Here is a 43,521-nt window from a genome sequence, read left to right on the forward strand (position 1 = left end):
GGCAATCTCGAGGGCATCCGAGTAGGTTACTTGATGTTTGCGACGCGAGCGCCCCAATTGGGGCTCATAATTCGTTCACAACTCAAAAGTGCGAAAACGGATTCGGCGGCTTCTCACGTAGATCGCGTGCTGGCGGCAGACGGCCCAGGAACTCACCTCCCTTGATGGGCCTTGACAGACCCTCGCAACCGCACCCGAGACCCGTGCACATCCGTGCCGGCAAACCACGCAGCAGGTACAAGGGGTATCCCAACACCCGCCCGATTCGAGAAAAGCTGCAAGAGGCCCCTGGCACCTGAACGATTCAGTCGCAATCACGAGAGTCGCCCGGCACCTGACCCGTGTGGAAAAACCGCGGGAAACCACCAAGCGCCCGACAGAGAAAGTCGAAGTCCCGGTGCCATTTCACCCCCCCCCTCCCTCGGGGGGATAGGGGAAGTCGGTTCTGACCGCTGCCGCAAGGGGTAGAATCACCACATAAGTTAGCCAGTACGAACTGAGGAGCCTGGGGGGCACCCAAAGAAAGAGGTTGGCATCATGATTGCGAACATCGTCATCGTCGCCATCGTCGTCGTCGCGGCGGCTCTGGCCGTGCGTCGTTACATCATCCGCGGTGGCCACGGCGACTGCTGTGGCGACATCGACGGCGTCGTGCAGGTCAAGGGCCCGAAGGACCGCGACGAGTCCCACTACGACCACGCCTATGACGTCGAGGTCACGGGCATGAGCTGCGACAACTGTGCGAGCAAGGTCACCAACGCCTTCAACGCCGAGGACGGCCTCTTCGCCAAGGTGAGCCTGAAGGACGGCGTCGCCCACGTCCTCGCCAAGCAGGCCGAGTCCGACGACGACCTCAAACGCGTCGTGCGCAACGCCGGCTATGGCGCGGGCAAGGTCATCACGATCAAGTAGCGGAATCGCGCGACGTCCGGTCGCGTCTTGGGCGCTCAAGCGTAGCCGCTACTCAAAGAGACGCCGCTCAGGGCCGTCAGCACATGCTGGCGGCCCTTTTTCTCGTCCGACGGCCGCCAGCGGCACCCCTTGCAGCGGGAACCCGGCCGCCAGCCCATCCTCTCCCCCGGTCGCCAGCCCGATTGCCGGCCCGGCCGTCAACCCAGTCCTGCCTACAAAAGACGCTTCTGAAAAAGGAATCTCGTGCATAACCATTTTCAGAAGCGTCTTCTGCAGGGAGCCAGGGCAATAGCTTTTTCAGAAACGTCTTTTGGAGGGGGAGTCGGGGCGAAACCCTTTTCAGAAACGTCTTTTGGATAAGGCTGGGCCGGCCCCTCGTAACCAGCGTTTGCCAGAGGGCGCATCGCGCTTTTGGGCGGGCACCAGGAAGCCGGGCACACGAGAAAGAAGCGCGTGGCACCGCCAACCCACCAGCAACGCAAAAGGGGCGAGCGGCCAAAGCCACTCGCCCCAAGCGTCAGCGCACGCGCGCCACACGTACGGGCAGGTCCGCCATCAGCCCGTGTTCTGCAGGCCAGCGGAGACTCCGGCGACGGTGGAGAGGATGAGCTTTATGTACAGCTCGCGCTCCTCCTGCGACATCTCCTCCTGCTTCTCGCGCAGCGCCGTGAGCGCGCGCACCTGCGAGATCGAGAGCGCGTCCACGTACGGGTTGCGCACGCGAATCGCCTGCCCCAGCACGTGGCGGTGCTGCAGCGGCCACTCGTCGCCCACGATGGCCAGCGTCCACTTGCGGGTGAGCGCCATCTCGTCGAGGACCTTCTTGGAGAGGTCATCGCGGTCGCCCAGCGCCAGGTAGCGCTGCGCGATGCGGCCGTCGGTCTTGGCGATGCTCATCTCGATGTTGTCGATGAACGTCGAGAACAGCGGCCACTCCTTGTAGGCGCTCCGCAGCAGCTCGAGGTCGCCCAGCCTCTCGCAGGCGGTGCCCAGGCCGTACCACGCGGCCAGGTTGATGCGTGCCTGGCTCCAGCTGAACACCCACGGGATGGTGCGCAGGTCGTCAAGCGACTTGGCACCCAGGCCGCGCTTGGCCGGGCGGCTGCCGATGGGCAGCAGGCCAACCTCGGTGAGCGGCGTGACCGTGGAGAACCAGGGGGCGAAGTCCTCGGAGTGGATGAGGTCGAGGAAGCGCTCGTGGCTCGCGTCGTAGAGCTTGGAGGCCATGCCTGCGTACTTGTGCGTCATCTCGGTGTTGGTCTTCTCCACCGAGGGAGCGCTCTGCAGCAGCGTGGCACCGGCGACCGACTCCACGTGGCGCTGGGCCAGCACCGGGTTGCCGTAGCGGGCGAAGATGATCTCGCCTTGCTCGGTGACCTTGAAGAAGCAGTTGACCGAGCCCTTGGGCTGGGCCAGAACCGCGCGGTTGGCCGGGCCGCCACCACGGCCCACGGCACCGCCGCGGCCGTGCATGAGCACGAGGTCGATATCGTTCTTCTCGGCCCACTGGGCGATGCGCTCCTGGGCGGCGTGCAGCGCGAGCGTGGCCGTGGTGGGGCCGGCGTCCTTGGAGGAGTCGGAGTAGCCGAGCATGACCTCCATCTTGCGGCCCGTCTCGGCGAGACGACGCTGGACGTCGGGGAGCTCGAGCATGTCGTTGAGTACGTCGACGCAGTTCTCGAGGTCCTCGAGCTGCTCGAACAGCGGGATGACGTCGATGGTGGGCACGTCCTCGGGGTGCGCGAAGGCAAGGCGGGAGAGCTCGTAGACGTCGGCCACGTTCTGGGCGCTCTTGGTGAACGAGATGATGTAGCGGCGCGCCATCTTGATGCCGTAGCGCTTCTGAATGGAGCCGAGCGCGCGGAAGGTGTCGAGCACCTCGCGCGTCATCGGCTGCAGGGCACCGCGCTCGCCGTTGCGGCCGTGCTCGTGGATGTCGGCCAGCGCACGGCTGTGCACGAGCGAGTGCTGACGGAACTCCATCTCCACCATGTGGAAGCCGAACGACTCCGTCTGCCAGATGAGCGTCTGGACGGGGCCGTAGGCGGCACGCGGGGCGCCGCCCTCGGCAAGCGAGCGCTGGACGACGCGCAGGTCGGCGAGGAAGTCGTCGGAGGAGCGGTACCTCGTGTCGGCATTGCGCAGGACGGTGGCGCGCAGGCGGTCGGCCATGACGAGCATCACGGCGCGGTGCGGCTCGGACTCGCTGATGAGCTCGGCGCGGCCCGTGAGCTTCTCGCTCATCTCGACCTGGTGGTTCCACAGGTTGACGAGCTCGGCGGACGGCCGGGTGTGGTCGTTGTCAAGCGTGAGGTTGCGGCCCACGCGATAGCACTTGTCGGCGAGCGTCTCCACCATGTGGGTGAAGAACTTCTCGGCAACGGCGCGGCTCACCTTGGCCGTGACGTTGGGGTTGCCGTCGCGGTCGGAGCCGATCCAGGAGCCGGGGCGGAAGAAGGCCGGGCAGGCGGGCGGCACGCGACCGGCGTCCTCGCCCAGCACCCAGTCGTCGAAGCGGCGGTAGACCTGGGGAACCATGTCGAACAGCGTGTTGTCGAAGATGTCGACGATGGTGTCGGCCTCCTCGACGGGCGTGGGCTTCTTGAGCGCAATGGGGCTCGTGCGCAGCAGGGCATCGATCTCCTGCAGCATGTGGCGCTCGTTCTCCGCGAGGTCGGAGCCGCCCAGGCGCGGGCGCTCCTCGAGCAGGCGGGAGATGCGGCGGATCTTGCCCTCGACGGCCTTCCTGCGGGCCTCGGTGGGGTGCGCGGTGAAGACGGGGTGGAACTCGAGGCGCTCGAGCAGCTCGGCGGCGCGGTCGGGGCCGGCCTCGTCAATGAGCCGCTGGTAGGCGACGGCAAGCGCGTTGGACTCGTCCACGTCGGAGTCGAGGGAGACCTCGCGCTCGCGGTTGTGGAGAGTCTCGACGCGGAAGTTCTCCTCGGAGAGGTTGGCGAGGTGGAAGTAAGCGGTGAGGGCACGCGTCACCATCGTCTGCCGCTCCACGTCGAGCCCGTGGATGAGCTCGTAGGCACGGCGGAAGCTCTCGTCCTCCTCGCTGGCGCCAGTGGCGCTCACCACGCCGCGCTCGTCGGCGGCGATGAGGTCTGCGAGCAGCTCGTCGAAGGTGGTGCGCAGCTCGGGGCCGTACTCGGAGAGGACCTCGCGCAGCAGGCGCAGGAACAGCTCCATGTTGTCGCGGAGGCTCTCGGGCAGCTTCACGCCGGCGAAAGTCTTGGCCGCCTCCGCCTGGGCGGCGGCGCGGCTCCTCGACTCCTCGCGGGCCGCGCGGATCACGCCGCGGACGGCGGCGCGGATGTTGTCGCGGTCGGCCTTGCGTTGGTCGTGTAGGGCCTTGAGATCTGGTAGGTCAGGCTTTCCTGCCAAGGATGCCTCCTTACGCTCGTCTGCATACGGCTCCCCACTATAGCAGCCGCCCCGAAGCCGCCCGCTCCCGTAACCAGCGCGTCACATTTCCTTCCGGATGATTTGTCACATTTTGATGGCGGGTGGGAGCTCTCGAGCACGCGGGATACAGCGTCCTGCATATCTGCGTTGTCCGGCGCACGGGACACACGCAGCCACAAGTTCAGCCGGAAGCCACGAGGTCTAAGGTCTATGGAATCGGTCTTGTGCGCGCGGGCACGTGCGCCCGCAAGAGCACGAACTGGCACGCCAACCGTGAGCAAGCCCAACCCCCGCGATCCCAGCCACCCGTGCGCCTCCCCCACATCCGCGCGCTACGATGTCCGGCGAGAACGAGAGCACGAACGCCCGCACACGAACGCCCGCACACGAACGCCCGCACCACACCACGCGAAGGGACCGCGCATGAGAGGCTTCTCCACCATCGTCTTCGACCTCGACGGAACGCTGCTCGACACCATCGAGGACCTGCACCTCACGCTCAACCACGCGCTGGAGTCCGAGGGCCTGCCCACCCGCACGTTCGAGGAGGCCCGCGCCTTCGTGGGCAACGGCATCCGCCGCCTCTGCGAGCGCGGCGTGCCCGAGGAATCCTCCCCCGCCGTGGTCGACGCCGTCTTTGCCGAGTTCAACCGCTGGTACGCCGCGCACTGCAACGACCACACGCACGCCTACACCGGCATGGTAGAGCTCGTGGGCGCCCTGCGCGGAGAGGGACGCCGCGTGGCCGTGGTGTCCAACAAGAGCGACTACGCCGTGCAGGACCTCATGGACATCTACTTTCCCGGCGCGTTCGACGCCGTGTTGGGCGTGCGCGAGGGCATCGCGAGAAAGCCCGCGCGCGACATGGTGGACGCGGCCCTGGCCGAGATGGGCGCCGAGGCCCAGGCCGACGCGCGGGCCGGGCACGCCGTCTACGTGGGCGACTCGGAGGTCGACGTCCAGACCGCGGCCAACGCCGAGATGCCCTGCATCAGCGTGAGCTGGGGCTTCAGGAGCGCGGAGCAGCTCGAAGAGGCCGGTGCCACCCACATCGTGGCAACCTCGGCCGAGCTTGCCCAGGCGATCCGCGAGGGCCGGTAGGGCGAGGAGGGGATGCCCGCCGGGCCGGGCCGCCCGGCTGGCGCAGACGCCCGCCTGCCACCACGCTCTCCCTCCCAGCCATCCCATCTCCTCCGCCAGATGTGACGTTTCAGATTGCCGACGGTTCTTCTTGACAAACCGGTTTACTCGTAGGATACTGGCTTTGTAAATTGGTTTACATTGCCTGCAGGCCATCCGGGCCGACCCCACGGCCGCGCAGCCCAAACCGACAAGGAGGTTCGCATGGCAGAGAAGTATGCAGATCCGAGCGTCTTCAGCATGGACAGCTTCCGCCTCGACGGCAAGGTCGCGCTCGTGACGGGTGCCAGCTACGGCATCGGCTTCGCCCTCGCGACGGCGTTCGCCAAGGCCGGCGCCAAGATCGCCTTCAACGATCGCAAACAGGAGAAGGTCGACCAGGGCCTCGCCGACTACGCCAAGGAGGGCATCGAGGCCAAGGGCTACATCGCCGACGTCACCAAGGAGGACGAGGTCGCCCACCTCATCGAGGGGATCAAGCGCGACTTTGGCACCACGCCGGACATCCTGGTCAACAACGCCGGCATCATCAAGCGCATCCCGATGCTCGAGATGAGCGCCGCCGACTACCGTCAGGTCGTCGACATCGACCTCACCGGCCCGTTCATCGTCTCCAAGGCAGTGCTGCCCGGCATGATCGAGAAGGGCCACGGCAAGATCATCAACATTTGCTCGATGATGAGCGAGCTTGGCCGCGAGACCATCGCCGGCTACGCCGCCGCCAAGGGTGGCCTCAAGATGCTGACCCGCAACATCTGCTCCGAGTTTGGCGAGCACAACATCCAGTGCAACGGCATCGGCCCGGGCTACATCGCCACGCCGCAGACCGCCCCGCTGCGCGAGAAGCAGCCGGACGGCTCCATGCACCCGTTCGACGCCTTCATCCGCGCCAAGACGCCGGCCGCGCGCTGGGGCACGCCGATCGACCTCATGGGCACCGCGGTGTTCCTGGCCTCCGACGCGAGCAACTTCGTGAATGGCCAGGTCATCTACGTCGACGGCGGCATCCTCGCCTACCTTGGCAGGCAGCCGAGGTAACGCAAGCCCTCCCTCTCGCAACCCTGCCCTTTCCCTGGGGACAGCACGGGTCCAACTCCGTGCTGTCCCCTTTTTGCTGCCGAGAGTCTGAGGCGCCACGTGGAGCGGACCCGCAGCGAGGCGTCCGCAGCAGGCGCAACACCTACAGCAGGCGCCCCATCACCATGAGCTGGGAGAGGGCGGGCCAAGGCGAGGGGTCGTCGGCCTTCCTGAGGTCGGAGAGGCGCAGCCACTCGATGTCGCGTCCTCCGATGTCGAAGGCCTGCGGCGCACCCGTGCGCTCGAGCGGGACCTCGGCGTCGAAGCCATCCGAACAGGTCACGCGAGCCCGCTCCCACCAGGCGTCGTGCGGGAAGTCCGCCCGCAGGAACAGCACGAGCTCGCACGCATGGACCGCCCGCCCAAAGTCGACCTGGAGCCACGCGTCGTCGCGCCCATTGACGCCCCAGCTCTCGTAGGGCCACCTGCCGTGGTGGCATGACTGGAACACGCCGTCGATGGCGTTGCGCGCAAGGAAGCGCACGTTGGTGGCGCCGCTGTTTGTGCTCGCGTGCGGAAAGACGCCCCGCACGCCCTCCAGGTCGTGCGAGTTCAGCGCGAGGTTCCTCCAGTTGCCACGTTCCCGCGCGTCGAGCAGACGCACATAGCCCCAATGCGTCTCGCCTTCGAAGGCCGGCTGCCCGTAGGGCTCGCGCGCGACCCCAAACGGCACGGGAAAGTCCATGCGCCCGTCGGCCAGCCAGACGACGCTCGACGTGAGATACGGGTCGAGGCACACCTCGACCTCGGCGGGGGCCTCGTCGGACTCGACCACGATGTGGTCGCCCTCGTCGAAGGCCGTGTAGCGGAGGTCGAACATGGCCAGCCCGTCTCCGGAGCCAGATGCCCTGACCTCGCCGTCGTCGGAAATCACGCGAATGTGCAAACCCATGGGAGCCTCGTTTCAACAGACGGCCAACATCGAGCGGCAAGATGGCGGGAGGAAATGGACACGAGAGGCGGTCTGTGGCGAGCGGCGCGAGCGATACCAAGCCCGTCAGCCCCGCCGCGCCCGCTCACGCCCTGAGCACGCTCAGCCTGCGTGCGCCATCAGCCCCGGTGCGCACCACGACGACCTTCGCATGGAACGAGATGCCCTCGAGCGAAAAGGCCTTGACGCCCGCATGCACCTCCTCGTGGAAGATCGCCACGGTGTAGGCCTCCCCCGTCGGCATCGTGAGGCGCCACGCATGGGCAAGCCCCGCCTCCACCGGCTCGGTCAGGTTGCGCAGGACCGGCACCGGCTCAAGCGTGACGTCGCTCGGCCGCAGGCACGCAACCGCCGTGCCGCGCCCCTCGAAGCGCGTCCTCTCCTCGACGACGTCCTGCCCGAGCAGTACGTTGTAGTCAGGCGAGCACGTGTCGCGCACGCGGCGCGACTCCCCGGAGAGGGAGAGCACGAGCCACTCCCCGTCCACGTCGACGACCCAGCCACCCGCCATGCCGTCGCCACCCGCCGCCTGCCAGCCATCGGTGCCACAGATCGAGGAACCGTCGCCACCCATCCGCCCGGCCACAAGCGACGGATCGAGGTGGAAGCGCTCCCCCAGCTCGTGCGCGCCGTCCGCCCAGGCCTCGTCGCAGACAAGCCAAATCCCCCGTTCGATGAACACCACCCGGCGCATGAGCACCTGCAAGGGGCTGTGGCCCACGACCGCACCCTCCCAGTAGTGAACGTCCCCGTCGTGGCGCACGTAGGTCTTGAGCGGGAAGCAGAAACCGTCATATCCCCAGCTGCCTTTGGGCTCGCTCACGGAAGCGCCATCGAGCATGGGGGCGTTATGGGCCGCGACGCCCTTGAGGCGCGGCCGGTCGGTCGAGTCCTCGCGATAGGTGAAGCGACCCGAGTCGGCAAGGACGAGCTTCCCGTGCCACACGGCGCTGAGCTGCAGGTTATCGGCATGGCCGTGGCCACTCCCCAGGGGCCCGTTGAGAAAGACCGCCTGGTTGGCATCCCCGTCCCACGAGCTCCTGGCCACGAAGATCCCGCCGTCCTCGCCATCGAACGCCCGCGGCAGCTCGCCGGTGCCAGAAACGGCGAGCGCATGGTACGCATCCTCCGCCTCGCAGCCATATTCCGCGAGGTCGGCAGCATCGAGCTCGACCGAGCGAGCCCCGGCCTTGAGCGAGGCGTCCCCCAGCACGGCAGCCGAGAGCGCAAGCACGCCGGTGATGCGGCATCGATCGGAGTCTCCCTCGGCGTCGATCGTCCCATCGGGCAGGCGCTGGGCAAGTAGGGCTCGCGCAAGCCTTCGGGCCGTGTCGTCGAGCACGCCCGGCACGGCCACGCCCCGTGACCGCAGCGCGTTGATGCCGCGAAGCGAGTAGAGCAGCACCTCGATGTGGTACATCGTCGAGAGCTCCCAGTCCACCCCGTCGGGATAGACCTGGGCCGCCATCTGGGACGCTATGCGCCCCATCGCCCAGCCCCAGCCGGGATGCGCCGCGGGGTCGTCGCACAGGAGGCAGAGCGCCGAGACGACCGAGAGCGTCTGGATGCTGCCCCAGTTGCTCGTCTCGTACTTGTTTATGTATTGGCCGGGCAGGTAGGCAACCTGTGCCTCGATGCTGGCGACCACCAGCGCCAGGTCATCATCTGAGATGACGTCGAGCCACACGAGGGCGGGAAGCGCCTGCGCCATCGCAAACAGTCGGATGCCCGTGTCAAGCGCGCGCGTGCTGAGCTCAGGCATCACCGGGTCGTGGGCGCGAGCCCAGCCCGTCATGAGCCACACGGCCTTCTCGGCATAACGCCGCTCGCCCGTCGCGAGGGCGGCGCACGTGAGGTCGGCGAGGTAGTCCATGCGGTTCAGCATGAAGCACCACTCGGGGTCGTCGTTCATGACGACGTTCCAGTCGTAGGTGCCCGTGGCAGCGTCCACCTGCACCACGAACGGCGTGGCGCAGCGCTCCATGTCCCACGGCTTCGAGAACGCATAGGTATCCGCCAGCACGGCGTCCGAACGCGACACGACGCCGGCCACCCCGCGCCTGCGCAGGCGCCCGGCAAGGTCTTCCATCCGCATGCGCTCCGCAGCGCGCCCAAGGTTTCTCCTGGCCTCTTCCACCTGCATGGATGCCTCCCATCCTCTCCCTGCTCAATCGTCGTCCAACCGCATCTCGACCTTATCCGCCTTTGCGGACAAAACCCCGCCGGCCCGCGAGAGGCCGACGGGGAAGCTCGCCTACACCAGGATGCCTGCGGCAGAGAGCGCCACACCCGCAACAATAGTGAGGATGACGAGCTGATAGGTGTTCCAGCCGCGCTTCTTGATGAGGTAGTACATGAGCATGAGGTAGAGCATCGGCAGGAGCGCCGGGGCAATGCCGTCGAGCATGCCCTGGATGTTCACCGTGGACTGCTTCACGCCCTCCTCGGCGGCTCCGGCGGCAAACTCGATGCCCACCTTCATCTTCACGAACGTGGCCGCAAGGCCCGCGATGACGGTGACACCCACCATGCTGGCCGTCTCGGAGATGAGCGCCATGGACTTGCTGAGTCGGTCGATGACCGCGGTGCCCAGCTTGTGGCCCAGGTTGCACATGACGGTCTTTATGGCCAGCAACGTGGCGTTGATGGCGAGCCAGAAGCCCACCGGCGCGAACGCCATGCCCGCCGTGGCAAGCGACGAGAACACCGTCGAGTAGAGCGGCGCGATGCAGAACTGGGAGAGCGAGTCACCGATGCCGGCAAGCGGGCCCATGAGCGCCATCTTGAGGCCACGTATCTCGCTGTAGGGCACACCCTGGTCGGCCATGGCGAGGTGCAGCGACGTCACGAACGGGATGAGGTTGGGGTTGGTGTTGTAGAACTCGCAGTTCTGCTCGAGGTCCTTGCAGAGTGTCTCGCGGTCGTCCCCATGAATCTTCCTAAGCGCGGGATAGATGAGGTAGGAGTAGCCGTTGCCCTGGTAGTTGCTGTAGTTGAAGCTGTTCTGGAGCAGCCAGGCACGGAGCATCGCCTTGGCGTAGTCGCCCTTGACGAGCTTGGGCTCGCCGGCCTGCGTGGTGGTGGCGTCCGTGGTGACGCTGTCGTTAGATCCAGTCATCGTGGCTGACCTCCTCCGTGGCGGCTGCGGGCTTGAGCTCCTCGGCCTTCTTGACGTCAAAGTAGTGCTTGAGGGCGAACACGAGGCCCACGAGCGCGATGCCCACGGTCGGCACCTTGAGGTAGCCGGCGCAGATGTAGCCGAGCAGCGCGAACGGGATAACCTCCTTGGTGAGCATCACGCTCATGATCATCGCGAAGCCAATGGCAGGCAGCATGCCTCCGGCGACCGAGAGGCCCTTGGTGAGCCAGGTCGGGATGGCGCCCACGAAGTCCTGGAGCAGGGGCATGGCGGTTGCTGCGAGAAGGCCGAGCACGAAGCCACACACGGCAAACAGGATGATGGTGAGGTTGCAGACGAGGCGATACTTGCCGAGGTTGCCCTTCTGGAGCGCACGCTTCGCGGCCTCCTGGTTGCCCGCGCACACTGTGTAGATGGCCGTCTGCAGGAACTGGATGGCCACGGCGAACGGGATGGAGAGGGCAAGGGCGCTCTCGGGCGTCACGCCCTCGGTGGTGACGGCCAGAAGCGTACCCACGATGCCCGGGCCGATGGGGTTGGGCGGCACCGTGCCGCCGGCACCCACACCAAAGCCCATGAACGCGAGCTCGCCCACGGCTCCCACGGCAAGCGCCGTGGGGATGTCACCCAGGATGACGCCCACGCCAAACGCAAGCACGAGACACCTGTTGGTGTAGATGCCCAGGAGCATGCCCGACCAGCACACCGCCGTCCAGACTCCGATGAGGACAGCTTGGAAGACAGGGATGTCCACGTTTCCTTCCTTTCCCCTTGGCCGGCACGCATGCCGGCCGAACGTATTCCGGCCCAGGGCCGGCTAGCTACCTAACGGCACGCAGCGACGACGTCAGCCTCGGCGGCACCGTCCGCGCCGGAGGGGGTCGTCTGCGTGTCGAACGTGACCCCGTACTTGTCGGCCATCTCGAGAATCGCGGCCTTGTCCTCGGGTCCCAGGAAGATCGAGCGCGTGACCTTCTCCTTGCCCTCGGCGTTGTGGATGTTGCCGACGTTGATCTTCTTGATGGGCACCCCTCCGGCCACGAGGCGCAGGGCGTCTGCCGGGGTCTTGGTGATGATGAAGATCGTCTGCGCCGGCGCCGCCTTGTGGATGACGTCGATGACCTTCTGGATCGTGAAGAAGCGCATGTGGATGTTGCCGGGGATGACGGTCTTCATGAGCGCCTGGCCATGGGGTCGGCCGCCGACGCGTCGTCCGCCACGATGACGGTGTTCACCCCCAGGGCCTTGATCCAGAGCTGGCCCTGGCCATGGACGAGCCTCTCGTCGATGCGAGTCATCACGATGTTCGGTTCTGCCATGTCTTGCCTTCCTTTCTCGCCCGTCTGAGGCAGGCGCGATTCTGTCGCAGGCCCCGTGCGGCCCGCATGCGACGCAGTTACCAATAGGGATCCCAAGTGCCGGCGGCGCGGGTGAGCGCCTCCAGGAAGAAGTAGTCGCCCCAGACGTTGCCCTCGTCCACGCCCTTGCCCGAATGCCAGCTGTAGACGCCGTGGTAGAGGATGGGCTCGCCGGGCTCGTGGTAGCGGGCGGTGTAGTTCTCGATGAGCGAGCGCAGGATCGCCGCCTCGGCACCCCGGCAGACGTCCGCCTCGGCCGCGGGACAGCACGCGAGGCGCGCCATCTCGTCCAGGCCACACGCCGCGATGGCCGCGGCGCTCGAGTCGCGCGACTGGTCGCTTCCCTCGCCGAAGACGAGGTCCCAGTAGCAGACGTCGTCTTTGGGCAGGCGGTTCAGGAAGTAGTTGCGCATCGAGACCGCATGGGGGAAGTAGTCCGTGAGGCCCGTGTGGCGGATGTTCAGGGGGATGCCGCAGATGCCCCAGGCCTGACCGCGCGCCCAGGCGGAGTCGTCGCTGTAGCCCTGGCGCGTGGCACCATGGCTAGGCGCGCCCGTCTCCGGGTCCATATAGAAGGTGTGGAAGGCGCTGCCGTCGGGCCGAATGATGTTGGCGCAGGTGGTCTCGAAGTGGCGACGCGCCTTGTCGGCGTAGCCGGCATCGCCGGTCTCGTCCGCGGCCCAGTAGAGCAGCGGCACGTTGAGCAGGCAGTCGATGATGAGGCGGTAGTGCTCGCGGCTGTCCATGGGGCCCCAGGCCTGGAGGAACGCGCCGCGCTCGCGCCAGCGCGTGAGCAGCTGGTCGGCGGCGAGCAGAGCCGCCGTGCGCGCACGTTCACTGCCCGCGAGCCTGTAGGCGGCCACACAGGAGGGCACGTAGAGAAAGCCGAGGTCGTGGTGGTCGAGCTCGAAGCGGCGCTCGACGCGGTCGAGGAAGCTCTCGACGTTCTTCTCGGCCAGGGAGCGATAACGGGCCTCGCCAGTGCGCTCGTAGGCCAGCCAGAGCTGGCCGGTCCAGAAGCCGTTCGTCCACTCACTGTTGTCCATGACGCCATAGCGATTGCCCTTGGTGGCAGGCGTGGGATAGTCCTCGCCAAAGAGCGACATGTTGGCGTCAATCTGGGCGAGGCAGCACGCAAAGCCGCGCTCGAGCTCGGCCGCGGCGAGTGGCTCTGCGGCAGCCCAAGCACCCCTGCCATCCGGACGCGGCGCAAGCGGCTCGATCGCCGGGGCGTTGGCACGGATGGTGTCCACGGACGGCGCGTCCTGTGGTGCGGTGGCACCTGCCTGCGCTGCGGAGGCTGCGGTTGCAGCCGTGAGCCCCAGGCCCTCCTCACGCGATTTCACAACTGACTGGACCACGGGAACGGTCCTCCCCTTCTCCTCGCACTCATCGGTCTCGCCATACACGGCGTCCCAACTGCCGTAATCTCTTATGCGTGTCAGGCTTGAGACTTTGTGACTGCTTGTTATGATATGTTTCTGTCTGTTGGTGTTTGTTTTACTTTGCGGCAAATCGAACGTCAAGAATCACAAGTCTCACACCCATGAGTAAACCGGTGAACGTTGCGTTTCTCGGGGTAAGCGGTAGGTAAGGGCACGGGACGGGACACATGTCCTCGAGTCCCCCGGCCGAAAGGGGTTCTCCGTGTTGAAGGCGGAGCGACAGGACGCAATCATCTCCCTCTGCAACGAGCGGAGGTCCCTCACCGTGCGCGAGGCGGCCAAGGCCCTTGGCGTCTCGGACATGACGGCACGCCGCGACTTTGACGAGCTGGCCGAGCAGGGCAGGATCGCGCGAGTCTACGGTGGGGCGCGCAGCGTCTTCGACTCGAAGGCGGCCGGCCCGCTGGAGGAGGCGACGCACCGCAGCCGACCGGGCGGCAGGCGCAGCGAGAAGGAGCACGTCGCCAGGCTTGCGGCGGGCCTCGTCAAGAAGGGTGATGCCATCTACCTCGGCAGCGGCTCGACCATCGAGACCATGGTGGGCCTCTTGCCCCGCACGCGCCTGCGCATCACCACGGCAAGCCTCTCCGTGTTTGGTCTCGTGGTCGACTCGGAGGCGTACGACAGCGGGCTCTACGAGCTGCACCTCCTGGGTGGCAAGTACGACCGCACCACCATGATGTTCGACAGCCCCCAGACCTACGCCATGATTGCCTCGTACGGATTTGACAGGGCGTTCGAGAGCGCCATCGGCATCATGGACGGCATCGTCTACGGTCACTCGGCCACCGCGGGCTACACGGTGAGGCTTGCGTTCGGAGCGTCCAGGGAGTCCTACCTCATCGCTGACTCTTCAAAGATTGGCAAGCGCGACCGCGACGGCTACTGCAGCCTGCGGGAGGTCGATGCCCTCGTTACCGACGACGGCATCACGGCAGAGCAGAGAGCCGAGGTAGAGCGCTACACAAAGGTCATCTGCTAGGAAGGCTGCGGCCGAGACACCAGCTCACGGATTCAGTTTTCGAGCACGCCTCCGGCATCTTGCCGGTCCGGGAGCTCGTGGATGCCTGAGGGGGCTGCGAAGGCCCCGTCGCCTCTGCCCCTCCCTGATAATTTGTTCGACTTTGTTAATCTTGGCCACCAACACCCATATGTAGGCATATCTTGACTTGCCTTGCGAAAAAAACCGGTTTACTATCTGAGTCGCACGGAAAGAGCCTCGCCCACGCTCACTTCGAGGCGCGCCGCGATGCCCGAACCACTCAGCCAGAAAGGACCGCACGATGAAGATTGCGCTCATCAACGAGAACAGCCAAAACTCCAAGAACGGCATGATCGAGGCCGCGCTCAAGAAGGTCGTCAGCCCGATGGGCCACCAGGTGTTCAACTTCGGCATGTACGCCGCCGAGGGCTCGCACCCGCTGACCTACGTCCAGAGCGGCATCCTGGCCGCCACGCTGCTGAACGGCGGTGCCGCCGACTACGTGGTCACCGGCTGCGGCACCGGCGAGGGCGCCATGCTCGCCTGCAACAGCTTCCCCGGCGTGCTGTGCGGCCACGTCGAGGACGCGCTTGATGCCTTCACCTTTGCCCAGGTCAACGACGGCAACTGCGTCGCCATGCCATTCGCGCTCAAGCAGGGATGGGGCCAGGAGCTCAACCTCGAGTACACCTTCGAGAAGCTCTTCGGCTTCGGCTCCGGCAACGGCTACCCGGCCGAGCGCGTCGAGCCCGAGCAGCGCAACAAAAAGATCCTCGACGACGTGCGCGCCGCGGCCTTCAAGCCGTTCACGCAGGTGCTCGAGGACGTCGACCGCAACCTCGTGAAGGGTGCCTTCGGCACCGAGCGCTTCCAGGAGTACTTCTTCGCCAACGCCACGAACGACGAGGTCGTCGCCAAGGTCAAGGAGATCCTGGGCCTCTAGACCACATTGGGTCCCTCGCGAGTGGCAGGTAAAAGCCGGTCGGCCTTCAAAGGCTGGCCGGCTTTTCTGGTCACTCCAGCCGCTCTGGAAACTGTGCCGCCAATCGTCTCCGCGACGCCTTTGGCTGCGCCGGTGCGGCAAGGATGTCATCGATGCCCCGCATCGGGAGCTTGTATTGGGTGATGCCGGCACCTGGAAACAAAACTATCGAGTTTGCTGCAGTTCAAGCGCGCATGGGAAAGTAGAGCGACCACTTGAGTTAACAAACTGCCTGGTAACGAGCTTGCCGGTTTCCCGTCTACTTTGCATGTCAGCATTCGACTGCAGCAAACTCGATAGTTTTGAAATCCTGGGACGAAAACCGGCCGCCAGATGGGATTCGGCTCGCCCGAGAGCCGGCTTGCCCCACGGGAAAGGCACATATTGGCTCAGGCGTAGCCCATCCCGCCGCGTTTGACGCCCCGTCCCCTCCCAAGAAAACGCGAGGCCTACATCGTTGGGGTATTCTAGGGGTCGACTGCCGACGCAAAGGCGCCGGCACCCAAAGCAGACCGCCAGTCTCTGGATAGATTGGGAGCACATACATGGCAGAGCAGCAAGACGGCATCCCGCAGTTCGAGCTCAACGGGCTGTCGCGCGTGAGGCACCTCATCGGCGTGGTGTCGGGCAAGGGCGGCGTGGGAAAGTCGCTGGTCACGGGCATCCTCGCCACCGAGCTTCGCCGCGCGGGCAAGACCGTGGGCATCCTCGACGCCGACATCACCGGCCCCTCCATCCCCCGCATGTTCGGCATGGCCAAGCAGCACGCCACCGCCATCGACGAGCACCTGGTCCCGTGCGTCTCCAAGCACGGCGTCAAGGTCATGAGCGCCAACCTGGTGCTGCAGGATGAGACGCAGCCGGTGCTGTGGCGCGGGCCCGTACTGGGCAGCGCCATCCGTCAGTTCTGGGGCGAGTGCGCCTGGGGCGACATCGACTACATGCTGGTGGACATGCCCCCCGGAACGGGCGACGTGGCGCTCACCGTGTTCCAGAGCCTGCCCATCGAGGGCGTCGTCATCGTGACCAGCCCGCAGGACCTCGTGAGCATGATCGTGGGCAAGGCCGTGAACATGGCCGCCGAGATGCAGGTACCGGTGCTGGGCCTGGTCGAGAACATGAGCTACGCCGTGTGCCCCAAGTGCGGCGAGCACCTCCACGTCTTTGGCGAGAGCCACCTGGACGAGGTCGCGAAGGGCTATGGCCTGCCCGTGCTGGGCACCCTGCCCATCGACCCCAAGATCGCGCGCGCCTGCGACCGCGGCACCTTCGAGGACGACCTGCCCAAGGGCCTGCTGCCCGACGCCGTGGCGCTGGCGCTTGACCTTCCCGAGCTCGAGGTCGCCGAGCAGGCGCCCAAGGGCCCCGAGCCCACGATGGAGCAGCGCGCCGCCGCGGCTGCCGCCGCCTACAAGGCCAAGAAGGCCGCCGAGGAAGCTGCGGCCAAGGGCAACGACTCGGTCGCGCCGGCCGCGGACCAGCCGGGCGAGGTCGTCGACATGACGCCCAAGGACGGCCCCTACACCACCGAGGGCAACTAGCGTGGCGAGCGGCCGTTCCGGCAAGCGGGGCAAAGGCGGCGCGGGTCGCGGTGGAGCCGGCAAGGGGCAGGCCCGGGCGCGCGAGCGCGAGCGGCTGCTCGCCGACGCGGCGCGACTCGAGCTGCCCCGCCATGCCGACGTCTGCGTCATCGGCGGAGGGGCGGCAGGGCTCGTGGCCGCGATTGCCGCGCGCGAGGCGGGAGCGCGCGTCGTCGTGCTCGAGCGGGACCTCGCGTGCGGGCGCTCCATCCTGGCCACCGGCAACGGCCGCTGCAACTTCTGCAACGTGGCGCTCGAGCCCGAGCGCTATAACCATCCCGACCTCGCCGCCGCCGTCATGGGCGAGCCGGCCGAGGCGCTCGAGGACGTGCTGGGGTTCTTTCGCGACTGTGGCCTTGCCTGGGCGGAGGAGGACGGGAGGCTCTACCCGAGGAGCCGCCAGGCCGTTAGCGTGCGCAACGTGCTGGTCGCCCGCTGCTGGCGAGACGGCGTGACACTGGCACCCGCGCGCGAGGTGCTGGGCGCCGCGCATCGCCACGGCCGCTGGTACGTGCGCTTCTCCGAGCGCTGGGGAGCAGGCGCCGAGGGTCTCACGCCGATCGAGGGTGGCGGTGCCACGCGTGCGCTGAGCTGTGGCTCGTTGGTCCTCGCAAGCGGTGGCGGCACGAACGCGCTCGCGGACTCGCTGGGCCTTCCGCTCGTCGCCGAGTCTCCTGTGCTCTGCGCCGTGGCAGCCAAGGGGCCCGCGCCCCACCTGCTAGAGGCGCTCGACGGCAGGCGTGCCCACTGCGTGGCCACCCTCACGCGCGCGGGCCGCGTCATCCTGCGCGAGGCCGGCGAGGTGTTGTTTCGCCCGTACGGCATCTCGGGCATCGTGAGCTTCGACGTCTCTCGCGTGTGCCGGCCCGGCGACATGGTGGAGCTCGACCTCGCGCCCGAGGTGGACGCCTGGGAGGTCGACCACCTCGTGGCGAGCCGCCCGGGCGACACGGCCGCGCTCGACGGCATCCTCGACCCCGTCATCGCGGCCGAGCTCATCGGCCTTGCCGGCGGCATCGGCATGGGCGGGCTCGCCTGGCGCGTGGCCCCGCTCGTGAAGAGCCTGCCGTTTCGCGTGACGGGCCTGGCCGAGACCGAGCGCGCGCAGGTCACGCGCGGCGGCGTGGACGTGACGGCCGTCGATGCGGCAACGCTATCGCTTGCGGACAGGCCGCGCCTACACGCCTGCGGCGAGGTGCTCGACATGGACGGCGCCTGCGGTGGCTTCAACCTGGCCTGGGCCTGGACGAGCGGTCTGCGGGCGGGCGAGGCGGCGGCGCGGGAATAGCCACTGCCACCGTGGGGACGCGCTACCCTCCCACTCGATAGAATGGGAAGCCGCACACACGACATGCCGCGGCAGCTGGCCGCAGGACAAGGACCGCCACATGATTGAGATCTCAAACCTGAACGTCGCCCTCGCGAAGCTCGACGGGACGCCCGAGACGGAGCGCAACGTGGTTCGGGGTGCGGTCCTGAGGCGTCTGCACGTGGCCCCCGGCGACATTGGCGGGGTGGAGCTTCGCCGCCGCTCCGTGGACGCGCGCAAGAAGAGCGCCGTGCACCTTACCTACACCGTCCGCACCATGCTGCGCGGCGGCGAGGGTGCCGAGCGGGCCCTGCTCGCCAAACTCGCCCGCAGGCGAGACGCGCGCGGCATTCGCTCGATCATCCCCAGCACCCCCATGCTCCCCTCCCGCGTCGCGGGAAGCGTCGAGCGCAGGCCCGTGGTGGTGGGCGCCGGCTGCGCGGGTCTGTTCTGCGCGCTCGCTCTGGCCTCGGCCGGGCTCGAGCCCTTGCTCGTGGAGCGCGGCGACGACGCGGCACGGCGCACCAAGGCCGTGGAACGCTTCAACGAGACGGGCGAGCTCGACCCCGAAAGCAACATCCAGTTTGGCGCGGGCGGCGCGGGCACCTTCTCGGACGGCAAGCTCAACACGGGCACCAAGAGCCCGCTGCACCGCCTCGTGCTCGACACGTTCGTGGCAGCCGGTGCCGAGCCCGAGATCGCCTGGGACGCAAAGCCCCATATCGGCAGCGACGTGCTGCCGCGCGTGGTCGACACGCTCTGCCGCCGCATCACCGAGCTTGGCGGCGAGGTCCGCGTGCGGACGAGGCTCGTGGGCATCGAGCTCGAGGATGGCGGCGCAGTGGACTCCCCTGCCGCACGGCCGCGCCGCGTCAGGGCCGTGCGCCTGGAGCATAGGGAGCCCAGCGGCCTTCTCGTGGAGGAGCACGTCGCGACCGACCAGGTGGTGCTTGCCTGTGGCCACTCCGCCCGCGACGTGTTTTCCCTGCTTGCGCACCTTGGCGTGACGATGGAGCGCAAGACCTTCGCGGTGGGCGTGCGCATCGAGCACCTCCAGGCCGACGTCGATCGCGCCCAGTACGGCCCCTCGGCGGGCCACCCCGCACTGGGCGCCGCCCCCTACAAGCTCGTGAGCCACCTCGAAAACGGCAGGTCGGCGTACTCGTTCTGCATGTGCCCCGGCGGCTTTGTGGTGGCCGCCGCCAGCGAGCCGGGCGGGGTGGTCACGAACGGCATGAGCCTCTCCGACCGCGGCGGCACGAACGCAAACTCAGGCCTCTTGGCCAACGTGACGCCCGCGGACCTTCCCGGCGACAACCCGCTTGCCGGCGTGGAGCTGCAGCGCAGCTGCGAGCGTGCGGCCTTCGAGCTGGGCGGGGGCGCCTACGTGGCACCGGCGCAGCTCGTGGGGGACTTCCTCAAGGGCCAGCCCTCCTCTGGCGCCGGCAGGGTGGCGCCCACCTACCCGCGCGGCGTGCGCTGGGGCTCGGTCGAGGGGTGCCTGCCCCAGACCGTGGCCGAGGCGCTGCGGGCGGCCATCCCCCAGATGGCACACCACCTGCACGGCTTTGACGATGCGGAGGCCGTGCTCACGGGCGTGGAGAGCCGCTCGAGCTCGCCCGTGCGCGTGACGCGCGGGACCGACCTCCAGAGCGTGAGCGTGGGCGGCGTGTGGCCCTGCGGCGAGGGCGCAGGCTACGCAGGCGGCATCATGAGCGCCGCCACCGACGGCCTACGCGTGGCCCAGGCGGTCATCGACAGCGTCCAGGCGTCCCGCTCCCAGTCCCTCGCCTCGCCGGGCGCCGTTGCGGTAGACGAGGCCTAGCCCGGGAGCAGCTCCCTCACGAGCGCGCCCACGGTGTCGAGCATGAAGCGACGGGTCTCGGCGTCCATGTCGCCCAGGCGCTGCGCCATGGCCGGCAGTGCCGTCTGCCAGCCGTCGCGCAGGTCGGCGAAGCTCTTGGCGCCAGGAAGCGACAGCAGGTCGAAGAGCTCGTTGGTGAACCGGTCGCGCTCCTCCGGCGTGCGGCCGGATATCCAGGCGTTGAGCGCCGAGTCCATGTGGCGAGCCCCCGCCGAGAGACCCTCGACCTCCACGAAGTCGCAGCCCTCCACCACCCAGGAGAAGGGGTTGTGCTGGAAGATCCCCACACTGGAGCTCCTCACCACCGAGTAGTCCTCCTGGTTCTCGAGCATCATGCCCACCACCGACGACTGCGGCATCGTCTTGTCGATGCGCCCGGCCACGCGCAGGAACCCCTCGCTCTCGAGGAACTCCTGGTCAAAGCCGGGGCCGTCGTGCGAGAACACGAGCTCGATACGCCCCTGCACGAGCTCTGGCGCCTCCGCCGCGGCGTAGACGGCGAGGTTGCCACCCTTGGAGTGGCCGCCCAGGACGAGCGGGCCGCGGACGTGGCCGGCCACCTCCTCGAGGTAGGCCAGGGCGGCCGCCTGCGAGGGGACGGGGCGCTCGAAGGTCATGTCAAAGTCCTCACGCCAGCCGGCCAGCGTAGCGTCCGTACCACGAAACGCGAGGTAGCTCACGCCGTTGTCGAGCATAAGGGTCACGGCGCCGAACTGCTTGGGGTGCGCCGTGTCTCCACCCTCGCGCTCGGCCACCTGGCCGATGACGCGGATGTCGCGAAAGCGCGGGCTTGCCGCCATTGCCTGGAGCAGGCGCCTGCAGCTGGGCGGATCCCACAAGTCGAAGAGACCGTCAAAGCACTCCGCCCGAAGCGTCTCCTGGAGCCGGACGCCCGGCCGCCCGTCGGCAGCGAGGCGCCAGCCCGCGACCTGGCCACCCAGCACCTCGAGCCTGAAGTTGGCATACCACGACAGCACGAGGCTGTCCGCCGCGCAGAGCGGGCGCACCGCGAAGGTGTCGAGCTGGCCCTCGACGTAGTCGCAGATGTTCTGGGTCGTCGCCATGGTGCCACCAATCCGTTCGGCCCGGGGCGGGACGCCCCACGATGCCCAGGCCGGCTCTCGATACAGGAGGGGCGCACCCCCAAACGGGATGCGCCCCAAAAGGCTAGAGCTGACTATAGCGCTCATGCGCTCCTAGAACACGATGCCCAGCACATTGGTCACGAACAGGGCCGACACGACGGCACCCAAGAACGGGGCGATGCCCGGCACGAGCAGGCCGTACTTCCAGTTGTTGTCCGTCTTATTGGCGATGGGGAGCAGCTGGTAGGCGATGCGCGGGCCCAGGTCTCGGGCCTGGTTCATGGCGAATCCGGTGACGCCGCCGAGGCCCATGCCCACGGCCCACACGAGCAGGCCCACGCCGATGGCGAGGATGAGCACGTTGTCGCCGGCGCGGGAGGCGATGCAGAGGATGCCCGTCAGGAACACGAACGTGTCGAAGGCCTCGACGAAAAAGTTGCGCGGCAGGTCGTAGGACTCGTTGGTGGGGTTGGTCGAGAAGATGTTGCGCACGGCCACCGGGTCCACCGAATCGGCAGAGGCCTTGAAGTCGTCGGCATAGAGGAGCCACGCGATGACGGCGCCGCAGATGCCGCCGAGCATCTCGGCGATGACGTAGGGCACGAAGCTCGACCAGGGGATGAGGCCGATGATGGCCTGGCAGAGCGCCATGGCGGGATTCATGCAGACAGCGCCACCAAAGATGAAGAGGCAGACCGTGATGCCGAACGACCAGGTGGTGATTGCGAACATGTGACCCGAGCCACGGTACTTGCTGCCCTTGAGGACCTCGTCGCAGTGCACGCCGACACCGAAGACGATCATGAGGGCGGTTGCGCCAAACTCGGCAATGAGATTGTACGGCACGACCTTACCTTTCTCTCGCGTGTGGCCACATTTGTGTGCCACACATGGATTGCTGCCGTTTGCCGATTGGTGAGTATAAGACCACTCGGCACAAAAAACGCAGGCGTGCGCAAAAATGTTCAAAATCGCGCACGCCTGCGTGGTGTAGCGATGGGTACTCGCGGCGGACGTCGCGCCTAGCGAACCACCACGCCGAGACCGTCAGGGATGACGGCGACCTTGGCGTCGGCACCCTTGAGCTCGAAGGCCTTGGCGAGGGCCTCCTCGACGGTGTTGACCGGAATCATGTGCATGGCACGAATCATGTCGTGGTCGCACAGGTCGGTGACCATGATCACGGGGTGGTGCGCAAGGATGCGGGCGAAGATCTGCGCGGTCCACTGGTCCGGCAGGGTCTTGTCCTTGGGCGTGTCGATGCACTGGCGCTCGAACTCCGCCGGGTCATTCTCGGAGATGGACTTGTAGAGGCCCTCGCCGCCGTGACCGTCGGCGCAACCGGCGATGTCGATGATCACGCCGCCGTCCTCGAGCGTGGCCTCGGCAGCCGTCATGCCCTTAACGGCCTGATAGATGTTCTGGTCCAGTGGGTAGCCGCCGTTGGTGGTGATGGCGATGTCGCACGGGACCTTGTCCACGCCAGCAAGCTCCTTCACGAAGTCGCAGCCGGCCTCGTGGGCCTTGTGGATGTCACCGGCGAAGGCGCCGATGACCTCGTGCTTGCCGTTGAGCACCACGTTGAGGATGAACTTGAGGCCGGCCATCTCGGCGGCGGCCATCATGTCCTCGTGAATCATGTTGTGGGAGAGGTTGCCCGGGCGCGAGTTCTTGTCGTTGACGAACTGGCCGTTGTGGTTGTACATAATCGTCTTGTAGGAGGCGATGCCGGGCAGGACGGCCTTGCGCGAGCCGGAGAAGCCCGCGAAGAAGTGCGGCTCGATGAAGCCCTCGGCCAGCAGCAGGTCGGCCTCGGCGGCAATCTTGTTGATGATGCACTCGCCACCGGAGGGCAGGGTGCCCACCTTGACCATCATGGAGTCGTCCGTGGAGACGTGCATGACGATCTCCTCGTTGGCCACGATCTCCTCGCCATACTTGTTGACGAGCTCCTCGTGCGTGGAGGGACGGTGCATGCCTGTGGCAACCAGGATGCGCACGCGGGCATCAGGTGCGGCGGCGTGGATCCGGCGCAGCTCGATGGGCATGGTCACCTTGGAGGGTACCGGACGCGTGTGGTCGGAGCTGATAATGACGATGTCCTTCTTGCCGGCGCAGAGCTCTTCGAGCGTGGGAGAGCCAAAGGGGTGGTCGAGTGCGTCCTCGACGAGCTGCTCCTGGGTCTTGTCAGTCTTGAACTCGTTCTGGTGACCGATGAGCGTGCCGGCGAAGTTCTTGTCCTCGAGCCTGACCGTCTTCGTAGTGTGGTCGAACGGGACTTCCATCTCGAACATGGTTGGATGCCTCCTGAGCCTGTTACCGTGCGTGCCTGTCTGCCTATGCTCCGGGCGAGCCATTCCGCTCAGGCCGCTCGGACGCGTCGTCGTGCCTTGGATATGCCGTTCGCGGCCTAAAACCTACCGCTCACGGCCGTTGCATATTGTGGACCGGATTGCGGACAATGCAAGCCTTGATTTGCCGATGACGGACAACCCGGCGAAACCGTTCGGAAACGCAGATGCCCGCATGTCCCCGCGTGCATGACGCGCGCGATGACCGTCGCGAAAAGCCCCGACGCGCGGAGACCGTGAGACGACAAAGCCCCGACGCCCGGTACCCCACGCCTACTTGCGGCGCGGGCGGTACTTCCTGCGGGTCGCGTGCGCGCTTCCCTTGCGGGCACCCGCCTTGAGTCGAGCCATGACCTCGTCCTCCGTGGTGCCCTCCACCTTCGAGCGCAGCTCGACGAGCTGGTCGCGCAGGGCCGCCGCGCGCTCGAAGTCCATGGCCTCGCTCGCCGCCGCCATGTCGCTCTCGAGCGTCTCCATGAGCCGGGTGAGTTCCTCCCTCGGCAGCTTCTTCGCGAGCTCCTCGGCCACGGCACGCGCCGTGTCCTCATCCTGGCCCGCCCCCTCCCCGGCTCCCCCATCCGCCGACAGGCTCTCGAAGGCGCCATGGCTGCCCGTACCGTGGCGATCCCGGGTCTTGCCGTCAACCGTCTTCTCGGCCTGCTCGATGAAGCTCGAGATGTCGGCGATGGACTTCTTGACCGTCTTGGGCACGATGCCATGCTCCTCGTTGAACTTCTCCTGCAGGGCGCGACGACGACGCGTCTCGTCGATGGCGATGCGCATCGAGTCGGTCACCACGTCGGCATACATCACCACCTCGCCATGGGCGTTTCGGGCCGCGCGACCCATCGTCTGAATGAGCGAGCGGCGGTTGCGCAGGAACCCCTCCTTGTCCGCGTCGAGGATGGCCACGAGCGAGACCTCGGGGATGTCGAGGCCCTCCCTCAGGAGGTTGATGCCCACGAGCACGTCGATCTTGCCGGTGCGCAGGTCGCGGATGATGTCGATGCGGTCGAGGGTGGCCGTGTCGGAGTGCATGTAGTTGACCTTGAATCCTTCGTCGAGCAGATGGTCGGTGAGGTCCTCCGCCATGCGCTTGGTGAGCGTCGTCACGAGCACGCGCTCGCGACGCTTGACGCGCATGCGAATCTCCTCGGTGAGGTCATCGATCTGGCCACGCACGGGGCGCACATCGATCTTGGGGTCGAGCAGGCCCGTGGGGCGAATGATCTGCTCGACCTCCTGCTGGCTCACCTGCTCCTCGTAGTCTCCCGGCGTGGCCGAGACGTAGAGGAACTGCGGGATGCGGGCCTCGAACTCGTCGAAGCGAAGTGGTCGGTTGTCAAGGGCGGACGGCAGGCGAAAGCCATGCTCGACCAGGGTGATCTTCCTCGAGCGGTCGCCCTCGTGCATGCCGCGAATCTGTGGCACGGTCACGTGGGACTCGTCGATGATGCAGAGCATGTCCTTGGGAAAGTAGTCGACGAGCGTGTAGGGAGGCTCGCCGGGCTTTCGCCCGTCGAGGTGGCGCGAGTAGTTCTCGATGCCGTTGCAGTAGCCCATGTTCTCGAGCATCTCGAGGTCGTAGGCGGTGCGCTGCTGGAGGCGCTGCGCCTCGAGCAGCTTGTCCGAGGCCTTGAGCTGCGCCACGCGCTCGGTAAGCTCAGCGTTGATGGTGTCGAGCGCGTGGTTGATCTTGGGCCGCTCGGTGACGTAGTGGCTTGCCGGCCAGATGGGAATGGCGTCGAACTCGCGGAGCAGCTCGCCCGTGACCTCGTCGATCTCGGCGATGAGCTCGACCTCGTCGCCGAAGAACTCGATGCGCAGGGGATGCTCGGCATAGGGAGGGAACACGTCCACCCGCTCGCCACGTACGCGGAAGCACCCGCGGGCAAGGTCGACGTCGTTGCGGTCGTACTGGATGTTGATGAGCGCCCGTATGAGGTCGTCGCGCTCGAGCGGCTCGTCCTTCGACACGTTGGGGGCAAGCCCGGCGTAGTCCTCCGGGCTCCCGATGCCGTAGATGCAGCTTACCGAGGCCACGACGATGACGTCCCTGCGGGAGAGCAGGCTCGCGGTGGCCTGGTGGCGGAGCTTCTCGACCTCCTCGTTGATGGAGGCATCCTTCTCGATGTAGGTGTCGCTCTGCGGCACGTACGCCTCGGGCTGGTAGTAGTCGTAGTACGAGACGAAGTAGACCACCGCGTTGTTGGGGAAGAGCTCGCGCATCTCCGAGGCGACCTGCGCCGCAAGCGTCTTGTTGGGCTCCATGATGAGGGTGGGCTTGTTCACGGCCTCGATGGTCTTGGCCATGGTGAAGGTCTTGCCCGAGCCCGTGACGCCCATGAGCGTCTGGTAGCGCAGGCCGTCCTCGATGCCCTTCGCGAGCTTGGCGATGGCCTGGGGCTGGTCGCCCGCAGGCTTGAACGGGCTCACCACCTTGAGGGGCTCGCCGGACGCCTCCACGCCAAAGCGCATGAGCTCCGCGCCATAGTGTCCCTGGAGCTCCTGCTGGGGAGCTCCCATAGCGTTGTCGGCCATCGCTTAACTCCTCCTCCGGAACGGCAGATGGGTGGCGCTCATGGCTACCTCGTCTCTTCCCCCCGAGGGTATGGAGGATCTCGCAGGCGTGGTATGGACAGCCGGGGGAATCTGACGTGTCGCTCTGGGCACGCGAGGCCAAGCCTCGGCGGGCGCCTGCGCTGGCTCCTGTCGTCGATAAGATACTAACACATGTTCGGGTACATGAGTTCGTAAACCTTGACGACAACGAACCCTCCGGCGACACCCGCAAAGCCGCCCAAACCCATCCAGAAAACCCTCCGCCATCGCAAACGGCGAGCGTACCAGCCGTCAGCCCGCGGCTCCCCGCCCCGCTAGCCGCGTGCCCTCTCGCCCTTCCACCAGGCGTCGACCGCGGCCTCGAGCCTCTCGGCGTTGCCGGAGTTGTCGATGACATCGGTCGCATGGGAGCGCAGGTACTCCTCCGACGGCTGTTGCGCGACGCGCCGGTCGAAGTCGGCACCCGTCATGCCCCGGCCGATCGCGCGGGAGCGACGCAGCACCATGGGGGCAACCACCACGAGCACGTCGTCGGCAAGGGGCAGGAGGTCCTCCACCCGGTCGAGCAGGGGCACTTCCACCACGGCAACCACGGGGGCCGTCGCCGCGCAGCTCGTGTTGGTGAGAATCTGCGTGAGCCGCGCCTTGATGGCAGGCATCTCGATCCGCTCGAGGCGCCGCGTGTCGGCGGCAGAGTCGAACGCGCGCACGGCCAGCCCATGCCGGTCGAGCTCGCCCGCCTCGGGGTCGATCAGGTCGTCGCCGAACTCCGCCGCAATCTGATCGAGCACCTCGCTGCCGGGAGCCACGACGTCGCGCGCAATCTGGTCGAGGTCGCAGAGCCACGCGCCGCGCCTGGCCAGCAGCCGGGCCACCGTCGACTTGCCGGAGGCGATGCCACCCGCGAGAAAGACCGTGCGCATGGGCTAGGCCCTCCCGTCGAAGCGGGCGTGGCACTTGGGGCACGTGACGCGCACCTTGCCCTTTCCCCTCGGGATGCGCACGCGCTGCCCGCACGAGGGGCACGTGAGGTGCTTGTACCCCCGCGCCTCGCGAGCGGCGGCCATCGGGTTCGCGAGCCAGGACAGCACGGGGCCAAGGCGGCGTGAGGCCTCGGCGACCTCGGCACGACGCCGGGAGACGTCCTTGGAGGAGATGCGGAACCACGAGTACGCCAGAAGCGCAAGCGCAGCGATCGCAAAGGCGGAGTTTCGCGTGATGAGGTTGACCACGACGAGCACGACGGCCACGTTGGTGCAGGCCGAGCTCACCTCGTCGGCGCCGTTGCGCCCCAGCGCCCACGCGCCCAACCTCCGCTGGGCCTCTTCCATCCTGCGCTGAAAGTCACCCTTGGCCATGCCAGCCTCCATCCGTGCCCGCCGACGGCGCGACGCGACCGCCAGACGCGGGCCATCGCGTCACGAATGGCTATTCTACCCAGACGGCAGCGCCCCGACGGCAAGGCGGCCCCGCGCGCCCATGCCCTACGGAAAGCTCACGCACGAGACGCCAGAATCCGAGATGGGCAACGGGGCCCGACGCAGGCAAACAGACAGGTCCACCACGCCAGACGGCGAAGCCCAATGGAAAGCGCAGCCCTAGGCCGCAGAGACCGAGCAGCTCCCGTCGCTGCCCGCGACGCACACCGGGCCGGCCGGCACCGCGGCACCCTCGCCCAGGCCGGCGCGCCAGCACCACTTCCCCGCCGCCGCCAAGACGAAGTTGCGCCACAGCGAGGCGTCGGAGGCCTGCGTGGTCCACGTGTACTCGGGATGCCACTGGACGCCCAGACAGAAGCGGGCGTCGCTCACCTCGATAGCCTCGATGACGGCGTCGGTGGAGCGCCCCGAGACGACGACGCCCTTGCCGGACGTGAGCGCGCACTGGCGGTGGTTGGAGTTGGCCTTGATGACGCCCCCACCACCGACGCAGCGGGCAAGCAGCGTTCCCGGCTCCACGACAACCTCGTGCACCGGCTCCCAGTGGGCGCCCCAGTGCTTCCAGTGCCCCACGAGCGGACACGGAAGACCCAGCAGGTCGCGGGAGACCTTACCGCCCGTCACAAAGTTGAGCAGCTGCTCACCGCGGCAGATGGCAAGCAGTGGCTTGTCCGCGTCGAGCACGGCCCGGACGAGCGGGATCTCCAGGGCGTCGCGTGGGTCGGAGAGGGCCTTGTCGCCGGAGGGGTCCTCGCCCCAGAGCGTGGGGTCGGGACCGGCGCCGCCCGGCAGGGCAAAGCCATCGCACAGCTCCACGTAGGAGCGGATGAGGGCCGCGTCCTGCGTGATGGGCATGATGACGGGCATGCCGCCCGCCGCCACGATGGCCTCGAGGAACATGTCGGTGGCGTACTCGTTCGAGCTCGTGCGCTCGCCCTCCCCCGGCTGCCAGCACGGGGTCACGCAGATGACGGGGCGCCGGCCGCCCAAACCGGACGAGGCCTCGGAGCCGGCGCGCTCGGCCGCCTCGGCACGCCGCAGCGTGTCGGCCTCCGCCGCCCAGTTGCGCTCGCCGTCATCGGAAATCTCCCGGGGCAGGCCCTCGATGAAGTCGAGCGCGTCGGCGGGAATGTTGGCGAGGTAGTCATGCGTGCTGATGGTGGAGCCGCCCATGCGACCGTCCACCTTGTCCTTGTCGCTCACGTGCGGACCTCCTCTCGCCTGACCGCCCCTGCGGGCTCCTCCGTATATAGAACGATACTATATCCTATAAACCCACCGTGTTGAAGGGTTTGAATTTAAGCTTCGAGCAGACAGCGTATCGCTCCCGTCAAAGGGAAGACGAGCCGCGGCGCCGCGATACGAAAAGGGCCGCCCGAAGGCGGCCCTCACAGCGCTTGGAAGATAAGGCTACTCGGCCTTCTCGTCCTCCGGCTTGTCCATCGGAGCCACGGCGACCTCGAAGCCGAGGGTCTCGGCGGCGGCCTTCATGGACAGGGAGATGCGGCGACGGTCGAGGTCGATCTCCATGACCTTGACCTGCACCTTGTCGCCCACCTTGCAGACCTGTGCGGGGGCGTCGACGTGCTGCTTGGCCATCTCGGAGATGTGGACCAGGCCCTCGATGCCGTCACCGAGGTCGACGAAGGCGCCAAACGGCACGAGCTTCGTGACGGTGCCCTCGACGATGGCGTCGACCGGGTACTTCTTGACGAGCGTGCGCCAGGGATCCTCGGTGGTCTGCTTGAGACCGAGGGAGATGCGCTCGCGATTGAGGTCGACGTCGAGCACCTGAACCTCGACCTCCTGGCCGACCTTGACGACCTCGGAGGGGTGGTTGACGTGGTTCCAGGAGAGCTCGGAGATGTGGATCAGGCCGTCGATGCCGCCGAGGTCGACGAAGGCGCCAAAGTCGACGATCGAGGAGACCGTGCCCTTGAGGCGCATGCCCGGCTGGAGCTTCGAGAGGATCTCGGAGCGCTCGGCCTTGCGGGCCTCCTCGAGCACGACGCGACGGGAGAGGACGACGTTGTTGCGGTTGCGGTCCATCTCGATGACGCGGGCCTCGATGCGGGTGCCGAGGTAGGCGTTGAGGTCCTTGACGCGACGAAGGTCGACGAGCGAGGCGGGCAGGAAGCCACGCAGGCCGATGTCGAGGATGAGACCGCCCTTGACGACCTCGATGACCTCGCCCTCGACGTTCTCGCCCTTCTGGAACTTCTCCTCGATGCGGTTCCAGGCGCGCTCGTACTCGGCGCGCTTCTTGGAGAGCACGAGGCGACCGTCCTTGTCCTCCTTCTGGAGAACCAGGGCCTCGATCGTGTCGCCGAGGCTCACGATGTCGGCGGGGTTGGCGTCCTTGCGGATGGACAGCTCACGCACGGGAATGACGCCCTCGGACTTGAATCCGATGTCAAGCAGGACCTCATCGCGCTCGATCTTGACGACGGTACCGGTAACCAGGTCACCCTCGTCAAAGTCGGTGATGGTGCCGTCGATGAGCTTGTTCATCTCATCGGTGGACACGTCGTCTAGCGAGAAGACGGACGAGTTCTGAATCTCACTCAAAGGTGGACCCCTTTCGGAAACGGGGCCCCGATGCTCATGCGCATCGCCTGCGATGTCCCTGGGCCGCGATCTCGCCCGAGGCCACCAACTCGGATTTACATTGCTCGGGGGCCGACAGATATGGTGCGCGAGCGTCCGGACTCGCACGTCTTGATAGGATACCTTCCTCGCCCTTGACATTTCAAGATAAACTCTGCCATGTGGACGGATTTTTCGTTGTCGTTACAAACGCCTTTTTGGGGACTGACGGGCCGCTGGACTAGAATGGGGACTCGCGATGGGGCATGTCCCCCGGGGTCCCGTGCGGTGCGGCGGCCCGACCGCCCGCAAGGAGGCTTCATGATCAAGGCCGTCCTGTTCGACATGGACGACACGCTGCTCGACATCAACCTCATGGCATTCGTGGCGCTCTATGCGGCGGACATGTCGAGGATCCTGTCGGAGATATCCGGGGAGAGCCCGCTCGTGCTGGCGGCGGCCCTCGGTCGCTGCTACCTTGCGATGGCAGACCCCAAGCGGGCCGACGGCCTCACCAACTTCCAGGTCTACGCGCGCGAGTTCCGCCGCATCACGGGCGTGCCGGTCGACGAGCCACACACACGCGTGGCCCTGCGCTTCTACGAGCGCGAGCTGCTTCCCAGGCGGGGCTCGGGCATCGTGGCGGCCCGTCCCATGCCAGGCGGGCGCGAGGCGGTGGAGATGGTCTGCAAGCTTGGGCTTCGCACGGCGCTCGCCACCAACCCGAGCTTCTCGGGCCCGTGCATCCACACGCGCATGAAGTGGGCCAACATCTCAGACCTGCCGTTCGAGCGCGTGAGCCACATGTGCAACTCCACGCGCCTGAAGCCGAGCGCCCGCTACTACGCCGAGTTCACCTCCGCCCTGGGCCTGCACCCGGAGGAATGCCTCATGGTGGGAAACGACGCCCGGCGCGACTTCCCGCGGCCCGACATCGGGATGCGCACCATATATGTGGGACACGCGCGGCCCAGCAAGGCCGTCTGGAGCGGCCGGATGAGCGAGCTTGCGAGCGAGCTTCCCGCCATCGTCGACCGCTGCAACGTGGAGGACGCCCACTAGGGACGCCCGCCGAGATGCGCAACACGGGGAGCGGCCCATCCCTCGGTCGGGGTCACTTTGCTTCGCAAAGTCCCTTAGCCCCTCCCTCCGGGACGGGCCGCTCCCCGTGCTGTGCACAAGTTAGTCGGTGAAGCCCTCGTCGGTGAGGAGGGTGGCCTTGGGGGCGGTGGCGGCCTTGACGGCCAGGTGGTCGCAGCGCTCGTTGAGCTCGGCACCGGCGTGGCCGCGCACCCACACGAAGCTCACGTCGTGCGGCTCCATGGCCTTAAGCAGGCGCTTCCAGAGGTCGGGGTTCTTGACCGGCTCCTTCTTGGCGTTCTTCCAGTCGCGACGCTGCCAGCCGCTCACCCAATGCTTGTTGAAGGCGTTCACCACGTACTGCGAGTCGCTGTGGACCTCCACCTCGCAGGGACGGCGCAGGCACTCGAGCGCCGCGATCACGCCCATGAGCTCCATGCGGTTGTTGGTGGTGCGCGCATAGCCGGCCGAGAGATCGCGCTCGTGAAGCGTGCCCGCCGCGTCCGTGTAGCGAAGCACTGCCCCGTAGCCTCCCGGCCCCGGGTTTCCCCTGCTCGACCCGTCCGTGTAGACGATGACCCTCATGCGCATCCTCCCTCGTTCCCGCTCCCAGGAACCCCTGGCAAGGCTCCCTACCCTACCCCAAGGTCGCGGTCCGGCCAAGAAGAGGGTGCGGCCAAGCGGGCACGGGGCGAAGGAGTGGGCAAGTCAGAGAGGCGCGGAGACCAGAGTGTGACAAATCATCCGGAAGATAATGCTACACGCGAATGGGACGCGGCACGAAAATGTGTCAAATCATCCGGAAGGAAATGTGACGGGTTGGGGCGGCATAAAGGTCCCGTTAAGTTATCCTTAGCTAACTCCCCGTGAGCGCACTACCATGTCTCGCTGGGGAGAAGAGTCGTCCAGGGGAGAAGCATGGCACAGGACAAGACTGACGACGCGACGGCCACCAGGGTCGCCCAGACCCCGCGCGAGCGGGTCCACAGCAAGCTGTTCGGCACCAACCACTCGGGCCACCACGGCGGCCTCGACATCTTCAAGTGGATCGGCCCCGGCCTGCTCGTGACGGTAGGCTTCATCGACCCGGGCAACTGGGCCTCCAACATGGCGGCCGGCTCCACCTTCGGCTACACGCTGCTCTGGGTGGTCACGCTTTCGACCATCATGCTCATCGTGCTGCAGCACAACGTGGCGCACCTCGGCATCGTGACGGGCGAGTGCCTTGCCGAGAGCTGCTCGCACCACCTGCGGCCGTGGGTGGCCCGCCTTGTGCTGGGATCCGCCCTGCTCGCAACCGTGGCCACGATGATGGCCGAGGTGCTGGGCGGGGCCATCGCGCTCAACATGCTCTTTGGGATTCCCGAGAAGATCGGCAGTGTCCTCACGGCGGCCGCGGCGCTGGCCCTGCTGCTCACCAACTCCTACGGCAAGATCGAACGCATCATCATCGGGTTCGTGTCGCTCATCGGCCTGGCCTTCCTCGTGGAGATCGCCATGGTGCGCGTGGACTGGCCGGCGGCAGCCGTGGGCTGGGTGGTTCCCGCCATGCCCGCCGGCTCAAGCACCATCATCGTGAGCGTGCTGGGGGCCGTGGTGATGCCGCACAACCTGTTCCTGCACTCCGAGGTGATCCAGAGCCAGCACTACGAGGGGCAGGGTGAGGAGGTCGTCCGCGAGCGGCTTGACCACGAGTTCGTCGACACGCTGTTCTCGATGATCGTGGGCTGGGCCATCAACAGCGCCATGGTGATACTGGCCGCCAGCACGTTCTTCTCGCAGGGGATTGTCATCGACGACCTGTCGCTCGCCGCCGCCACGCTGGAGCCCTTGCTGGGACCGGCCGCCCGCGTCATCTTCGCGCTGGCGTTGCTGTTCGCCGGGCTCTCCAGCTCCGTGACGGCGGGCATGGCGGCCGGCACCATCTCGTCGGGCATCGCCAACGAGCCGTACGACATCCACGACCGCCACAGCTCCCTGGGCGTCATGGGGACGTTCGTCCTGGCCGTGGTGGTGATCTTCTTCGTGACCGACCCGTTCCAGGGCCTCGTGTGGAGCCAGGCGCTGCTGTCGCTGCAGCTCCCCATCACGATCTTCACGCAGATCTGGCTCACGAGCTCGTCAAAGGTGATGGGGGCCTACGCCAACGGGCCGTGGCTCAGGGTGCTGCTCGTGGGCATCGGCGCGGTGGTCACGGTGCTGAACGTCATCCTGCTCACGGGGGTGTAGGCGGGCCCTTCGACGCTCGGGCAATCCGGCGCGCCGGTGCATAGGCAAACTATTACAAGCAGCGTGATAATATCTCTTTACGTGTTCTAAGGAGATAGCATGCTAATCGGCTTTAGGGTCGAGAACTGGAAATCCTACTCGGACCCGGCAGAGCTCAACCTCGTGGCGTCCCGGGAGCGCCGCGGCAGGGCATCCCTCTCGTCCGTCGACGGCTTTCGCTCCCTCAAGGTGCTGCCCACGGCGGCAATCTACGGAGGTAATGCGTCGGGGAAGACGTCGCTCTTCCAGGCCCTGGACTTCCTGCGCAACTTCATCGTGCTCGGAGTTGGCGTAGGAGAGCCTGTTCCAGTAGCCCCGTTCAGGCTTGACCCCAAGCTGCAGGCCTCGCCCACGTCGTTCGAAGTGACCTTCCTCGCCAACGGAATCGTGTACCAGCTCCTCGCGAACGTATCCCGAGACAACGTGCACTCGGAGTCCCTGTGGGTCATGAAGGACAAGCACGACCCAATCCTCGTCTATTCCCGCGAAGGCGGCAACTACGAGTTTGGGGAGGGTGCATTCTCGGAACCGGAGCGAACGGAGTTCGTCGCAAAAGGGACGAGGGCAAACCAGCTCTTCATAAACGCGGCGGCTCAGCAGAGCGTCGCTGAGATCATGGGCGCATACGCGTGGTTTAGGGATTCCCTTGCGCTTGTCGGGGTCTCCTCGCAAAACCGCTCGCTCGGCCTCTACTACACGAGGCCCAACTTCCTCGAGTTCGCGTCGGCAACCCTGTCGAGCCTGGACACCGGCATAGATAGCATCTCCGGCGACGAGGTTGACGTCGACTCCCTCCCGCTCCCCAAGGAGGTGTTGTCAAGCCTGGCGGTATCGGATAACCCCAGCGAACAGCGATCGATGGTTCTGAGGATGGAGCAGTCCGGGGACTACCCGAGCGACATGTTCTTCATCGACCGAGACGAAGGCGGGATTCGGGCGCGGAGACTTGTGACCAAGCACCGCAACTCAGAGGGCAGGCTCGTCCCGTTCTCCCTTGCTCTCGAGTCATCAGGCTCGAGGCGTCTCGTCGAGCTCATGCCGATGCTGTTCGACCTACTTGGCGGCTTCGAGGACTCCAAGAGGGTCTACGTCGTCGACGAGCTCGACCGCTGCCTCCACTCCATGCTCACCTCGAAGCTCGTAGACGGATTCCTCCGCACCTGCGGCCCCACGTCGCACCGCCAGCTCCTCTTCACGACGCAGGACCTGCTCCTCATGGACCAGTCCGTGCTGAGAAGGGACGAGATGTTCATTACCGAACGTGACGGGGAGGGCAGGTCGTCCCTCGTCAGGCTCGACGAATACGAGGGGTTGAGGCCTGATCTCGACCTGCTCAAGAGCTACCTCGACGGAAGGTTTGGCGGGGTTCCCATGTTCCGAGACGACATCGGCGGTGAATGAGATGGGCGCGAGAAGAGAGGCGCTGAAGCCACCGAAGCGGGCGACGAGACGCCAAAGGCGCATAGTTCAGGTCGTTGCAGAAGGAGAGACCGAGCTTGACTACCTGCGCCTCAACTCCGTACGTGCCTTGATTCGAGACGCAGGCGACGTAAGTCTCTCCATTGTCGATCATCACAAGGGCCAGACCGACCCAGCCAGCCTCGTCAAGACGATGACGTCCAAGGGCAGGGGCCCTCGAGACCTGCAGAGAAACGACGAGCAGTGGCTCGTCATGGACGTCGACGAATGGACGCCGGGACAGATGCGCAAGGCCGTCGAATGGGCATCTAAGGACCAGCGGCGAGGACTTGCCATAAGCAACCCGAAGTTCGAGGCCTACCTCTTGCTTCACTTCCCGACCACAGGAAGACCCAGCGCGGAGGCTCACCGCGTGGAGACAGAACTCAAGCGACACATGCCCGACGGGTTCAAGAGGCTTGCTCCGACCACCTTTACGGGAAAACAGGTCATTACGGCCACGACAAGATCACGGGAGCTCGGCGCAAACGATAAGAAGGGCATGCCGGACAAGGGCTTGTCTTCGTTCCATCTGCTCGTTGAGTCCTTGATCACTCGACGAGGCTAGGAGGGTACCTTGCGCTTACGCGGCAGCGCGGGCGCCAGATACGAAAAAGCCGTCCGACACGCATGCCGGACGGCTTGGATGCGGCGGAAGATCAACGCCACTAGCAGCGAGTTCGAGCCTACGCAAAGAGCGTGGAAGAAGCACGCTCGCCCCAGGACCCGCGTCGGTGGCTACTTCCCCGGCTGGCCGTAGTAAGCGTTGGGTCCGTGCTTGCGATGGTAGTGCTTGTCGAGAAGGTACTGAGGAGCCAGGCACTCGGCAGCGGGCTTGTCGGCAGCCATGGCCAGAAGCTCAGTATCGCGGCTCATCTTGGCAATCTCCTCGATGACGGCGGCGCGGTAGACGGCTGCCGCGGCATCCTTGCCCCAGCTGAACGGCCCATGATTGCGAACGAGGCAGCCCGGGTGGGAGACGGGGTCGATGCCCTCCCCCTTCTCGAAGCCCTCCTGGATGACCTTGCCCGTGTTGAGCTCGTAGGCGTTCTCTATCTCTTCTTTCGTGAGACCCCTCGTGCACGGGACGGAGCCGAAGAAATAGTCGGCCTGCGTGGTCCCGTAGCAGGGGATGTCACGCCCCGCCTGCGCCCAGGACACAGCCGCGGAGGAGTGTGTGTGGACGATGCCACCAATCCGGTCACCCCACACACGGTAGAGATACGCGTGCGTGGGCATGTCACTGGAAGGATTGAGCTCTCCCTCAACGACCTTACCGTCGAGGTCACAGACCACGAGAGACTCGGGCGACAGCTTGTCATAGTCAACGCCGGACGGCTTGATGACGAACAATCCACGCTCTCAATCGAGGCCGGACGCGTTGCCCCACGTGAAGATCACAAGCCCGTGCTTGGGCAGATCCATGTTCGCCTCATAGACCTCGTCACGAAGTTCCTTGAGCATAAAGAGAGACACCTCCATGAAAAGAATAATGTCTCCCATTTCTTGGGGGATATGCCCCGTCAGCGAAATGGGAGACCTCCTAACGAACAAGCAAAATGTGAAGAACTAGTCCTGCTCGCAGTACTTCGTGATGGTGTCGACCATGCCCTGCTGCGTGGTCTGGGCGAGAATGTCCTTCACAGCGTCCTCGTTGATGAAGATCTTCATGAGCGCCTGAAGAATGGCGACCTGGCTCTCCTCGTGGGCCTTCACTCCAAGGTTGACGATGAGCTGCGTCGGTACCTCGCCACCCATGCCGGCCATGCCCTCGAAGACGATCGGCGTCTTAGGCTTGACCACGGCGATGTACGGCTTGATAAGGTGCTCGGGGTCCGTGTGAGGCACAGCGACCTTGATGGCGGGGCAGTCAAGACCGGTGGGGTAGTTCTTCTCACGAGTTTTGATGGCGTCGAACCAAGAGTCCTTGATATAACCCTTCTTGGAAAGCTCGGCACCGAGCTTCTCGAAGAAGTCCTCGCGATCCTTGGCCTCGAAGTCGAAGAAAACGAGCTCGGGCTTGAACAGGCTGGTATCAACTGCAGACATGGAATACCTTTCGAACGCAAACGGAATGAAAACGCCTTACGCCACCGGGTCGGCGCCGTTGGCGAAGACCTTGATGACGTGGGTGAAGTCCTCGACGAGGCGGTCGTAGGCGGCCATGGTGAGGTCCTGCCAGTAGATCACGGAGTCGGCGTTCTTGGCCTTCATGTCCTCGATCGTCTTCTCCGCGGCCTCGCCGGCGAACTTGGCGCCGTAGGTGAAGTAGTTGATCTTGCGGATGCCGGCGTCGATGGCCCTCTTGTAGTCGGCGTCGGACACGCCGGAGCCGCCGTGCATCACGAGCGGCGCATCGATGCGCTCGCGGATCTCCCTGAGCACGTCGAAGTCCAGGTGCGGCTCGCCCTTGTAGATGCCGTGGACGGCGCCGAAGGAGACGGCGAGGACGTCGGTGCCGGTCTCCTCGACGAACTCCCTGGCGTCCTCGGGGTTGGTGTAGACGGCCTCGCCGACGTGGTCGTTCTCGTGGCCGGCGCCGTTCTCGCGCGTGCCCATGGAGCCGAGCTCGCACTCGAGGCCGCAGTCGTAGCCGGCGCACATCGCGGCGGCGCGGCGGGAGTTGGCAACGTTCTGCTCGTAGGGGGTGAAGGATCCGTCGAACATGGCGCCGTTAAAGCCCATCTCCAGGGCACAGCGCATGTAGGACAGGTGCTCGCAGTGGTCGAGGTGGACGCAGACCGGGGCGCTCGAGCGCTCGGCCAGGGCGACCATGGCCGGCCCGATGGCGTCGAGCGGCACGAAGGGCTCGTGGCCCTCGGCGTGGGCGATGATCACCGGGTAGCCGGTCCGCTCGGCCGCGGCGATGGCGGCGCGGACGGCCTCGAGGCTCGGCGTGTTGAACGAGCCGAGCGCCATGTTGTTCTGCTCGGCGATGGCGCAGATGTCACGAAGATTGACAAGCATGCTAATCAGCCTTTCTTGAGCGAGGATACCGGAGGACGAACTACTTCTGCTCGTTGAGCGGGTGCTGACCGTAGCGGTGGAACGTGGCGACGGCCTCGTCGATCTGCTCCTGGGTCATGGTTGCCATCTCACGGCTCGTAGAGAGCGCGACCGTGATCGTCTTCGCCGCCTCCTCGAGATACACGCAGGAGAACAGCGCCTGCCGCAAATCGCGGCCAACGGCAAGCACGCCATGGTTCTTGAGAACGACCGCAAGACGGTCGCCGATGTACTCGACAGCCTTCACACCCATGGACAGGGAACCGGGGTCACCGTAGGACGCAACCGCAACAGGGCCTTCGGTGGCGTTGGCGAGTGTGGAAAGGTTGCACGGAATTTCATCCATGACGAGACCGAGTCCTGTCGCATACGGCTGGTGCGTGTGGATGATGGCACCCACACGAGACATCTTGTTGTAAACGTAAAGCAGCGCCTCGGTATCGACGGAGGCCTTACGCGTGCCTTCCACAATGTTGCCGTCCGGGTCTACGACGAGGATGTCGTCGGCGACCATCTCGTCGTAAATCATGCCAGACGGCGTAACGAGAATGTGATCCTTGTCGACGCGCCAGCTCACGTTGCCGCCAGATAGAGCAATCAGGCCATAGCGATCAAGCTTCAGAGCGGCATCCAGTACTTGCTGTTTTTCATTCTCAAACATCTTCTCGACATTCTCCTTAGGTTTGAAAACCAGCAGCGGGACAATACCTAACGGCTACGGCGACACGCCCAGCTACTTGGGCTGAGTGTGCGCGCGCCTGTTCTTCGTTAGTTTTTTTACGAAACCCGGGCGTGCGGCACGCTCGTATTCCTTAATGGCCTGCTCGTTCTTCAAGTACTCGGTGTTGACCCGACGGGCACGCGCCTTGATGGTCTCGGGGTGCTTTCGGTACTCGATGTCCTGGATGCGCTGAAAAAGTTCATCCCCCTCGGACATGACCTTGGTCTGGAGCCAATAGCGTCCCCGGAGGAAGCCGCCACCGTTGATTCGCACATACATCTTTCCAGCACTGGGGAACTCGCGGACGCGAAACTCGTTAACATCCGAGAGCTCGTATCGGTCGGTACGGCCAAATGCCGAAAACGCTATGGCATCGTCTTCGATGACGACTTCCCTGGGATTGGAAATGGAAACGAACGTGTTCCACACCTGATAGAACGCAACGCACGCAAAGATGGATAGAAGCGCAGGGGGCAAAAAGAGGCCCTTCACGGCACAGACCATGCACACAACTACCAGAAAAAGGCAAAAGACTCCGGTGGCGAGAACCTCGATGTTAAAGAAAGGCTGCTCGAACGTGTAGGTCTTCTTCATGTGGGCCTCCAAAGGACACGGGGCCCTAAGGCCCCGCAGTCCAATTGCTACTTCGCGGCAGCCTCGGTGGCAGCCTCGGCCTCGTGCATGGCCTTGGCCTCCTTGAGGATGCGAGCACGGTTCCAGAAGGCCATGCCGCCGGCAATCACCGCGACGATGGCAGTGCCGATATAGCCCAGGTAGCCGTTGAGACGAACGATGACCCAGGTGAGCGGGTTAGCTCCGTCGCAGATAGAGGAGATCGCGGAGGCACCGCCCATGTCGAACTGGACGTTCTGGGCTGCCGTGGTGATGAGCGGGGACAGGTCGGTAGCGATGTAGAAGCCAATCGTCAGGACGATGATGCCCGTGATGATGCCGCGGAAGCCGTTCTCCTTCACGGTCGGGGTGATGAGGACGAACATCCAAGGGATGACGGCGAGGTCGGCAAAGGGCATGACCTTGTTACCCGGAAGGATTACGGCGAGCAAAATCGCGAAGGGAACGAGTACGAAGGAGATGGCCATGGTGACGGGGTGGCCGACGCCCACGGCGGAGTCGAGGCCGATGTAAATCTTGCCACGGTTCTTGAAGTGCTTCTGGACGAACTTGCCGCCCGCGTCAGAAATGGGCAGCAGGCCCTCCATGAGCAGTGCGGCCATCTTCGGGATGAGCACAAGGACGCCACCGAGGGAGACGGCGAGCGTGAGGACGCTCATGTCGCCAGAGGCAGCCGGGATGAAGGGGTAGCCGGCAAGGAAGCCGATGACCAGGCCAATGACGGAACCGATCAGGATCGGCTCCCCGAAGACGCCGAAGCGCTTCTGGATGACGTCCATGTTGATGTCAATGTCCTTGACACCGGGGATGTGGTCAAAAATCCAGTTGAAGAGCATGGCGATAGGCGCATAGGCGGCAGTGAAGCCGTGCGGCAGAGAGACGCCAGGCATCTTGAGCGACTTCTCGACCTCGGGGGCGGTGTAGTCGCCGAGAACCATGACGATAATCATGTTGAGTACAGCGGCAATGACGCCAAGCACGATGTTGTCACAGACGATGGCCACCAGGGCACCGGTGAAGGCGAAGTGCCAGTAATCCCAGATGTCGACGTCGACGGTCTGCGTGGTGTTCGTAAGCAGCATGACGATGTTCACGATGAGACCAAGCGGGATGATGATGATGCCGACCGTCGAGCCCATGGCGATAGCGGCAGCAGCGGGCCAGCCGACGTCGATGACGGAGAGACTCAGGCCAAAGCGCTCGATCATCTGCTGGACGGCGGGAGAAAGCGTCGTGCCGAGCAAGCTGTTGATGACAAGGTTCAGGCCGATGAAGCCGACGCCTACCATGAGGCCGGCTCGCAGGCTCTTGCCGAAACCTGCCCCCAGAGCACAACCAAGAATCGTAATGACAATGGGCATTACGACGGAGACACCCATGTTTGAAACCGCAGAGAAGAAGCCAATAACTGCGTCCATTGAGTAACCTCCCTTTCCTTTACTTCCTATTATTTAAACCCGATAGGGAGCAGAACCAAAATGCCGTCCTACCCCATTGCCCCCTGCGAGGAGCAAGCACTCGCTCACCAAAGAAAACCGAGCGAAAAGACCGGGGTGCAGGCCAAGCGCACGATACGCCCCGGTATGCCTAAATACGAAGGTTCTACTTCTCCATCAGCTTGAGAATCTCCTGCTGCGGAGCCTCAACGCCAAAGCCCATGAGGAAGGGCACACCGTTCACATAGTCACACTGCAGACCGGCGGGTGCGGTAGTGGTAGCCACGAGAAAATCGTAGTTCGGGGACTTCTCGGGCGCTTCGGAAACACGGCACTGGGTGATCTCATACTGGCCCTTATAACCGTTAGCATCGAGAAACTCCTCGATGGTCTTACGCACGGCCGTAGAGGTGCAGATGCCCGAGCCACATGCCATCAAAATACGCTTCATACCGATACCTCCAAATTATCACGGTCTCCCGTGTCATTCAAAGCCCGCTTCGGCGGACTCCTGAACGCCAAAATAGTAGGGACTTCTACTCCCCCATCACCACAACCTTGACGCGGCGGGTGCGCTCGCGCGTGCGGTCGAAGTCGACGAAGAAGATGCTCGCGAGGCCGTTCATCTCGAGCTTGCCGCCCGCGACCTCGAAGACCTGGCTGCGACCGACGAGCGTGGAGCGCAGGTGAGCGTCGCCGTTCCAGAGGGACTTGCGTCCGTCCGGGAGGTACGAGGCACCGTTGGGCCACGACTCGACCTCCTCGAAGTGACGCTCGCCGGGATAGCGATACGTGCTCCAGTCCTTTTGCTCCGGGAAGATCTTGTTGAGGCCGTCGGAGAGGTCGGCCTGCAGGAAGGTGTCACCAGCGGGAGTGTGATCGTGATCGAACTCGTCCTCGTAGACCGCGCAGGTGGTGTGGCAGGAGATGACGGTGACCGTGCCCTCCTTGATGCCGCTTTCCTCGACGACCTTGTTGACCTCCTCGGTCACGTCAACGTACGTGGGCTTGTCGGCCTCGGTCTTGAGCGAGAACTCACCCTTGTAGACGGTCATGCCTAGGCCTCCTTGCAGAAGTCGGTGCGGGCCTTGTCGAGGGCCGCGAACATCTCGTCAAGCGTGGCGAACGGGTCGTCGGCAGCAACGATGCCGGAGGTGCCACCCGTGCCGTCAGCGCCGTACTTGATGGCGTCATAGACGTTCTGGCCGCTGTGAATGCCGGCCGCCTGGAGCACCAGCGTGTCGGGCGAGACGGCCTTGACGGCCTCGGTGGAGGCGCGCATGTAGTCCTCGCCGGCAACGGTGCCGGTGCCGATGAGGCTCGTGAGCTCGCAGACAATCACGTCGGGCTTGAGACCGGCAATCCACTTGCCTTCCTCGACGGAGTCGGCGCAGACGACCGTGAGGATGCCGAGCTCGTTGGCGCGGGCGATCGTGGCGGCCAGCTCATGGGCGGTCGCGGGGTTCTCGGCATGGTTGAGGAACGTGGCTTTGACGCCGGCGGCGGCGAGCGCCTCGGGCAGGATGTGGCCCATGCCGCGACCCGGCTTCAGGCTCTCCATGTTCTGGGCGCACGGCACAAGGTGCGGGCACGTCGCGATGATGTGCGGAAGATCCACGAGCTGCGCAGTGAACAGACAGTCGAAGTCATACTGCTCGCACAGCTTGTCGGTCTTCTTAGCAAGCCTGTAAATAACATCCCCATAGAGGTACGACTTTGGGTTGACGACGAAAAACGGCCTTCTGAGCTTTGCTTTCTCCACGCCTCGTCTCTCCTCTCGTCCCCGCCGGCGAAGCTTTGGGCATCCGCCGGCCCGGCTTATCACTCCATCGTTCAGAGCAACTTGTTCATGTTTGCCTGAACAAGTACTTGTATAAGCTTTTCTGAACAAGTCGGAGAGGACAACGTGCCCATAGCCGGCGAACGGCAAGTCTTTTCCTCTGAACGGTATTAGGGCTATATCGAGGATGCCGGAGAGGCTAGTCCGGTTGTACTGCCGTACCCACGATGGACTGACCGGGCTTGAGCCAGGTGTTGCTCCATTCGATTGCGGCTCCGTCCTCAAGGCGAATGGTCTGCTCAAGGAGCAGCACCGCCGCCGACTCGTCACAGCCGAGAAGCTCGCCGTGCTCACGCCCGGCAACTCTCGCCTGGTAGCGCATAACGGAGTACTTGATCTTGCGATGCGAGCACTTCTGCACCGCGTCAAACAGCGACTCCCTCTCGAAGTCCATCGCATCGAGCCCCGGGCACTCAGAGAGGCTTGACCAGCTCTCTTGGCACATGACGGGTTCGCCATCCACGAGGCGGACACGGCGCATGAACATGACGGCGGTCGCTGGCTTAACATCGAGTTCGTAAGCAACGTCAGCCGGCGCCGGAATCACGCGCTTGTCCACGACGCGTGTCACAAATGCCTTGCCCTGCCTATGGAGCGACTCCGCGAAGGATATTGGCCTGACACCCGCCGGATGTGAGATGCCAGGCTCCGCGACGAACGTGCCGCGTCCATGCTGCTGGACGAGCAGCCCCTCCTCGACGAGCGACTTGAGCGCCCTGCGCACCGTTCCGCGCGAGATGCCAAACTGCTGCATCAGCTCGTGTTCCGAGGGGATACGGGCGTTGACAGCCCATTCGTGGCTGTAAATCCTCTCTCGGAGGATGTCGGCAAGTTGGACGTGAAGTGCGGCATTGGGACGCGCCGCAAGGGTGTCATGGTCTTCACTACTTTTGCGCGACGCCCCAGGATGACGCGGAGCCGCACCCTGA

The 43,521-nt window shown here is 65.4% G+C and carries 35 protein-coding genes and 3 pseudogenes; 12 read left to right on the plus strand and 26 right to left on the minus strand.

Translation table 11 applies throughout. The features are described from left to right. Window positions 1–537 precede the first annotated feature (537 nt). Window positions 538–912: a heavy-metal-associated domain-containing protein gene (locus EFAMC1_RS09720; RefSeq protein WP_154054070.1), complete on the plus strand. Its 375-nt coding sequence runs from the start codon at window positions 538–540 to the stop codon at window positions 910–912. 555 nt (window positions 913–1,467) lie between these two features. Here EFAMC1_RS09720 and EFAMC1_RS09725 read toward each other — a convergent pair. Further along, window positions 1,468–4,299, minus strand: coding sequence for a phosphoenolpyruvate carboxylase (locus EFAMC1_RS09725; RefSeq protein WP_410054791.1), 2,832 nt, complete (start codon window positions 4,297–4,299; stop codon window positions 1,468–1,470). A gap of 444 nt (window positions 4,300–4,743) precedes the next feature. Between EFAMC1_RS09725 and EFAMC1_RS09730 the strand changes: the two genes are divergently transcribed. Both EFAMC1_RS09730 and EFAMC1_RS09735 read left to right on the plus strand, forming a co-directional pair. After that, window positions 4,744–5,421, plus strand: coding sequence for an HAD family hydrolase (locus EFAMC1_RS09730; RefSeq protein ID WP_154054071.1), 678 nt, complete (start codon window positions 4,744–4,746; stop codon window positions 5,419–5,421). 279 nt (window positions 5,422–5,700) lie between these two features. Next, on the plus strand, window positions 5,701–6,498 hold the full coding sequence (locus EFAMC1_RS09735) for a gluconate 5-dehydrogenase (protein ID WP_187324652.1): 798 nt from the start codon (window positions 5,701–5,703) through the stop codon (window positions 6,496–6,498). 142 nt (window positions 6,499–6,640) lie between these two features. Here the strand turns inward: EFAMC1_RS09735 and EFAMC1_RS09740 are convergent, their stop codons facing one another. From EFAMC1_RS09740 to EFAMC1_RS09770, 6 genes and pseudogenes are all read right to left on the minus strand, one after another. Then, window positions 6,641–7,429 (minus strand): carbohydrate-binding protein, encoded by a 789-nt coding sequence (locus EFAMC1_RS09740; RefSeq protein WP_154054073.1) that lies wholly within the window; start codon window positions 7,427–7,429, stop codon window positions 6,641–6,643. Between the two features lie 124 nt (window positions 7,430–7,553). Further along, a complete protein-coding gene (locus EFAMC1_RS09745; RefSeq protein WP_154054074.1) occupies window positions 7,554–9,611 on the minus strand; it encodes a heparinase II/III family protein in 2,058 nt (685 codons plus the stop codon). 111 nt (window positions 9,612–9,722) lie between these two features. Further along, a complete protein-coding gene (locus tag EFAMC1_RS09750) occupies window positions 9,723–10,586 on the minus strand; it encodes a PTS system mannose/fructose/sorbose family transporter subunit IID (RefSeq protein ID WP_154054075.1) in 864 nt (287 codons plus the stop codon). Beyond that, a complete protein-coding gene (locus tag EFAMC1_RS09755; protein ID WP_154054076.1) occupies window positions 10,573–11,361 on the minus strand; it encodes a PTS mannose/fructose/sorbose/N-acetylgalactosamine transporter subunit IIC in 789 nt (262 codons plus the stop codon). Before EFAMC1_RS09755 ends, EFAMC1_RS09750 begins: the two co-directional genes overlap by 14 nt. A 71-nt stretch (window positions 11,362–11,432) precedes the next feature. After that, window positions 11,433–11,926, minus strand: a pseudogene (locus tag EFAMC1_RS09760) (PTS sugar transporter subunit IIB). A gap of 77 nt (window positions 11,927–12,003) precedes the next feature. Beyond that, window positions 12,004–13,326: a glycoside hydrolase family 88 protein gene (locus EFAMC1_RS09770; RefSeq protein WP_261981864.1), complete on the minus strand. Its 1,323-nt coding sequence runs from the start codon at window positions 13,324–13,326 to the stop codon at window positions 12,004–12,006. Window positions 13,327–13,612: 286 nt separating this feature from the next. Here EFAMC1_RS09770 and EFAMC1_RS09775 point away from each other — a divergent pair, with 286 nt between their 5' ends. From EFAMC1_RS09775 to EFAMC1_RS09795, 5 genes and pseudogenes are all read left to right on the plus strand, one after another. Further along, the gene (locus EFAMC1_RS09775) at window positions 13,613–14,392 is read left to right on the plus strand and encodes a DeoR/GlpR family DNA-binding transcription regulator (protein WP_154054077.1); all 780 of its coding nucleotides are present in this window, start codon (window positions 13,613–13,615) and stop codon (window positions 14,390–14,392) included. A 301-nt stretch (window positions 14,393–14,693) separates the two neighbouring features. Next, window positions 14,694–15,335 (plus strand): RpiB/LacA/LacB family sugar-phosphate isomerase, encoded by a 642-nt coding sequence (locus tag EFAMC1_RS09780; protein WP_154054078.1) that lies wholly within the window; start codon window positions 14,694–14,696, stop codon window positions 15,333–15,335. 584 nt (window positions 15,336–15,919) lie between these two features. Beyond that, a pseudogene (locus tag EFAMC1_RS09785) lies at window positions 15,920–16,708 on the plus strand (Mrp/NBP35 family ATP-binding protein); the annotation flags it as partial. A gap of 208 nt (window positions 16,709–16,916) precedes the next feature. Next, on the plus strand, window positions 16,917–18,242 hold the full coding sequence (locus EFAMC1_RS09790; protein ID WP_154054080.1) for an aminoacetone oxidase family FAD-binding enzyme: 1,326 nt from the start codon (window positions 16,917–16,919) through the stop codon (window positions 18,240–18,242). A gap of 100 nt (window positions 18,243–18,342) precedes the next feature. Next, entirely contained in the window at window positions 18,343–20,088 is a 1,746-nt protein-coding gene (locus tag EFAMC1_RS09795) for an NAD(P)/FAD-dependent oxidoreductase (RefSeq protein WP_154054081.1), read from the plus strand. Here the strand turns inward: EFAMC1_RS09795 and EFAMC1_RS09800 are convergent. From EFAMC1_RS09800 to rpsA, 8 genes are all read right to left on the minus strand, one after another. After that, a complete protein-coding gene (locus EFAMC1_RS09800) occupies window positions 20,085–21,191 on the minus strand; it encodes a DUF2974 domain-containing protein (RefSeq protein WP_187324651.1) in 1,107 nt (368 codons plus the stop codon). The genes EFAMC1_RS09795 and EFAMC1_RS09800 overlap by 4 nt on opposite strands. Window positions 21,192–21,323: 132 nt before the next feature. Further along, a complete protein-coding gene (gene larD, locus EFAMC1_RS09805; RefSeq protein WP_154054083.1) occupies window positions 21,324–22,058 on the minus strand; it encodes a D/L-lactic acid transporter LarD in 735 nt (244 codons plus the stop codon). 176 nt (window positions 22,059–22,234) lie between these two features. After that, entirely contained in the window at window positions 22,235–23,506 is a 1,272-nt protein-coding gene (gene larA, locus EFAMC1_RS09810) for a nickel-dependent lactate racemase (protein ID WP_154054084.1), read from the minus strand. Between the two features lie 330 nt (window positions 23,507–23,836). Then, window positions 23,837–26,104 carry an excinuclease ABC subunit UvrB gene (gene uvrB, locus EFAMC1_RS09815; protein WP_293816318.1) on the minus strand — a complete coding sequence of 756 codons (2,268 nt, stop codon included), beginning with the start codon at window positions 26,102–26,104 and terminating at the stop codon, window positions 23,837–23,839. A gap of 335 nt (window positions 26,105–26,439) precedes the next feature. Further along, a complete protein-coding gene (gene coaE, locus EFAMC1_RS09820; protein ID WP_154054085.1) occupies window positions 26,440–27,048 on the minus strand; it encodes a dephospho-CoA kinase in 609 nt (202 codons plus the stop codon). Window positions 27,049–27,051: 3 nt separating this feature from the next. Beyond that, on the minus strand, window positions 27,052–27,483 hold the full coding sequence (locus EFAMC1_RS09825; RefSeq protein ID WP_154054086.1) for a zinc ribbon domain-containing protein: 432 nt from the start codon (window positions 27,481–27,483) through the stop codon (window positions 27,052–27,054). Between the two features lie 240 nt (window positions 27,484–27,723). Then, window positions 27,724–28,767, minus strand: a complete 1,044-nt coding sequence (locus EFAMC1_RS09830) for a gamma-glutamyl-gamma-aminobutyrate hydrolase family protein (RefSeq protein WP_154054087.1) — start codon at window positions 28,765–28,767, stop codon at window positions 27,724–27,726. Window positions 28,768–28,974: 207 nt separating this feature from the next. Then, on the minus strand, window positions 28,975–30,132 hold the full coding sequence (rpsA, locus tag EFAMC1_RS09835) for a 30S ribosomal protein S1 (RefSeq protein ID WP_154054088.1): 1,158 nt from the start codon (window positions 30,130–30,132) through the stop codon (window positions 28,975–28,977). 339 nt (window positions 30,133–30,471) lie between these two features. Here rpsA and EFAMC1_RS09840 point away from each other — a divergent pair, with 339 nt between their 5' ends. After that, on the plus strand, window positions 30,472–31,212 hold the full coding sequence (locus EFAMC1_RS09840; protein WP_154054089.1) for an HAD family hydrolase: 741 nt from the start codon (window positions 30,472–30,474) through the stop codon (window positions 31,210–31,212). 120 nt (window positions 31,213–31,332) lie between these two features. On the opposite strand, the gene rnhA is transcribed toward EFAMC1_RS09840, so the two are convergent. Continuing rightward, window positions 31,333–31,815 carry a ribonuclease HI gene (gene rnhA / locus EFAMC1_RS09845; protein ID WP_154054090.1) on the minus strand — a complete coding sequence of 161 codons (483 nt, stop codon included), beginning with the start codon at window positions 31,813–31,815 and terminating at the stop codon, window positions 31,333–31,335. A gap of 333 nt (window positions 31,816–32,148) precedes the next feature. Between rnhA and EFAMC1_RS09850 the strand changes: the two genes are divergently transcribed. The 3 genes from EFAMC1_RS09850 to EFAMC1_RS09860 all read left to right on the plus strand — a co-directional run bounded on the left by EFAMC1_RS09850 (window position 32,149) and on the right by EFAMC1_RS09860 (window position 35,524). After that, the gene (locus EFAMC1_RS09850; RefSeq protein ID WP_154054091.1) at window positions 32,149–33,459 is read left to right on the plus strand and encodes an Nramp family divalent metal transporter; all 1,311 of its coding nucleotides are present in this window, start codon (window positions 32,149–32,151) and stop codon (window positions 33,457–33,459) included. Between the two features lie 99 nt (window positions 33,460–33,558). Next, complete coding sequence (locus EFAMC1_RS09855) at window positions 33,559–34,899, plus strand: AAA family ATPase (protein WP_154054092.1); 1,341 nt, start codon at window positions 33,559–33,561, stop codon at window positions 34,897–34,899. Window position 34,900: 1 nt separating this feature from the next. Continuing rightward, on the plus strand, window positions 34,901–35,524 hold the full coding sequence (locus tag EFAMC1_RS09860) for an RloB family protein (RefSeq protein WP_261981868.1): 624 nt from the start codon (window positions 34,901–34,903) through the stop codon (window positions 35,522–35,524). A 170-nt stretch (window positions 35,525–35,694) separates the two neighbouring features. Here EFAMC1_RS09860 and EFAMC1_RS09865 read toward each other — a convergent pair. The 10 genes and pseudogenes from EFAMC1_RS09865 to EFAMC1_RS09910 all read right to left on the minus strand — a co-directional run bounded on the left by EFAMC1_RS09865 (window position 35,695) and on the right by EFAMC1_RS09910 (window position 43,415). Then, window positions 35,695–36,420 (minus strand): annotated as a pseudogene (locus EFAMC1_RS09865) (L-ribulose-5-phosphate 4-epimerase). Between the two features lie 105 nt (window positions 36,421–36,525). After that, entirely contained in the window at window positions 36,526–37,005 is a 480-nt protein-coding gene (locus EFAMC1_RS09870; protein WP_154054094.1) for a PTS sugar transporter subunit IIA, read from the minus strand. A gap of 36 nt (window positions 37,006–37,041) precedes the next feature. Further along, on the minus strand, window positions 37,042–37,923 hold the full coding sequence (locus EFAMC1_RS09875) for a class II fructose-bisphosphate aldolase (protein ID WP_154054095.1): 882 nt from the start codon (window positions 37,921–37,923) through the stop codon (window positions 37,042–37,044). Between the two features lie 40 nt (window positions 37,924–37,963). Beyond that, window positions 37,964–38,623 carry a class II aldolase/adducin family protein gene (locus EFAMC1_RS09880; RefSeq protein WP_154054096.1) on the minus strand — a complete coding sequence of 220 codons (660 nt, stop codon included), beginning with the start codon at window positions 38,621–38,623 and terminating at the stop codon, window positions 37,964–37,966. A gap of 72 nt (window positions 38,624–38,695) precedes the next feature. Beyond that, window positions 38,696–39,277, minus strand: coding sequence for a hypothetical protein (locus tag EFAMC1_RS09885; protein WP_154054097.1), 582 nt, complete (start codon window positions 39,275–39,277; stop codon window positions 38,696–38,698). A 47-nt stretch (window positions 39,278–39,324) separates the two neighbouring features. After that, a complete protein-coding gene (locus tag EFAMC1_RS09890) occupies window positions 39,325–40,734 on the minus strand; it encodes a PTS galactitol transporter subunit IIC (RefSeq protein WP_154054098.1) in 1,410 nt (469 codons plus the stop codon). 184 nt (window positions 40,735–40,918) lie between these two features. Continuing rightward, a complete protein-coding gene (locus EFAMC1_RS09895; RefSeq protein ID WP_154054099.1) occupies window positions 40,919–41,203 on the minus strand; it encodes a PTS sugar transporter subunit IIB in 285 nt (94 codons plus the stop codon). Window positions 41,204–41,288: 85 nt separating this feature from the next. Beyond that, on the minus strand, window positions 41,289–41,807 hold the full coding sequence (locus EFAMC1_RS09900) for a YjbQ family protein (RefSeq protein WP_154054100.1): 519 nt from the start codon (window positions 41,805–41,807) through the stop codon (window positions 41,289–41,291). Between the two features lie 2 nt (window positions 41,808–41,809). Then, window positions 41,810–42,514 carry a triose-phosphate isomerase gene (locus tag EFAMC1_RS09905; RefSeq protein ID WP_154054101.1) on the minus strand — a complete coding sequence of 235 codons (705 nt, stop codon included), beginning with the start codon at window positions 42,512–42,514 and terminating at the stop codon, window positions 41,810–41,812. Between the two features lie 217 nt (window positions 42,515–42,731). Further along, window positions 42,732–43,415 carry a GntR family transcriptional regulator gene (locus tag EFAMC1_RS09910; RefSeq protein WP_154054111.1) on the minus strand — a complete coding sequence of 228 codons (684 nt, stop codon included), beginning with the start codon at window positions 43,413–43,415 and terminating at the stop codon, window positions 42,732–42,734. Between the last annotated feature and the right edge of the window lie 106 nt (window positions 43,416–43,521).

This window comes from Olsenella uli, from assembly GCF_901212675.1.
In the GTDB taxonomy this organism is placed as follows: Bacteria; Actinomycetota; Coriobacteriia; order Coriobacteriales; family Atopobiaceae; genus Parolsenella; species Parolsenella uli_B.

Bases quoted from the DNA above. Each gene is read 5' to 3' on its own strand.
- EFAMC1_RS09720 (WP_154054070.1), top strand. From the start codon at position 538: ATGATTGCGAACATCGTCATCGTCGCCATCGTCGTCGTCGCGGCGGCT.
- EFAMC1_RS09730 (WP_154054071.1), top strand. From the start codon at position 4,744: ATGAGAGGCTTCTCCACCATCGTCTTCGACCTCGACGGAACGCTGCTC.
- EFAMC1_RS09735 (WP_187324652.1), top strand. From the start codon at position 5,701: ATGGACAGCTTCCGCCTCGACGGCAAGGTCGCGCTCGTGACGGGTGCC.
- EFAMC1_RS09740 (WP_154054073.1), bottom strand. From the start codon at position 7,429: ATGGGTTTGCACATTCGCGTGATTTCCGACGACGGCGAGGTCAGGGCA.
- EFAMC1_RS09745 (WP_154054074.1), bottom strand. From the start codon at position 9,611: ATGCAGGTGGAAGAGGCCAGGAGAAACCTTGGGCGCGCTGCGGAGCGC.
- EFAMC1_RS09750 (WP_154054075.1), bottom strand. From the start codon at position 10,586: ATGACTGGATCTAACGACAGCGTCACCACGGACGCCACCACCACGCAG.
- EFAMC1_RS09780 (WP_154054078.1), top strand. From the start codon at position 14,694: ATGAAGATTGCGCTCATCAACGAGAACAGCCAAAACTCCAAGAACGGC.
- EFAMC1_RS09795 (WP_154054081.1), top strand. From the start codon at position 18,343: ATGATTGAGATCTCAAACCTGAACGTCGCCCTCGCGAAGCTCGACGGG.
- EFAMC1_RS09800 (WP_187324651.1), bottom strand. From the start codon at position 21,191: ATGGCGACGACCCAGAACATCTGCGACTACGTCGAGGGCCAGCTCGAC.
- larA (WP_154054084.1), bottom strand. From the start codon at position 23,506: ATGTTCGAGATGGAAGTCCCGTTCGACCACACTACGAAGACGGTCAGG.
- uvrB (WP_293816318.1), bottom strand. From the start codon at position 26,104: ATGGCCGACAACGCTATGGGAGCTCCCCAGCAGGAGCTCCAGGGACAC.
- coaE (WP_154054085.1), bottom strand. From the start codon at position 27,048: ATGCGCACGGTCTTTCTCGCGGGTGGCATCGCCTCCGGCAAGTCGACG.
- EFAMC1_RS09825 (WP_154054086.1), bottom strand. From the start codon at position 27,483: ATGGCCAAGGGTGACTTTCAGCGCAGGATGGAAGAGGCCCAGCGGAGG.
- EFAMC1_RS09840 (WP_154054089.1), top strand. From the start codon at position 30,472: ATGATCAAGGCCGTCCTGTTCGACATGGACGACACGCTGCTCGACATC.
- rnhA (WP_154054090.1), bottom strand. From the start codon at position 31,815: ATGAGGGTCATCGTCTACACGGACGGGTCGAGCAGGGGAAACCCGGGG.
- EFAMC1_RS09850 (WP_154054091.1), top strand. From the start codon at position 32,149: ATGGCACAGGACAAGACTGACGACGCGACGGCCACCAGGGTCGCCCAG.
- EFAMC1_RS09855 (WP_154054092.1), top strand. From the start codon at position 33,559: ATGCTAATCGGCTTTAGGGTCGAGAACTGGAAATCCTACTCGGACCCG.
- EFAMC1_RS09860 (WP_261981868.1), top strand. From the start codon at position 34,901: ATGGGCGCGAGAAGAGAGGCGCTGAAGCCACCGAAGCGGGCGACGAGA.
- EFAMC1_RS09870 (WP_154054094.1), bottom strand. From the start codon at position 37,005: ATGTCTGCAGTTGATACCAGCCTGTTCAAGCCCGAGCTCGTTTTCTTC.
- EFAMC1_RS09875 (WP_154054095.1), bottom strand. From the start codon at position 37,923: ATGCTTGTCAATCTTCGTGACATCTGCGCCATCGCCGAGCAGAACAAC.
- EFAMC1_RS09880 (WP_154054096.1), bottom strand. From the start codon at position 38,623: ATGTTTGAGAATGAAAAACAGCAAGTACTGGATGCCGCTCTGAAGCTT.
- EFAMC1_RS09885 (WP_154054097.1), bottom strand. From the start codon at position 39,277: ATGAAGAAGACCTACACGTTCGAGCAGCCTTTCTTTAACATCGAGGTT.
- EFAMC1_RS09890 (WP_154054098.1), bottom strand. From the start codon at position 40,734: ATGGACGCAGTTATTGGCTTCTTCTCTGCGGTTTCAAACATGGGTGTC.
- EFAMC1_RS09895 (WP_154054099.1), bottom strand. From the start codon at position 41,203: ATGAAGCGTATTTTGATGGCATGTGGCTCGGGCATCTGCACCTCTACG.
- EFAMC1_RS09900 (WP_154054100.1), bottom strand. From the start codon at position 41,807: ATGACCGTCTACAAGGGTGAGTTCTCGCTCAAGACCGAGGCCGACAAG.